The 50142-nt window shown below is 66.0% G+C and carries 35 protein-coding genes, 1 tRNA gene and 1 pseudogene; 5 read left to right on the plus strand and 32 right to left on the minus strand.

Features of this window, described 5'->3' with window-relative positions; translation table 11 throughout:
• The 8 genes from ACE3SS_RS04555 to rimP all read right to left on the minus strand — a co-directional run.
• On the minus strand, nt 1–1972 hold a 1972-nt coding region (locus tag ACE3SS_RS04555; RefSeq protein ID WP_374591810.1), incomplete at its 3' end, for a condensation domain-containing protein.
• Nucleotides 1969–9045, minus strand: coding sequence for an amino acid adenylation domain-containing protein (locus ACE3SS_RS04560; protein ID WP_374591812.1), 7077 nt, complete (start codon nt 9043–9045; stop codon nt 1969–1971). The genes ACE3SS_RS04560 and ACE3SS_RS04555, both read right to left, overlap by 4 nt.
• Nucleotides 9046–9525: 480 nt before the next feature.
• Entirely contained in the window at nt 9526–11358 is a 1833-nt protein-coding gene (gene typA, locus ACE3SS_RS04565; protein ID WP_374591814.1) for a translational GTPase TypA, read from the minus strand.
• Nucleotides 11359–11409: 51 nt separating this feature from the next.
• The gene (truB, locus tag ACE3SS_RS04570) at nt 11410–12429 is read right to left on the minus strand and encodes a tRNA pseudouridine(55) synthase TruB (RefSeq protein WP_374591816.1); all 1020 of its coding nucleotides are present in this window, start codon (nt 12427–12429) and stop codon (nt 11410–11412) included.
• Between the two features lie 32 nt (nt 12430–12461).
• Entirely contained in the window at nt 12462–12827 is a 366-nt protein-coding gene (rbfA, locus tag ACE3SS_RS04575) for a 30S ribosome-binding factor RbfA (protein ID WP_374591818.1), read from the minus strand.
• A gap of 102 nt (nt 12828–12929) precedes the next feature.
• Nucleotides 12930–15782 carry a translation initiation factor IF-2 gene (gene infB, locus ACE3SS_RS04580; protein ID WP_374591820.1) on the minus strand — a complete coding sequence of 951 codons (2853 nt, stop codon included), beginning with the start codon at nt 15780–15782 and terminating at the stop codon, nt 12930–12932.
• A gap of 58 nt (nt 15783–15840) precedes the next feature.
• Nucleotides 15841–17322: a transcription termination factor NusA gene (gene nusA, locus ACE3SS_RS04585; protein WP_374591822.1), complete on the minus strand. Its 1482-nt coding sequence runs from the start codon at nt 17320–17322 to the stop codon at nt 15841–15843.
• Complete coding sequence (gene rimP / locus ACE3SS_RS04590) at nt 17319–17876, minus strand: ribosome maturation factor RimP (RefSeq protein ID WP_374591872.1); 558 nt, start codon at nt 17874–17876, stop codon at nt 17319–17321. Before rimP ends, nusA begins: the two co-directional genes overlap by 4 nt.
• Before the next feature lie 433 nt (nt 17877–18309).
• Between rimP and fabI the strand changes: the two genes are divergently transcribed.
• A complete protein-coding gene (fabI, locus tag ACE3SS_RS04595) occupies nt 18310–19104 on the plus strand; it encodes an enoyl-ACP reductase FabI (protein WP_374591824.1) in 795 nt (264 codons plus the stop codon).
• Nucleotides 19105–19149: 45 nt separating this feature from the next.
• On the opposite strand, the gene ACE3SS_RS04600 is transcribed toward fabI, so the two are convergent.
• From ACE3SS_RS04600 to guaB, 14 genes are all read right to left on the minus strand, one after another.
• A complete protein-coding gene (locus ACE3SS_RS04600) occupies nt 19150–20793 on the minus strand; it encodes an ABC transporter ATP-binding protein (RefSeq protein WP_374591826.1) in 1644 nt (547 codons plus the stop codon).
• On the minus strand, nt 20790–21890 hold the full coding sequence (locus ACE3SS_RS04605; protein WP_374591828.1) for an ABC transporter permease: 1101 nt from the start codon (nt 21888–21890) through the stop codon (nt 20790–20792). Before ACE3SS_RS04605 ends, ACE3SS_RS04600 begins: the two co-directional genes overlap by 4 nt.
• Before the next feature lie 5 nt (nt 21891–21895).
• Nucleotides 21896–22936, minus strand: a complete 1041-nt coding sequence (locus ACE3SS_RS04610; protein ID WP_374591874.1) for a microcin C ABC transporter permease YejB — start codon at nt 22934–22936, stop codon at nt 21896–21898.
• Nucleotides 22937–22938: 2 nt separating this feature from the next.
• On the minus strand, nt 22939–24765 hold the full coding sequence (locus ACE3SS_RS04615; RefSeq protein WP_374591830.1) for an extracellular solute-binding protein: 1827 nt from the start codon (nt 24763–24765) through the stop codon (nt 22939–22941).
• A 55-nt stretch (nt 24766–24820) separates the two neighbouring features.
• Entirely contained in the window at nt 24821–26689 is a 1869-nt protein-coding gene (locus tag ACE3SS_RS04620; RefSeq protein ID WP_374591832.1) for a dipeptide ABC transporter ATP-binding protein, read from the minus strand.
• A complete protein-coding gene (locus tag ACE3SS_RS04625; RefSeq protein ID WP_374591834.1) occupies nt 26683–28131 on the minus strand; it encodes an ABC transporter permease in 1449 nt (482 codons plus the stop codon). The genes ACE3SS_RS04620 and ACE3SS_RS04625 overlap by 7 nt, the downstream gene beginning before the upstream one ends.
• 13 nt (nt 28132–28144) lie before the next feature.
• A complete protein-coding gene (locus ACE3SS_RS04630; protein ID WP_374591836.1) occupies nt 28145–29128 on the minus strand; it encodes an ABC transporter permease in 984 nt (327 codons plus the stop codon).
• Nucleotides 29129–29139: 11 nt separating this feature from the next.
• The gene (locus ACE3SS_RS04635; protein ID WP_374591876.1) at nt 29140–31368 is read right to left on the minus strand and encodes an ABC transporter substrate-binding protein; all 2229 of its coding nucleotides are present in this window, start codon (nt 31366–31368) and stop codon (nt 29140–29142) included.
• Between the two features lie 31 nt (nt 31369–31399).
• Nucleotides 31400–32320: an LD-carboxypeptidase gene (locus ACE3SS_RS04640; protein WP_374591838.1), complete on the minus strand. Its 921-nt coding sequence runs from the start codon at nt 32318–32320 to the stop codon at nt 31400–31402.
• 113 nt (nt 32321–32433) lie between these two features.
• Nucleotides 32434–33030, minus strand: a complete 597-nt coding sequence (tadA, locus tag ACE3SS_RS04645; protein WP_374591840.1) for a tRNA adenosine(34) deaminase TadA — start codon at nt 33028–33030, stop codon at nt 32434–32436.
• A 13-nt stretch (nt 33031–33043) separates the two neighbouring features.
• A complete protein-coding gene (locus tag ACE3SS_RS04650) occupies nt 33044–33292 on the minus strand; it encodes a hypothetical protein (RefSeq protein ID WP_374591842.1) in 249 nt (82 codons plus the stop codon).
• Nucleotides 33293–33305: 13 nt separating this feature from the next.
• Nucleotides 33306–34937, minus strand: a complete 1632-nt coding sequence (gene guaA / locus ACE3SS_RS04655) for a glutamine-hydrolyzing GMP synthase (RefSeq protein WP_374591844.1) — start codon at nt 34935–34937, stop codon at nt 33306–33308.
• A gap of 24 nt (nt 34938–34961) precedes the next feature.
• Nucleotides 34962–36233: an MFS transporter gene (locus tag ACE3SS_RS04660; RefSeq protein WP_374591846.1), complete on the minus strand. Its 1272-nt coding sequence runs from the start codon at nt 36231–36233 to the stop codon at nt 34962–34964.
• 83 nt (nt 36234–36316) lie between these two features.
• Entirely contained in the window at nt 36317–37789 is a 1473-nt protein-coding gene (gene guaB, locus ACE3SS_RS04665; protein ID WP_374591848.1) for an IMP dehydrogenase, read from the minus strand.
• A 177-nt stretch (nt 37790–37966) separates the two neighbouring features.
• Here guaB and ACE3SS_RS04670 point away from each other — a divergent pair, with 177 nt between their 5' ends.
• Entirely contained in the window at nt 37967–38491 is a 525-nt protein-coding gene (locus ACE3SS_RS04670) for a DUF4124 domain-containing protein (protein WP_374591850.1), read from the plus strand.
• A gap of 34 nt (nt 38492–38525) precedes the next feature.
• Here the strand turns inward: ACE3SS_RS04670 and ACE3SS_RS04675 are convergent, their stop codons facing one another.
• Nucleotides 38526–38861, minus strand: a complete 336-nt coding sequence (locus tag ACE3SS_RS04675) for an RnfH family protein (protein WP_374591852.1) — start codon at nt 38859–38861, stop codon at nt 38526–38528.
• Nucleotides 38848–39312, minus strand: a complete 465-nt coding sequence (locus tag ACE3SS_RS04680) for a type II toxin-antitoxin system RatA family toxin (protein WP_374591854.1) — start codon at nt 39310–39312, stop codon at nt 38848–38850. Before ACE3SS_RS04680 ends, ACE3SS_RS04675 begins: the two co-directional genes overlap by 14 nt.
• A 42-nt stretch (nt 39313–39354) precedes the next feature.
• Between ACE3SS_RS04680 and smpB the strand changes: the two genes are divergently transcribed.
• Nucleotides 39355–39810 carry an SsrA-binding protein SmpB gene (gene smpB / locus ACE3SS_RS04685; RefSeq protein ID WP_374591856.1) on the plus strand — a complete coding sequence of 152 codons (456 nt, stop codon included), beginning with the start codon at nt 39355–39357 and terminating at the stop codon, nt 39808–39810.
• A 27-nt stretch (nt 39811–39837) separates the two neighbouring features.
• Here the strand turns inward: smpB and ACE3SS_RS04690 are convergent, their stop codons facing one another.
• From ACE3SS_RS04690 to cysS, 8 genes are all read right to left on the minus strand, one after another.
• Entirely contained in the window at nt 39838–41052 is a 1215-nt protein-coding gene (locus ACE3SS_RS04690) for a PLP-dependent transferase (protein ID WP_374591858.1), read from the minus strand.
• A 37-nt stretch (nt 41053–41089) separates the two neighbouring features.
• On the minus strand, nt 41090–42463 hold the full coding sequence (gene rimO / locus ACE3SS_RS04695; RefSeq protein WP_374591860.1) for a 30S ribosomal protein S12 methylthiotransferase RimO: 1374 nt from the start codon (nt 42461–42463) through the stop codon (nt 41090–41092).
• Nucleotides 42464–42542: 79 nt separating this feature from the next.
• Nucleotides 42543–42635, minus strand: a tRNA-Ser gene (locus ACE3SS_RS04700).
• Nucleotides 42636–42704: 69 nt separating this feature from the next.
• Nucleotides 42705–43973 carry an aspartate kinase gene (locus ACE3SS_RS04705; protein ID WP_374591862.1) on the minus strand — a complete coding sequence of 423 codons (1269 nt, stop codon included), beginning with the start codon at nt 43971–43973 and terminating at the stop codon, nt 42705–42707.
• 76 nt (nt 43974–44049) lie between these two features.
• Entirely contained in the window at nt 44050–45375 is a 1326-nt protein-coding gene (gene tilS / locus ACE3SS_RS04710; RefSeq protein WP_374591864.1) for a tRNA lysidine(34) synthetase TilS, read from the minus strand.
• A gap of 5 nt (nt 45376–45380) precedes the next feature.
• Nucleotides 45381–46352, minus strand: coding sequence for an acetyl-CoA carboxylase carboxyltransferase subunit alpha (locus ACE3SS_RS04715; protein ID WP_374591866.1), 972 nt, complete (start codon nt 46350–46352; stop codon nt 45381–45383).
• Nucleotides 46353–46419: 67 nt separating this feature from the next.
• Entirely contained in the window at nt 46420–47061 is a 642-nt protein-coding gene (locus ACE3SS_RS04720; protein ID WP_374591878.1) for a DNA-3-methyladenine glycosylase, read from the minus strand.
• Between the two features lie 84 nt (nt 47062–47145).
• The gene (gene cysS, locus ACE3SS_RS04725) at nt 47146–48534 is read right to left on the minus strand and encodes a cysteine--tRNA ligase (RefSeq protein WP_374591868.1); all 1389 of its coding nucleotides are present in this window, start codon (nt 48532–48534) and stop codon (nt 47146–47148) included.
• A 287-nt stretch (nt 48535–48821) separates the two neighbouring features.
• On the opposite strand from cysS, the gene ACE3SS_RS04730 reads away from it, so the two are divergent.
• On the plus strand, nt 48822–49841 hold the full coding sequence (locus tag ACE3SS_RS04730; RefSeq protein WP_374591870.1) for a tetratricopeptide repeat protein: 1020 nt from the start codon (nt 48822–48824) through the stop codon (nt 49839–49841).
• Nucleotides 49838–50142, plus strand: a pseudogene (locus ACE3SS_RS04735) (hypothetical protein); the annotation flags it as partial. The gene ACE3SS_RS04730 and the pseudogene ACE3SS_RS04735, both read left to right, overlap by 4 nt.

Here is a 50142-nt window from a genome sequence, read left to right on the forward strand (position 1 = left end):
GCTCCCGCGCCATGCTGGTCAGGAAATTGACCACCGCTTGCTGGTGAACCACCACGCCCTTGGGCCTGCCGGTGGTGCCGGACGTGTAGATGACGTAAGCCGGATCGTTCGCGCCGGCGCTGATGGCCGGCGGGGCGTCGGCGCGCCCGCTGTCTTCGATGAACAAGGGGGCGATGTGCGCAAAGGGCCAGGCCTCGTTGACGCAGCGGTCGCCGAGGATGCAGCGCAGCTGCGCGTCCTCGCTCATGTAGGTCAGCCGATCCAGCGGGAACGAGGGATCCATCGGCACGTAGCCCGCCCCGGCCTTGAGCGCCCCGAGCAGTCCGACGAGCATGTGCTCGTTGCGCCCGCAGTAGAGCCCCACCAGATCGCCCGGTCGCACGCCCTTGGACTGCAGGGCCTGCGCCACGGCGTTGGACGCCTGATCCAGCGCCCGATAGGTCAGACGACGGTCGCCGGCCACCACCGCCACCGCGTCGGGCGTGGCCTGTGCCTGTCGGGCAACCAGTTGCTCCACGCGCAGCCCGCGCTCGTAGTCCATCGCGGTGCGGTTGAAGCGCGACAGCAAGGCCAGATCCGACGCCGCGGGCGACATCACCAGGCGGGCCGGTTGCCGGGCATCGACCACCAGACGCTCCAGGGCTTCGCGGTAGAGCTGCAACCAGCGCCGAGCCGTCTCGCCGTCAAACAGGTCGGTGTTGTACTGGCACTCCAGCACGATGTCGTCGCCACTCTGGCTGGCGTTCAGAAACAGCTCGAAGTTCTCGAAATGACGGGGGTTGCCGCGCAGATCGACCGTCAGACCGCCCAGAGACAAGTCCTTGCTGGGAATGGCCTGATCCAGGTTGAACATCACCGACACCAGCGGCAGGCGGCTCGGGTCGCGCGGCACGTGCAGCTTCTTGAGCAGCTGGCCGAAGGTGCAGGCCTGATGTTCGTAGGCGTCCAGCACCCGCGTGCGGGCCTCGGCCATCAGATCGGCGAACGGGCGAGACAGATCGGCCGCCATGCGGATGGGCAGCAGTTGCACGCAATGCCCAACCAGGGCGTGCTGCCCCGCAGCCGACTGGCCCGCCGCCGGCACGCCGATGACCACCTCGTCCTGCCCCGACAGGCGGGCCATCAAGGCGCCGAACACGCTGAACAGGGTGACGAAGAGACTGGTGCCTTGCCGGCCGCCCAGCTTGCGCACGGCATCGGCGAGGGCGGAGTCGATCACCAGATCTTCGCGCAAGGACGCGAAACCCCGCATCGCCTGGCGAGGGCGATCGGCGGGCAGGTCAAGAGCGGGCATGGCGCCGGCGTACTGGCGCACCCACCACTGGGTGTCGGCCTCGGCGGTGGCGACGTGCTCTGCCTGGGCTTGCGCCAGCGCGTAGTCGCCGAAACTCTCGGCGAAGGGCAGCGAATCGGCGCTGCCTCCACCGACGAAATTGCCGTAGAGCGTCATCAGCTCGGTGGACAGCACGCCGAACGACCAGCCGTCGCACACGATGTGGTGCCCGGTGAGGATCAGCTCATGGCGCTGCGGCAACACGCGCGCCAGCACCGCGCGCGCCAGCGGGCCTTCCAGCAGGTTGAACGGCGTCTCGACCGCCTCGGCCCGCAGGGCCTCCAGCGCCTCGGCCTGCTCGTCGGGCGGCAGGGCCGACAGGTCTTTCACCTGCGCCTGCAGACTGCCTCGCGCCGCGATCATCAGGCTCAGGCCATCGGCGCTGAACGTCGAGCGCAGGGCCTCGTGCCGATCGGCCAGGGCCAGCAGGGCGTTTTCCAGCGCCGGCAAATCGAGCGGCCCCTGCATGTACAAGGACACCGACTCGTTGTACGCCAGCGAGGCCTCGCGCCCCAGCTGATCCGCCAGCCACAACTCGCGCTGCGCTTCGGTGGTGGGGACGGCCCGCGTCAGCTCGGGGCTGGCAAAGGGATCGTAGTCAACCTCGATCAGGCGGGGCGCGCCTTGCTCGTTGCTCATGGGGTCTCAACCTTGATGTATTTGCCGGGCACTTCGGGATTGGCCACGAACCAGGCGGGCTTGCCCTCGGCGTCGCGTCCGAGTCGCGCGCCAGGAACGGGGGGGCGCGACGCGTCGAAGGCCACGGCCTGCGCCTTGACGTTGCGGGGCAGGAAGTCGGCTTCCTGCAACTCGGCCACGGCCTCCTTGAAGGCCGTCTTGATGACGGCGATGTCTTCGGCCGTGTGCGCCGTGGTCATGAAGCAGGGGAAATTGTCGAGGATGTGCACGCCGCGGTTGCGCATCATCGCGAACAGCAGATCCTGCAGGGGATGATCCTCGTCGAAGAACACCTTCCAGACGGACGAGAAGCTCTTGAGCACGATGGGAGCCCCCACCTCGCGGCAGTAGGCGTTGAGCTCGTCGACCATGGCGGCCGTCCGGCGCGTCAGGGCCGCCTGCAGCTCCGGCCCCTCACGCTTGACGTGCTCCAGTACCGCCTTGGCGGCAATCAGCGCCAGGGGGTGTCGAACGAACGTGCCCGCGAAATACGTGACGCCCACCGTCGGGATGGAGTCGTCGCCATAGTCCCAGTGGCCGCCATCGAGCGCGTCCATGTACTCGCGCTTGCCGGCGATCACGCCGATGGGGAAGCCGCCGCCCACCACCTTGCCGTACGAGCCCAGATCGGCGCGGATGCCGAACAGCGACTGGATGCCGCCGGGGTGGCTGCGAAAGCCGGTGACCACCTCGTCGAAGATCAGCAAGGTGCCGGACTGCTCGGTGAGCGCGCGCAACTCGCGCAGGAATTCCTTGGGCTGGAAGTCGGGGCGCCGGCTCTGCACGGGCTCGACCAGCACGGCGGCCAGCTCGCTGGCGTTGTCCTTGAGCCATTGCAGGGTCTCGGGCGTGCCGTAATCCAGAACCACCACGTTCTCGGCCGTGTTCGGCATGATGCCGGGCGCGGCGGGCACCGACTTGAGCTTCTTGGTGCCCCGCACGATCACCTCGTCGAAGATGCCGTGGTAGGCGCCCGCGAACATCACGATCTTGCTGCGCCCCGTCACCGTGCGGGCAATGCGAACGCAACCCATGACCGCCTCGGAGCCGGTGTTGCACAGCCCGGCGCGGTCGAACCCGGTCAATTCGCAGATCAGCTTGGCGACCTCGCCGGCCAGCGGGTGCTGCGGCCCGATGTCGTAGCCGCTGTCGAGCTGCTTCTTGACGGCCTCCACGATGAAGTCCGGCTGCCAGCCGAAGAGGCTCATGCCGAAGCCGTTGAGCGCGTCCACATACTCGTTGCCATCCAGGTCCCACATGCGGGCGCCCTTGGACCGCTCGATGACGATCTGGTAGATGATTTCCTTGAGCTGCGGACGGAAACCGTTGACCACGCGCGGGTCGGCCAGATGCGGCCGATGCTCGATGGTGTAGGCCTTGGAGCGCCTGGTCTTGTCGATGTAGCGCTTCATGAAAGCGTCCAGGCGGGCACGCTGCCGCTCGCTCATCTCGGCGCCGGAGGTGTGAATGCGCGCGATGGCCCCGAACGCCTTCTTGACGTCGTAGGTGCGGTGCACCAGGGCGGCCTCGTCATCGCTGGCGCCACCCGCCGGTTGCGCCGCCTGGGCAACCGGTGCTGCAACCGGTGCTGCAACCGGGGCGGCAACCGGGGCGACGGCCGCAGGCGCCGGCATGACGCTCGCCGGTTGACCTTGCAGCAAGGCCAGTTGCTGGGCCATCAACTGCATCTGCTGCTGGATGATGTGCTGGACGAAGGGCGCGCCGGCCGCAGCAGGCGCCATCGCTGGCACCGCCAGCCGCGCCGGCTGCACCGCAAGCGGCTGCGCCACGGAGGCGACAACCGATGCCGTCGCGGAAGCCTCGGGAGCGGCTTCTGGCGGCAGGCTCTGATCCAGGAACGCGGCCAGCGCGTTGAAGCTGCGGTAGGTTTCCATCAGCTGACGGAACGTGACGTTCAGCGCGAAGGTCTTTTTCAGCTGCAAGGCGACCTGGGTCAGCGTGAGCGAATCCAGGCCCAGCTCGACGAAGCAGGCGTCCGCATCGGCGTCGGCCAGCTCGAACCCGGACACGTCCTCGAACAGGCCGCGCAGGCGTTGCACAAGGGCCGGTTGCCGATTGGCGGCGGGGGTGGGTGCGTTAACAGTCATGGCGGTCTCTGCGGAGGATGTCGAAATCAAGGGGGCAAGGGGCTGCGGCGCGCGCGCGGCGGCCTCCACCCAATAACGTTGGCGCTCAAAAGCGTAACTGGGCAGGATGACCCGACGGCGACCCCGCGGCGGCCACGCCGGCCAGGGCACGCCGGCGCCCAGGGCCCAGAGTTGCCCCGCGGCATCCGCGAGGCTGCGCAGCTCCAGGCCCGGCGCGTCGGCCAGGCTGGCGACGGCCAGCGGCACGCCCTGCGCGCCGCGGTGCTGGCGAACCAGCGCGCACAAGGTCGACCGGGGCCCGGCCTCGATGAACACCGGGTTGCCCAGCTCGGCCTGCACCAGCCGCACGGCTGGCGAGAAGCGCACGGTTTCGCGCAGGTGGCGCCCCCAGTAGCGAGGGTCGGTCGCCTCGGCATCGGTCAGCCAGCGGCCGGTCAGGGTCGATGCGATGCGAATGCGCGGCGGCGACAGCCGGATGGTGCCGACGGCCTCTTCAAATGGCGACACGGCGGGCGCCATCATGGCCGAGTGGAAAGCGTGGGAGGTCTGAAGCCGGCGCACCACGACGCCGCGCGCTTCCAGCGTCCGCGCGAAGCCTTCGATCGCATCGGTCGGGCCGGCCACCACGCAGGCCGTCGGGCCATTCTCGGCGGCCAGTTGCACGTGCGCGGGCAACTGGGGTTCGAGCTCCGCCGCCGGCAGCCTGACCGTGAGCATGGTGCCGGCCGGCAAGGCCTGGATCAGCGCGCCGCGCCTCGCCACCAGCCTTGCCGCGTCCTGCAAGGACATGACCCCCGCGATCACGGCCGCCACGAACTCACCCACGCTGTGCCCGATCAAGGCGGCCGGCTGCAAGCCTTGCGCCAGCCAGGCGCGCGCCAAGCCATATTCGAGGCAGAAGGTGGCGGGCTGCGTGACTTCGGTCTGGGCCAAGGGCGCCGGGTCGTCGCCGAACATCACGGCGCGCAGGTCGAACGACAGATGCCCGGCGAGCGCGTCCGCGCATTCGTTGAAGGCCTCGCGGAACGCGGCCACCCCCGCCTCCAGCACGCGCCCCATGCCGGCGTACTGGGCGCCTTGCCCGGGGAACATCAGCACCGGCGCGGGCTCGGTCGAGGGCATGGCCTTGGCCCTGGCAAGCGCTCCGTCTGGTTGCCGCAGGGCCTCGATGGCTTGCGGCAAGGATTCCGCCACCACGTGGGTGCGGTGGCTGAAATCACGTCGCCCGACATCCAGCGTGTGCGCCACGTCGGCGAGGTCGAGCTCGGGGTGTTGCGCCAGATGGTCAGCCAGGCGCGCGACGGCCTGCTGCAATGACGCAGCCGAGCGCGCCGACAGCCGCAGCAGCTGCGGCCCCTCGCCGGGCGACGAAGCTGCTGGCAAGGGCGCCTCTTGCAGCACGGCATGGGCGTTGGTTCCGCCGACGCCGAAAGAGCTGACGCCGGCCAGGCGGGCGCGCGATCCGCGCGGCCACGCGGTCGAAGTCGGCCTGACGACGAACGGGCTGCCGGCGAAATCGATCTTCGGGTTGGGTTGCTTGAAGTGCACGGTGCCCGGCAGGCGTTCGTGCGTCAACGCCAGCGCGGTCTTGATCACGCCCGCGGCTCCGGCCGCGATCACCATGTGCCCCACGTTGCTCTTGAGCGAGCCGATCGTGCAATACGCCGTGTCGTCCGTGTGCGCGCGGTAAGCCTGCGTGATGGCCGCCACCTCGACGGGATCCCCCAGCGGCGTGGCCGTGCCGTGCGCCTCCACGTATGAAATTTCGCGGGCACCGACCCCGGCGTGAGCCAGCGCCGCGCGCACCACCGCGGCCTGCCCTTCCACGCTGGGCGCGGTGAAGCTGGCCTTGTCGGCGCCGTCGTTGTTGATGGCCACGCCACGGATCACCGCGTGAATCGTGTCGCCGTCGGCCACCGCGTCGGACAGCCGCTTGAGCAACACGACCGCGGCGCCATCGGAAAACACCGTGCCCTGCGCGTCGGCATCGAACGTCCGGGTGTGCCCATCGGGCGACAACATCGAGCCTTCCTGGTACAGATACCCGCTGTTGGGCGGACACGTGATCGACGATCCACCCGCCAAGGCCATGCCGCATTGCCCGCCGCGCAGCGCGTCGAAAGCCTGGGCGATGGCCACCAGCGACGTCGAGCAGCCGGTGTGCACGCTGACGGCCGGGCCGGTCAGATTCAGCTTGTGCGCGACGCGTGTGGCGATGTAGTCCTTCTCGTTGGCCAGCATGACCTGGAACTCGCCCAGGCGCGCCACCTTGTCGGGGTGGGCCAGCACATGCCGCTGGAAGTAGCTGGCGTTGTACATGCCGGCAAACACGCCGATGCTGGTTGCCGCCTTCTCGGGCACATGGCCCGCCCGCTCCAGGCATTCCCAGCACAGCTCGAGGAACACCCGATGCTGCGGGTCCATCAACTCGGCTTCCTTGGGGGTGATGCCGAAGAAGGCCGCGTCGAACAGATCGACCCCGTCCACCACCCCGCGCGCCGCGACGTATTGAGGGTCCGACCTCAGCTCGGTCGGGATGGATGCATCGAGCTCGCTCGAACTGAAGAACCGGATCGCATCGCGGCCTTCGTCCAGCAGTTGCCAGAAGGACTCGATATCCGCCGCCCCCGGAAAGCGTCCGGCCATGCCCACGATGGCAATCGGCTCGGCGCCCGCCTGGCTGACATCGCGCCCGGGCTCGCCCGATGGCCGTGCGGCGCCGTCCGAGGACAAGGCGCGAGCGATGCCCCGCGCGGTGGGCGAGGCGAACAGGGTGGCCACCGACACGCCCTGATGGCCGGCTGCCTGGAGGGCATGGAAGGCCTTCATGATGAGCAGCGAGTTGCCGCCCAGGTCGAAGAAGTTGTCCAGCGCCCCCACGCGGTCGATGCCCAACGCTCTGGCGAACACCTGGGCGACGTCCCGCTCCAGGCCCTGCCGCGGGCTGATATAGGGCTGCGTCAGGTGATCGGGTCGCGCCCGGCGCGGCGCCGGCAGGGCGCGCCGGTCCAATTTGCCGTTGGCGGTGACCGGCAAGGCATCCAGTCGCACCCAATGCGCGGGGATCATGAACTCCGGCAGGCGCTCGGCCAGATGCTGCCGCAGCGCAGCCGGAGCCCAGTCGTCGTCGCGCGGCACCACGTAGGCCACCAGCTCGGTGCCGCGATCCGGCTCCGTGCGGGCGAGCACCGCGCAAGCCTTCACCGCCGGATGCTCGGCCAGCGCTGCCTCGATCTCGCCCAGCTCGATGCGAAAACCACGGATCTTCACCTGTCCATCGGCGCGACCGATGAACTCCACCGAACCATCGTCCAGCAACCGCACCAGATCTCCGGTGCGATACAGACGATCGCCATCCTTCGAGGCCCCCTGGGCGAAGGGGTTGGGCACAAAACGTTCCGCGGTGAGCGCGGGCCGCCCGAGGTAACCACGCCCCACGCCCAGCCCGCCGATGTACAGCTCGCCCACGATGCCCGCCGGAACCTGCTCCCCGCGACTGTTGAGGATGTACAGCGCGGTCTGCGTGATGGGGCGCCCGATCGGCACCGAGCGCGCGGCATCCAGCTCCTGCAAGCGAATCCGGTGCGTCAACGCGAACGTCGTGGTCTCGGTCGGGCCATAGCCATTGATCAAAGTGGTCTGCGGCGCGGCCATGATGAAGCGACGCACATGATCGATGGACAGGGCCTCTCCCCCGATCAGCAGCTCGCTCAACCCGGACAGATGCCGAGGGTCGTCGTCCACCACGGCATTGAACAAGGCGGCGGTCAACCAGGCGGCACGCACGCCGTGCGCCCCGATCGTGCGCGCCAGCCCGGGCCCGGTCGGCACGTGCTCCGCATGCAACACGCAGGTGCCGCCATTGAGCAGCGGCCCCCACACCTCCAGCGTCGACGCGTCAAAGCCCAATGGAGCGGCATGCAGCATGACCACGCTGTCGTCCAGACGCATGTATCGCGCCTCGCAAACCAGCCGGACGATGGAGCGCTGGCAGATTTCCACGCCCTTGGGCGTGCCAGTGGAGCCGGACGTGTACATCACGTACGCCAGCGCATCGCCGGTCGAGGTGGGTTCCGGCCGGCTGGACGCGTGGGGCCCGTGAGGCAATTGGTCAATGGCCATCAGCCTGACGCCCAGGGCGCTGGCCAGCGGTTCGCCGCCACCGCCCTGCCCCAGCAAAAAGCGCACACCCGCGTCACCGAACATGAACCGCAGGCGGTCAACCGGATAAGCCATGTCCACCGGGAGATAGGCCGCCCCGGCACGCAACACGCCCAAAATGGCCACGATGCTGTCCGCCGATCGGGGCAACCCCACCGCCACCACCTCACCGGCACGCACGCCAGCGTCCAGCAGCGCATCGGCCACCTTGCGAGACGCCTGGTACAGCTCGGCGTAGCTCATCCGCCCACCGTCGGCCCACAGCAGCGCCTGCTTGCCCGCATGCTGCCGCACCATCGCCGCAAAGCGATCCGCCACCGCCATGGGCCCGGTGTAAGCCCACTCGGTATCCTGCGCCGCTGGCCGACCGATCTCGGCTGCCGCCAGCACCGTGACCGCAGCCAACGCACCAGACGCATCGCCCTGGCACGCCACGAGCGCACGCTCCCACGCCGCCAGCAAGACCCGCACGATGCCGACCTCCAGCAGGGGCGAGCGATAGCGGGCCACCAGCGAGGCCCCGTCTGCGCCCAAGCCAACTTGGAGCCAGACGCCGTCTGGCCAAACCGGGCTGCCGGCAGCGCCCGGCGAACCGAACCAGGCGACCTCTGCATCGGCAGGCACGTCGGCCGAGACGCGCGATATTTCTGCTCGCACGCGCGCCAGAAAATCCGCCACCGTGCCCTGCCTCGGCACGGCTACCGTCAACCAGCTCGCATCCAGGCAGACGCCCACCCGCTCGTCGCCGCGCAGACGATCCAGCACAAGCAACCACGCGGCCAGCGCGACCGCCGAATCCAGCCTTCCAGCTTGAGAGACAGACGCAGGCAAAGGCCTGGCTTCAGTCAGCCAAGTCAGACTGACCGATGCCGGCATGTGCGGCAGCACATCGATCAGACTCCGACTCGCCAGCGCAGAACGTGCATGAAATGACGAACGTTCCTCGCCCTGAGCTGCATTCCGATCACTGCCCATATTGCCCCACCTGGAATCATCTGGATTCAATTATTCACCGCGCGTAGCTGGACTCTACTCAATAAAGCCTGATATAGCAGCGATCATTTTCTGGCTTGAGTATGGTGGGCCAAGCCGTTCAGAAAATCAAAGGCAGCACCCCCCTGGTATTCGGGGGAGCGTCCAGCGATGCAGGAAACAGCGTGCATCCTTCTCGATCAAGGCAGCATCCAGAAAAGAAAAAGGGCCGCCCCTTCGCAGGAGCGGCCCCCGAACCCAAGCCTCGATGAATCAGGCCTGGCCTTCGCGCGAAGCGCGTTTGCGCTCATGCTCCTTGAGGTAGCGCTTGCGCAGGCGGATGCTCTTGGGCGTGATCTCGACCAATTCGTCGTCGTCGATGAAGTCCACGCCGTATTCGAGCGTCAGGTCGATCGGCGGCGTGATCTTGATGGCGTCTTCCTTGCCCGACACGCGGAAGTTGGTGAGCTGCTTGGTGCGGGTCGCGTTCACCACCAGATCGTTGTCGCGGCTGTGGATGCCGACGATCATGCCCTCGTAGACCGGGTCGTTGGCCTTGACGAACATGCGGCCGCGATCGTCCAGCTTGCCCAGGGCATAGGTGAAGATTTCACCGTCGTCCATCGAGATCAGCACGCCGTTCTTGCGGCCGCCGATCTCGCCCTTGTGCGGCTCGTAGCCGTCGAAGATCGACGCGATCAGACCCGAGCCCCGCGTGAGGTTCAGGAATTCATTGCTGAAGCCGATCAGGCCGCGAGCCGGGATGCGGTACTCGAGGCGCACGCGGCCGCGGCCGTCCGGCTCCATATTGATCATTTCGCCCTTGCGCAGGCCCAGCGCCTGCATCACGCCACCCTGGTGGATTTCTTCGACGTCGGCGGTCACCAGCTCCATCGGCTCGCACTTCACGCCGTCGATGTCCTTGAACATCACGCGGGGCTTGGACACGGCGAGCTCGTAGCCTTCGCGGCGCATGTTTTCGAGCAGGATGGTCAGGTGCAGTTCGCCGCGACCGCACACCTCGAAGATGCCGTCTTCGCTGGTTTCGGACACGCGCAGCGCCACGTTGTGCTGCAGCTCTTTCTGCAGACGATCCCAGATCTGACGGCTGGTCACGAACTTGCCTTCGCGGCCCGCCAGCGGCGAGGTGTTCACGCAGAAGTTCATGGTCAACGTGGGCTCGTCCACCTTCAGCATGGGCAACGGCGTCGGGTTGGCCGGGGCGGTCACGGTCACGCCGATGCCGAGCTCTTCGATACCGTTGACCAACACGATCTCGCCCGGGCCGGCCTCCGTGACCTGCACGCGATCGAGCCCCTGGAAGGTCAGCACCTGGTTGATGCGGCCCTTGACCGACTTGCCCTCGGGGCCTTCCATCACCAGCACGTCCATGCCGGGCTTGATCTTGCCGGCGTTGATGCGGCCCACGCCGATGCGGCCGACGAAGCTGTTGTAGTCCAGCGCCGAAATCTGCAGCTGCAGGGGGGCATCGGGGCTGCCATTGTGCGGATGCACGTGCTTGAGAACCGTCTCGAAAAGCGCCGACATGTCGGGGCCCCACTGCGCGCCCGGCTCGCCCTCTTCGAGCGACGACCAGCCGTTGATGCCCGAGGCGTAGACCACCGGGAAGTCCAGCTGCTCGTCGGTGGCCCCCAGCTTGTTGAACAGGTCGAACGCGGCGTTGATCACGGCGTCCGGCTTGGCGCCCGGCTTGTCCACTTTGTTGACGACCACGATGGGCTTGAGGCCCAGCGCCAGCGCCTTCTTGGTCACGAAGCGCGTTTGCGGCATCGGGCCTTCTTGCGCGTCGATCAGCAGTACCACGCCATCGACCATCGACAGCGCACGCTCCACTTCGCCGCCGAAGTCCGCGTGGCCCGGGGTATCGACGATGTTGATGTGCGTGCCCTTCCAGCTCACGGCGCAGTTCTTGGCCAGGATGGTGATGCCACGCTCGCGTTCGATGGCGTTGTTGTCCATCACCGTGTCAACGACCTTCTCGTGCTCGGCAAAGGTGCCCGACTGGCGCAGCAGTTGGTCCACCATGGTGGTCTTGCCGTGGTCAACGTGGGCAATGATCGCGATGTTGCGAATTTGGGTACTCATGTTCTTGTTCCTTGCGGATCTCGCTAACTTTGAAAACTGAAAACTACGAATTCAGAGGGGCTGCGGCAATGCCTGCCGGCCCGACAAGCCTTGCACTTCAACCGGACTCAGCAGACGCGTCGGAATCAACTCGCCAGCCTTGATGTGGGCGCTTCCCAGCAAGACGCGCGGCGCAGACCCGTACACCCGCACGGCGGGGGCATCCGGCAACGTCACCCGACGCCGCAGACCGGACAGAAAACGCCCTGCTTCGGCATCCGCCAACTCAACCGATGGCCAGTCGCCCAGCAAAGCATCGGGCGGCATCAGCAAGGCCTCGCGCTGCGCCTCATCCATCTCGATCAAGGCGTCCAGGGTCACGGCTTGAGCCACGCTCAGAGGCCCGCTTCCCGTGCGCCGCAGTGCCGTCAAATGCGCCCCGCAACCCAAGTGCTCACCCAGGTCTTGCGCCAAGGTACGCACGTAGGTGCCCTTGCTGCAGCACACCTCGATCTCCAGCGCGTCAGCGTGCCAGCTCAAGATGTCAAGCTTGTGGATGCTCACGCGTCGCGCTTCGCGCTCGATCTCGACCCCGGCGCGAGCGTATTCGTACAGTGCCTTGCCTTCGTGCTTGAGCGCCGAATACATCGGCGGCACCTGATCGATCTCGCCCAGCATCGCCGAACGCGCGGCGTCCAGCGCCTGCGGCGTGACGGCGGTGACACGATCCTGGCGGTCGATCACCACCTCGCCCTCGGCATCGCCGGTGGTCGTGGTCTGCCCCAGGCGCAGCGTTGCGCGATAGGTCTTGTCGGCATCCAGACTGACTTGCGAAAACTTCGTGGCCGCGCCAAAGCACAGCGGCAACAGGCCGGTGGCCAGCGGATCGAGCGTGCCGGTGTGGCCCGCCTTCTCGGCACGCAGCAGCCACTTCACCTTCTGCAGGGCGTCGTTGCTCGACCAGCCCAGCGGCTTGTCAAGCAGCAACACGCCGTGCACCGCCCGGCGCACCCGCTTGACGCGCGGCGCACGCACGCCGCCACCCACGCCAGCCTCGGCGGGAGCAGTGATGGCGGGATCGAGCGTCGTCATGGCGGATATCGTCCGAACATCAAGCGGCTGGTTCAGTCGTCCTTGGCGCGCGTAGCGTTGGCCTGCACGATCAGCGCACTCAATTCAGCCGCGCGCTCGGTGGTTTTGTCGAAGTGAAAGTGCAGCGTCGGCACGGTGTGGATCTGCAAGCGCTTGAACAAGCCATTGCGCAAGAAACCCGCAGCCTCGTTGAGCGCGGCTTCGCATTCCTGCGGATTGCCGATCAGCACCGAAAAAAAGACTTTGGCATGGGCGTAGTCAGGCGTCACCTCGACGTTGTTGAGCGTGACCATGCCGATGCGGGGATCTTTCAGATCGCGCAGCAACTCGGCCAGATCGCGCTGGATCTGGTCAGCCACGCGGTAGCCGCGATTGGGGGTGGATCGTTTGTGTCGCATGATGAAACTCCGCAGGCCCCTTTTCAAGCACAAACCCCGCCATCTCGCGAGGGCGGGGTCTGGGCAGACTCCGGCAGGCCGGGGCGTGCAATATCAGTCGAATTAAAGCGCGCGCGCGACTTCCTTGATCTCGAAGAACTCCAAGTGATCGCCCTCGGCGATGTCGTTGTAGTTCTTGATGTTCAGGCCGCACTCGAAGCCTTCCTTGACTTCCTTGACGTCATCCTTGAAACGCTTCAGCGACTCCAGCTCGCCCGTGAAGACGACCACGTTGTCGCGCAGCAGACGCAGGCGCGCATTGCGGCGGATCACGCCAGACAGCACCATGCAACCGCCGATCGACCCGATCTTCGAGGCCTTGAAGACCTGGCGAATCTCGGCCATGCCGATAACTTCCTCGCGCTGCTCGGGAGCCAACATGCCCGACATCGCCGCCTTGATCTCGTCGACCGCGTCGTAAATGATGTTGTAGTAGCGGACATCGACACCGTTGTGCTCGGCCAGCTTGCGGGCATTGGCATCGGCACGGGTGTTGAAGCCGATGATGACGGCCTTCGACGCGATAGCGAGGTTGACGTCGCTCTCGCTGATGCCGCCCACGGCCGAGTGCACGATCTGTACCTTGACCTCGTCGGTGGACAGCTTGAGCAGCGACTGGCCCAGCGCTTCTTGCGAACCCTGCACGTCGGCCTTGATGATCAACGGCAGCATCTGCACGTCGCCCTGGCCCATGTTCTCGAACATGTTCTCGAGCTTCGCGGCCTGTTGCTTGGCCAGCTTCACGTCGCGGTACTTGCCTTGACGGAAGGTCGCGATTTCGCGGGCACGGCGTTCGTCGCCCAGCACGATGAATTCATCGCCGGCCAGCGGCACGTCGGACAAGCCTTGAATTTCGACCGGGATCGACGGGCCAGCCTCTTGAGTCGACTTGCCGTTCTCGTCGAGCATGGCGCGCACGCGGCCATAGCTGGAACCGGCCAGCACCACGTCGCCGCGCTTGAGCGTGCCCGACTGCACCAGCACGGTCGCGACCGGGCCACGGCCCTTGTCGAGCTGCGCCTCGATGACAAGCCCCTTGGCGAATGCATCTTTCGGCGCGGTCAGCTCCAGCACTTCGGCTTGCAGCAGCACTTGTTCGAGCAGGCTGTCGATGCCTTCGCCAGTCTTGGCCGACACCGGCACGAACGGCGAATCGCCGCCGTACTCTTCGGGCACGACCTCTTCGGCGACCAGCTCCTGCTTGACGCGGTCGAGGTTGGAGCCCGGCTTGTCGATCTTATTGATCGCCACGACCAGCGGCACACCAGCGGCCTTTGCGTGGTGGATCGCTTCCTTCGTCTGCGGCATCACGCCGTCGTCGGCCGCGACCACCAGGATCACGATGTCGGTGGCCTTGGCGCCGCGAGCACGCATGGCCGTGAAGGCCTCGTGACCCGGGGTATCGAGGAAGGTGATCATGCCGCGCGGCGTGTCGACGTGATAGGCGCCGATGTGCTGCGTGATGCCGCCGGCTTCGCCCGCCGCCACGCGCGTGGTGCGGATGTAGTCGAGCAGAGAGGTCTTGCCGTGGTCGACGTGACCCATCACGGTCACGACCGGCGCACGAGACATGGCTTCGGACTGATGCTCCTCGGTCTCTTCAAGGAACGCTTCGGGGTCATCCAGCTTGGCGGCCAGCGCCTTGTGACCCATTTCCTCGACCACGATCATCGCGGTCTCCTGGTCGAGCTGCTGGTTGATGGTGACCATCTGGCCCAGCTTCATCAATTGCTTGATGACTTCCGATGCCTTGACGGACATCTTGTGCGCCAGATCGGCCACACTGATCGTCTCGGGCACGTGCACTTCGTAAACTTGCGGCTCGGTGGGCGCCACGAAAGTCGAGGCAGCTTCACCCCGGTCGCCCTTGCGACCACCCTTGCTGGGTGCGCGCCAGCCGTTACGCGACGCTCCAGCCGGAGCGTCGTTGCGAGACTTGAGTCCTGCCGCAGAACGCTTCTTGGCCGCGTCGTCAGCCCAGCTCGAGGACAACTTCTCGGACTTGACCGCCTTTTTGTCACCCGGCTTGGCCGTGCCGGCTGCTGCCGCGCCAGCACCGGGAGCACCGGCCTTAGGCTTGTGGATGGTGCCCTTGATACCGTCCTTGCCTGCTTCGGTCTTGGGTTTGTCGTCCTCGGGCTTCTTGGCCGTCAACACCTTCTTCGGCGCGGACATCATGGCGCGAATCGCCGCAGCTTCAGCCTCGGCGGCCTTGCGGCGCTTTTCCAGCTCGGCTAGACGATGCTTTTCTTCGGCCTCGATATCAGCCGCCTTCACCACGCGAACAGCAGGCTTGACCTCAGGTACCTCGGCCACCGGTGCTACCGCAGGAGCCGCTGCAGCCACGGGAGCAGCTGGTTCAGGCTGTGCTGCCTCAGCGGCCGCTTCACGGGCAGCCTTTTCTCGCGCAGCCTGCTCAGCAGCTTCAGCGGCGACACGTGCTGCCTCTTCCTGCTTGAGGCGCTCTTCTTCCTCACGCAAACGTCGCTTTTCAGCCAGTTCGGCCTCTTGCTGGCGCAGCAGTTCGGCTTGTCGATTGGCTTCTTCCTCGCGGCGCACCAATTCGGCAGCATCCGCAGCAGCCTTCGCAGCCGACTCGTCGCCACCCGCCGATTCATCGCGCTTGACGAATACTCGCTTCTTGCGCACCTCCACCTGAATGGTGCGCGCCTTGCCTGAGGCATCGGCCTGCTTGATTTCGGTGGTCGACTTGCGAGTCAGCGTGATCTTCTTGCGCTCACCGGCAGCCGTGCCGTGAGCACTGCGCAGATGATCCAGCAGACGCTCCTTGTCGGCTTCCGTGAGCACATCCTCCGACGAGGCCTTGGCCACGCCAGCCGAATGAAGCTGCTCCAGCAGTGTCGCAGCCGGGCGGTTGAGTTCCGCGGCGAATTGTGCGACGGTGGTCACGGCCATTGTCTTGTCCTTGCGATGTACTTGCGGGTGCGGTGATTAACGGTATGCGTGATCGATATCAGGCGGTAAACCAGTGCTCGCGCGCCTTCATGATGAGTGCGCGCGCCTGGGCCTCGTCCACGCCAGTGATCTCGGTGAGTTCATCCACCGCCAGATCGGCGAGATCGTCGCGGGTGTGGATGCCCGAATCCGCCAAGCTGGCGATCAGCTCGGCGGTCAGGCCTTCAAGGCCGCGCAGATTTTGCGATACCGACTCGACCTCTTCTTCCTTGGCGATTTCCATCGTCAACAGCGCGTCCTTGGCACGGGTGCGCAGCTCATTGACGGTGTCCTCGTCGAATGATTCGATTTCAAGCATCTCTTGCAGCGGCACGTAGGCCACTTCTTCGAGGCTAGTGAAACCTTCGGCGATCAGGATGTCTGCCACTTCTTCGTCGACGTCGAGTTTCTCGACGAAGAGCTTGCGGGTGACGTCGGACTCCTGAGCTTGCTTCTGCTCGGACTCCTCGGCCGTCATGATGTTGATGCGCCAGCCCGTGAGCTCGGATGCCAGACGCACGTTCTGGCCTCCACGGCCGATGGCGATGGCGAGGTTTTCCTCATCAACCACCACGTCCATGGCGTGACGCTCCTCGTCTACCACGATCGATTGCACGTTCGCCGGCGCCAGCGCACCGATCACGAACTGCGCCGGGTCTTCCGACCAAAGCACGATGTCGACGCGCTCGCCAGCCAGTTCATTGGTCACGGCATTGACGCGCGAGCCGCGCACGCCGACGCAGGTACCGATCGGATCGACACGCTTGTCGTGCGAGAGCACCGCGATCTTGGCACGGGAACCCGAGTCACGAGCACAGCTCTTGATCTCCAGCAACCCTTGCTCGACTTCAGGAACTTCCTGGCGGAACAACTCGATCATGAACCCCGGCGCGCTGCGCGACAGCATGATCTGCGGGCCGCGTGCCGTGGGATCCACCTCGGCGATGTAGGCACGCACGCGGTCGCCCGATCGCAGATTCTCTTTCGGGATCATCTCGTTGCGCTTCAGGCGGCCTTCGACACGCCCGCTCTCGACGATCACATCACCCTTGTCCAGACGCTTGACGGTGCCGACGAAAATCTTTTCACCGCGAGCCAGAAAATCGTTGAGCAGTTGCTCGCGTTCGGCATCGCGGATCTTCTGCAGGATGACCTGCTTGGCGGCCTGCGCACCGATGCGCCCGATGGGCACCGACTCGACCGGCTCCTCGATGTAGTCGTCGACTTCGATATCGGCAATCTGCTCCTGCGCTTCGAACAGCAGAATCTCGGCATCCGGGATCTGCAGGCCGGCCTCGTTGGGCACCACGTGCCAGCGGCGGAAGGTTTCGTATTCACCGCTTTCGCGGTCGATCGACACCCGAATATCGACTTCTGCGCCGCCATGCAGACGCTTGGTCGCCTGAGCCAGAGCCGACTCGACAGCGCCAAAGACCACTTCGCGGTCAACGCTCTTTTCGCGCGAAATCGCATCCACCAGCATCAACAGTTCGCGGTTCATTCCTCACGACCTCCGGTTTCCTGTCCATCGCCGGACGCAGCACCCTCTTCAGCGCTGCGACCACGGCTCTTTTTGAAATTCACCACGGGCACCAAGCGTGCCTCGCGTATTTCGTCCAACGTGAAGCCAAGCACTTGGTCCTGCTTGCCATCGTTAAAAATGAGCTGCCAACCTTCGCCCTCGGCCTGCAGCACACCTCGGTACTTCTTGCGGCCTTGAAACACCAGCTTCAAGGTGATTTCGACCTCACCACCCGCAAACCGGACGAAATCGGCCGGTTTCTTGAGCGGGCGATCCAAGCCTGGTGACGACACTTCGAGCCGGCTGTAATCGCAGGCATCGACTTCCAGCACGTATTGGAGTTGCCTCGTCACCCTTTCGCAGTCGTCAACCGTGATGCTCTCACCCGGCCCGGTGTCGTAGACCTGACCTGGAATGCGGTCGATATAAATCCGCAATAGCCCATGACCACTGCGCTCGCAGTCGATCAGGTCGTATCCGAAACCTGCAACCGTCTGCTCGACACTCCTGAGCCAACTGCCGGACGGATTCACTGCAACCAGACGATCCGAATCTGCCTCTGCCGCAACCGGCGCGGGACGATCCGCGCGCCGTGCACCACGCGCACTGCGCGAGGCAGTCCGCTGTTTTGCGCTGGAATCCTTTGCGCGAGGGGGTCGAGAAGATCGCTGCATGAATGCGACCGGGCTCCTTATGCCTACGTGTTTGAGTTGACTACGCCAAAAGGCCGCGAGCAACGGCGGCCAATACAAAAGCCGTCGAGCAAAAAAAAAGGGCTGGATTGCTCCGCCCATTTTTTGCGCCAGACAGCAATGATTATATAGCGAAAACGCGATTTTAGCGTGTCAAAGCCGTTGGAGCAAGCAACATACCCGGGAATGACGACGCAGCCGACCTTCTCTGTCATGAAATCGCAAAGCGCCATGCCAAAATGGCCGGCTTGTTTCTAAGAGAGTCGGAGACGATATGGGTTTTCTAGCCGGCAAGCGGCTGCTCATCACCGGGCTGTTGTCCAACCGTTCGATAGCCTATGGCATTGCCAAGGCTTGCAGGCGCGAAGGCGCCGAGTTGGCGTTCAGCTACGTGGGAGAGCGTTTCAAGGATCGCATCACCGAATTTGCCAGGGAGTTCGACTCCGAACTGATCTTCGATTGCGACGTCGGCAGCGACGAGCAGATCAACCAGATGTTTGCCGACCTCAGCAAGACCTGGCCAACCTTCGATGGCTTTGTGCATTCGATCGGCTTTGCTCCACGCGAGGCAATCGCCGGCGACTTTCTGGAAGGCCTGACGCGCGAGAACTTCCGCATCGCGCACGATATTTCGGCCTACAGCTTCCCTGCGCTGGCCAAAGCTGCCTTTCCGCATCTGGCGCCCGGTGCCGCGCTGCTGACGCTGAGCTACATGGGCGCGGTGCGCGCCATCCCGAACTACAACACGATGGGCCTGGCCAAGGCTTCGCTTGAAGCCAGCGTGCGCTACCTGGCGCGCAGCCTGGGCCCCAAGGGCATTCGCGTCAACGGTCTGTCGGCCGGCCCGATCAAGACGCTGGCGGCGTCCGGCATCAAGGACTTCGGCAAGCTGCTCACCGCGTTCGCCGCGTCCACGCCGATCCGTCGAACGGTGACGATCGAGGACGTGGGCAACGCCGCCGCCTTCTTGCTGTCCGACTTGGCCAGCGGCATCAGCGCTGAAATCGTCTACGTTGACGGCGGCTTCAGCCACGTCGCCATTGAAGATCCTAACGCCGACAGCGACTGAGCAAGGCGCCGGCCTCTGGTTGCGCCCTGACGCGGCGGCGCCGTATCAGGCCTCGACCGGAACCGCCGCAGCCAACAGCGTCCGGGTGTAGTCGTGGCGCGGCGCCTTCAGCAGCGCCAGCGCCTCGCCCGACTCGACGATCTCCCCGCCCTTGACCACGATCACATGGTGCGCCAGGGCGGCCACCACCTCCACGTCGTGCGTGATGAGCAGATAGCTCAGACCGCGCTCGCGCTGCAGGCGTTGCAGCAGCGTCAGGATCTGCTTCTGGATCGTGACGTCGAGTGCGCTGGTGGGCTCGTCGAGCACCAGCACTTGCGGTTGCACCACCAGGGCACGCGCCAAGGCGATGCGCTGGCGCTGACCGCCCGAGAACTCGTGCGGATAGCGCTCGAGCAGCCGCGGGAATTGCGCCTCGCTCAGCCCGACCTCGGCCAGCGTGTCGAGCACCTGCTGCTGCCGCTGCGCCGCGCTCAGCTCGGCGCGATGCAGCGCCAGGCCCTCGCCCACCAGCTCGCCCACCGTCATGCGGGGCGACAGAGACGAGAACGGGTCTTGAAACACCACCTGCACGATGCGCCGCAACGGGCGGTCGGCCTTCGAGCGCCCTTGCCAGCTTTTGCCCGACACCGTGAGCCGCCCCTGGCTGGCCTGCAAACCCAGCGCGGCCAGCGCCAGGGTCGATTTGCCTGAGCCGGACTCGCCGATGACGCCCAAGGTTTGCCCGGGCGCCAGGCTGAAGTCCGCCCCCTTGAGGGCGACGAACTCGCCGCGCTGGAACCAGCCGCGCAGGCCGGGCAGCGGCGTAGGGTAGACCACGCGCAAGCCTTGCGCCGCCAGCACCGGCTGCCCGCTGGCCTGGGTGGGCACCTCGACGACGTCGAGCACGGGGCGGCTGTCGAGCAGCTTGCGGGTGTAGGGGTGCTGCGGGCGCGCGAAGACCTCGTCGACCGGCCCCTCTTCGACCAGCACGCCACGCTCCATCACGATCACGCGGTCGGCAAAACGCCGCACGAGGTTGAGGTCGTGCGTGATCATCAACACGGCCATCTGGGTCTGACGTTGCAGGTCGCCCAGCAAGCCGAGGATCTGCTGGCGCACGGTGACGTCCAACGCGGTGGTGGGCTCGTCGGCCAGCAGCAGCTTGGGGCGACAGGCCAGCGCCATCGCGATCATGGCGCGCTGGCGTTGCCCGCCGGACAGCTGGTGCGGATAGGCCCGCGCACGCCGCTCGGCCTCGGTGATGCCGGTGCTGGCCAGCAGCTCGACCGCGCGCTGCCAGGCCTCGGCGCGGGATACCCGCTGATGCAGCTCGACCACCTCAGCGATCTGGTCGCCGATGGCGAACAGCGGGTTGAGCGCCGTCATCGGCTCCTGGAAGATCGTGGCCACGTCCTGACCGCGCACGCCTTGCAGCTCGCGCTCAGACAGCTTCAGCAGGTCGTGACGCCCCCGTCGCTGAGCCGTCTGACCAAATTCGAAATGTGCCGAGCCGCTCACCTGCGCCTGCGGCACCAGCTTGAGCAGGCTCAGCGCCGAGATCGTCTTGCCGGAGCCCGACTCGCCGACCAGCGCCACCTTCTCGCCGGCGCGCAGCACGAAGCTGATGCCGTGCACCACCTCTTTGGTGCCGAAGCGGATGCGCAGGTCGCGCACGTCGAGCAGCACCTCACGCGACGCGTCGTTCATGCTTCGACCTCCTTGCGCGGGTCGAGGGCATCGCGCAGCGCGTCACCCATGAAGGTGAGCAGCAGCAGCGTGACGACCAGCACGCCGAAGGTGGACAGCGAGATCCACCACGCATCGATGTTGTTCTTGCCCTGCGACAGCATCTCGCCGAGGCTGGGGGTGTCGGGCGGCACGCCGAGGCCCAGGAAGTCGAGCGAGGTGAGTGCGACGATGGCCGCGCTCATGCGGAACGGCAGGAAGGTGACCACCGGGGTCAGGCTGTTGGGCAGCACGTGGCGCCAGATGATCTGCCCGCTCGACAGGCCCAGCGCGCGCGCCGAGCGCACGTAATCGAGCTGGCGGTTGCGCAGGAATTCGGCGCGCACGTAGTCCGACAAGCCCATCCAGCCGAACAGGCTGAGCAGCAGCAACAGCAGGCCGACGCTGGGGCTGAAGATGGCGGCGAAGATGATGAGCAGATAGAGCTCGGGCATCGAGCCCCAGATCTCGATGAAGCGCTGAAAAAGCAGATCGGTCTTGCCGCCGAAGTAGCCCTGCACCGCGCCGGTGGCCACGCCGACCACCACGCCGATCAGCGTGAGCGCGATGCCGAACAGCGCCGAGATGCGAAAGCCGTAGATGAGCCGCGCCAGCACGTCGCGCCCCCGGTCGTCGGTGCCCAGCCAGTTGTCGGCCGACGGCGCAGCCGGGTTGGGCGATTTGCCGAAGTAGTTGATCGTCTTGTGGTGGTAGCGGTTGGGGGCGTAGAGCGCCCAATTGCCGGGCCGCTTGAATTGCTCGGCGATGAACGGGTCGAGGTAATCGGTGGGCGTGGTGAAGTCGCCGCCGAAGGTGGTCTCGGGCAGGTTTTGCACCAGCGGCACGTACCAGTGGCCGCTGTAGCGCACCAGCAAGGGCCGGTCGTTGGACACGAGCTCGGCCCCGAGGCTGATGAGCACCAGCGCGCAAAAAGCAATGAAGCTCCAGTAGCCCAGACGGTGCTGCTTGAAGCGCAACCAGATGCGCCGCGAGGGCGACACGGGCAAGGCCGGCGCGGGAGCCGCAGAGGCGACAGCGGCGGCAGTGGCGACAGTGGAATCGTGCGAGGCAACGGCCATGGCGCTCAATCGAATTTCACGCGCGGGTCGACCCACACGTAGCACAGGTCGCTGATCAGCTTGGTCACCAGGCCGATCAGGGTGAAGAGATACAAGGTGCCGAGCACCACCGGGTAGTCGCGCCGGATGACCGACTCGTAGCTCAGCAGGCCCAGGCCGTCGAGCGAGAACAGGGTCTCGATCAGCAGCGAGCCGGTGAAGAAGGCGCCGATGAACGCTGCCGGAAAGCCGGTGACGATGGGGATGAGCGCGTTGCGGAACATGTGCTTCCAGAGCACGCTGCGCTCGTCCAGCCCCTTGGCCCGCGCGGTGAGCACGTATTGCTTGCGGATCTCGTCCAGGAAGGCGTTCTTGGTCAGCATCGTGATCACGGCAAAGCTGCCGGCCACGCTGGCGGTGACGGGCAAGGCGATGTGCCAGAGGTAGTCCACCACCTTGGCGCCCCAGCTGAGCTGGTCCCAATTGGGCGAGGTGAGCCCGCGCAGCGGGAACCACGACAAGAAGCTGCCGCCCCCGAACAGCACCAGCAGGAACACGCCCAGCACGAAGCTCGGGATCGCGTAACCGACGAGCACGATCAGGCTGGTGACGGCATCGAAGCGCGAGCCGGCCCGCACGGCCTTGGCGATGCCCAGCGGCACCGAGATGAGGTAGCTGAGGAAGAAGGTCCACAGGCCCAGCGTGATCGACACCGGCATCTTGCTTTTGACCAACTGCCAGACGTCTTCGTGGTGGAAGAAGCTCTGGCCCAGGTCGAACCGGGCGAAGGACTTGAGCATCAGCCAGTAGCGCACCGGCGCGGGCTTGTCGAAGCCGTAGAGCTTCTTGATGTCTTCGACCAGCGCCGGGTCCACGCCCTGACGGCCGCGGTAGCCACCGGTGCGCGCAGCAGCGGCTTCGCCCCCGGCGTTGTGGCCTTCGAGCTGCGAGACCATCTGCTCGACCGGACCACCGGGCACGAACTGAATCACCACGAAGGTGAGCGTGAGCACGCCCAACAAGGTGGGGATCATCAACAGCAAACGGCGCAGGATGTAGGCCAGCATGATCAGCGACTCCACCAGGTGTCGAGCACCCAACTTTCGGGCTGGTAGTAGCGCGGCGTGACGGGCGGTTGCTCGAAGCGACCCGCTCGGTAAGCCACGCGATGCACCGGCGAATACCAGTGCGGCACCATGTAATAGCCGTAGCGCAGCACGCGGTCGAGCGCCCGGCAGGCGGCCACGAGTTGTGGCCGGTTGGTGGCGGCCAGCACCTTGTCGATCAGCGCATCGACGACCGGGTTGGCCACCCCGCCGAGGTTGGACGAGCCCGGCGTGGCGGCGGCGTGCGAGTCGAAATGCAGACGCAGCTCCGAGCCCGGCACGGTGGAGCCCATCACGCGGCTGCTGATCATTTCGAACTCGAACGCCTTGATGCGTTTTTCGTAGAGCGCGAAGTCGATCACCCGGTAGCTGGCCTGGATGCCCAGCTTGCCCAGCGTGGCGATGTAAGGCGTGATCACGCGCCCCATGCCGCCCGAGTTGTCGAGAAACTCGATCGTGAATGGCTCGCCCTGGGCATTGCGCAAGGCGCCGTCGCGATAAGTCCAGCCGGCCTGGGCGAGCAGGTCGCGCGCCTGCCGCAGGTTGGCCCGCAGCGAGCCGGGCGGCGCCGTGCTGGGCGATGCGGGCACGGCTTCGGTGAACACCTGGGGTTGGAGTTGCCGACGCAGCGGCTCCAGCAAGGCCAGCTCGTCGGGCCCCGGCAGGCCCTTGGCTTCGAAATCGCTGTTGGTGAAGTAGCCGCTCAAGCGGGTGTAGGCGCCGTAGAACAGCTGCCGGTTCATCCACTCGAAGTCCATCGCCAGGCCGATGGCGCGGCGCACGCGGGGGTCGGTGAACTTGGGCAGCCGGGTGTTGAAGATGAAGCCCTGGAAGCCGACGGCATTGCCGTGCTGCCACTCGCGCTTGATCAGCTCGCCACTGTTGAACTTGCCGCCCTGATACGAGCGCGCCCACTCCTTGGCGCTGAAGGCCTGGATCAGGTCGAACTCGCCAGCCTTGAAGGCCTCGAACGCGGCGGTGTTGTCCTTGAAGAGCTGGTAGGTGATGTGCTCGAAGTTGTATTGCCCCTTGCGCACGTTGAGGTTGCGTGCCCAGTAGCGCGGGTCGAGGTCGTAGGTGATGTCCTTGCCCAGGTTGACGCGGCCCACGCGATACGGGCCGGAGCCGATGGGCACGTCCATCACGATCTGGTCGAGCGGGCGGGGCTGGCCGTTGACCTGCCCCCACTTGCGGCTGAACACCGGCAGGCCGCCCACGATCAGCGGCAGCTCGCGGCTGTCGGACTTGAATTCGAAGCGGATGCGGTGGTCGTCCAGCACCTCGGCGCGCGCCACATCGGCCAGGTAGGCGCGGTATTGCGGTGCGGCCTCCTTGCTGGCGAGCTTGTCGAACGAATGCTTCACGTCGGCGGCCAGCACGGGGTCGCCGTTGTGAAAGCGCGCCTGAGGGTTGAGGTGGAAGACCACCGAGCGGTGGTCGGGGGCCACCTGCACGTCGTCAGCCAGCAGGCCGTAGGCGGTGGCGGGCTCGTCGAAGTTGCCGGTGAGCAAGGTGTCGAACAGCAGGCCTTCGAGGCCCGGCGGCTCGGTGCCCTTGAGCGTGAACGGGTTGTATTTGTCGAAGCTGCTGGCGATGGTGGGGGCCACCAGGGTGATGGTGCCGCGCTTGGGGGCCGCCGGGTTGACGTAGCCGAAGTGGTCGAACCCCGCCGGGTATTGGATGTCGCCAAACTGGGCGTAGGCATGTGCGCCATACGCCGCACCGGCCCCACCGAACCACGCCAACACGCACCACGAGCTGCCCAGCAGCATCGACCCAAGCCTTTTCATGGCGGTGGATTCTGCCCGATCGAGCCTGGCGACAGGCCCAGATTTCGGGCGCGGCTCATGCGGAAAAACGCGGCACGGCGGCCATCAGCGTGCGGGTGTAGTCGTGCTGCGGCTGCTGCAACACGCGCCGCGCCTCACCAGCCTCGACGATCTGCCCTTGCCGCATCACGGCCACCGTGTCGGCCAGGTATTCGACCACCGCGATGTTGTGCGTGATGAACAAGTAGCCCAGGCCGCGCTCGGCCTGCAGCTCGCGCAGCAGATTCAATATTTGCGCCTGCACCGACACGTCGAGCGCCGAGGTCGGCTCGTCGCACACCAGCACGCGAGGCTCGACCGCCAAGGCGCGCGCAATGGCAATGCGCTGGCGCTGCCCGCCTGAGAACTCATGTGGATAGCGCTGCAGCGCATCGGGCCGCAAGCCTACGCGGTCGATCAGCTGGCGCAAGCGGGCCAACCGCTCGGCCACCGACCACGCCGGACGCAGGCTGCGCATGCCCTCTTCGAGAATTTCTTGCACGGGCAAGCGCGGGTTGAGCGAGGCAAACGGGTCCTGGAACACCATCTGGATGGCGCGGCGTGCCTCGTGCAAGGCGGCGGGCGGCGCGGTCAACAAGTCCTGCCCGCCCGAGCCGGGGGCCGACCACACCACCTGCCCGCTGACCTCGGCCTTGCCGCGCAGCAGTTGCATCACCGCCCGCCCCAGGGTGGACTTGCCGCAACCCGACTCGCCCACCAGCGCGAGCGTCTGCCCGGCACGCACCTGCAGCGACACGCCATCGACAGCGGTGTAGCCCTCGGCAGCCCGCCACCAGCGCCCACCGCGCGCCGCGTAGCGCACGCGCAGATCGCGCACGTCAAGCAAGACTTCGGCCTCGCCCGCCGCCGGCGCCATCGACTCGACGGCCGGCGGCGCAGCCCGATCCAGCAGCGCCGTGATGGGGAAGAAGCACCGCACCGCATGGTCGGCGGCCCGCTCCGCACTGACGAGCTCAGGCGCCTCTTGCGCACAACGCGACTGCGCCGCAGCACAACGCGGCGCAAAGCGACAGCCGGCAAACCGTTGCGACAACGGCGGCACGCTGCCCGGGATCGCCGTGAGCGCCGCGCCACGCTTGCGGCTGTCGGGCAGCGCTTGCAGCAACACTTGGGCGTAGGGGTGACGCGGCTGGGCAAAGAAGGCATCAGCCGGCGCGACCTCGACGATCTGCCCGGCGTACATCAGGGCCACCCGGTGCGCCATGCCCGCCACCACGGCCAGGTCGTGCGTGATCAGCAGCAGCCCCAGCCGGCGCTCGCGCTGCAGGCCCTGGAGCAGATCCAGGATTTGCTGCTGGATCGTCACGTCCAACGCCGTGGTGGGCTCGTCGGCCACCAAGAAATCGGGCTCGGCCGCCAGCGCCATGGCGATCATCACGCGCTGCTTTTGCCCGCCGCTGAGCTCGAAGGGGTAGCTGTCGATGCGCCGCTCGGGCTCGGGGATGCCCACGCGCCGCAGCCATTCGATAGCCCGCTCGCGTGCCGCCCGGCCTCTGCAATCGGTGTGGGCCTCGATGGCCTCGACGATCTGCTCGCCCACCCGCATCACCGGGTTCAGGCTGGTCGAGGGCTCCTGAAAGATCATGCCGATGCGCCCGCCCCGCACGCGGCGCATGGCCGACTCGGGCAAGGCCAGGGTGTCGATCGTCTGCCCCGGCGCCTCGGCATCGTCTGCCGCGCTCAAGCGCACGGCGCCGCCGGTGATGCGGCCGTTGTCGGGCAGCAGGCGCATCAAGGCCAGCGCCGTCATGCTCTTGCCGCAACCCGATTCGCCCACCAGGGCAAAAGTCTCGCCGCGCTCGATGGCCAGCGTGAGGCCGTCGAGCGCCTGCACGAGGCCGGCGTCGGCATCGAGGGTGACTTGCAAGTCTTGGGCGCTCAGCATGAGGCCCCCTTGCTGCGCCCACGAGGCCGGAAGCGCCGGGCGCGCGGGTCGAAGGCATCACGCACGCCGTCGGCAAACAGGTTGGCGGCCAGCACGATGGTGACCATGAAGCCGAAGGCCGAGGCGAAGCTCCACCACACCACGGGGTCGCGGCTCATTTCTTTGCGCGCCAGGTTGATCATGCCGCCGAAGCTGTTCATTGATGGATCGACGCCCACCCCCACGTAGGACAGCACCGCCTCGTAGAGGATGAGCGACGAAAAATCGAGCACGGTGACGATGAGCACGAGGTGCGCCACGTTGGGCAGCAGGTGCCGCAGCATGATGCGCGCCGGCCCCACACCGAAGGCGGCGGCGGCTTGCACGTAGTCGAGCTCGCGCAGCTTGAGCACCTCGCCGCGCAACAGGCGGCACAGCCCCGCCCAGCCGGTGGCGCCCAGCACCACGCACAGCAAGAAGAGCTTCAGGTCAGACCGCTCGGCAGCCGTCTCGAACAGGTCGGGGTGCTGGTCCAGAAAGACCTGCACCATCAGCACGCAGGCCGCGATCAGCAGCACATTGGGCACCGACGACAGCACGGTGTAGACGTACTGAATCAACTCGTCGACCCAGCCCCCGAAGTAGCCGGCCATCACCCCCAAGCCCACCGCCAGCGGCAGCGTGGCCACGGTGGCCAGCGAGCCGATCACGAAGGCGGTGCGGATGCTCTTGAGCGATTGGTACAGCACGTCGTTGCCGGTGGTGTCGGTGCCCAGCACGTGATAGCCGCCCGACAAGGCCGCCGCCACGCCAGCCAGCAGGGCCAGCGCGCTGAACGTGAGCCAGGCCGCTCGCCAGGGCACGGCGCCCTCGCCTCGCCAACCACGACGCGCCGCGTCCACCCACGAGATACCTTGGCGACGAGCCCCGGCCGCCGCCATCACGACGCCCACCACGGCCGACGCCAGCCCGCCGCCGAGCAGCCCCTGCAGCACGCGGGTCAGCACGTCGGCGCCCCACTGCCGAGCGGGGTCGGCGAGATGCGCCCCGCCGTGCTTCAGGCGTGGGGCCACCCGGCTGGTGACGCCGTTGGCGGTGACCGACTCCTTGGTGAAGCTCTCCACCGCCAGGGGGCGCGAGTAGGTGACCTCGCGCGAGGCGATCAGGCCGCTCAGCGCGGCGTCGAGCAGCGACTGGGTGCGGGTATCGAAAGCCGCGGCAGCCCCGGGGGTGCTCGACAGACGCAAACGGTAGTGGATGCTGTCTGCCAGGGTGATCAGCAGGCAGACCGCCAGCACCACCGTGGCGCTCAAGGCAGCGGCGTCGCCCCACACCTTGCGCCAGCTGCTGCGCAGCACCGGGCTGCGCGCCACGGCCACGGCGTAGCCCAGCAGCGCGGCGGCCATCAGCCAGATGGCAGCGTCCGTCCAGAGCCAGACCAATCGCGGTGCGTTGTGCCACATCGTCGTCACCCGCTCAAGCCAGCCGCACGCGCGGGTCGGCCCAGGTGTAGGCCAGGTCGATCAGCACGTAGCTGGCGATGTAGAGCAAGGAGCCCAAGAAGACCATGGTGCGAACCACCGCGAAGTCCTGCTTGGTGATGGCGTCGATCACGTAGGCGCCCAGGCCCGGCAGGCCGAAGAAGCTCTCGAAGACCAGGCTGCCGAGAAAGACGTAAGGCAGGTAGGACCCCGCGCTGGTGATGATCGGGATCAGCGCGTTGCGCAGCACGTGGCGACGCAGCACGCGGCCCTCGGCCAGGCCCTTGGCCCGCGCGGTGCGGACGTAGTCCTTGCCCAGCTCTTCAAGCAGCATGGCGCGGTACAAGCGGGCCTCGCCGCCCAACCGCGCCAGCAGCGACAGGCTGATCGGCAAGGCCAGAAACTTCACCGCCTCCCACCCCGGCACGTAGCCCGAGATGGGCACGAGCCGCAGCACGCGCGAGAACAGCAGCTGCCCGACGATGATGTAGAACAGGCTCGATATCGACAGCATCACCACGCACAGCACCACGCCCCAGAAGTCGAGCCGCGTGCGCCGGAACAGCACCAGCAGCAGCGCGAACGCCACGCTCGCCAGCACCTGCAACGCAAACAGCGGCAAGGCCAGCTTGAGGCTCACGCCCATGCGCTGCGCCACCTCGGCGCCGATGTCGCCAGCGCTTTCGCTGTCCGAGCGGCCGAAGCGCAGCGTGAAGAGCGACACCGAGCGATCCCAGAAGATGGTGTCGGTGAGCTGCGCCCTGCCCATGCGGGACGCGTTCCAGTACAGCGGTTTGTCGTAGCCGCGCTCAGCCTTCCATTTGTCGATGGTGTCTTGCTTGACGTACTTGCCGCCGATGTTGAGCCGCGCCATGTCGTCGGGCGTGTTGACAGTGAAGAACAGGAAGAAGGTGGCGAGGTTCACGCCCACCAGCACGAGCGCGCCATAGAGCACGCGACGCAGCAAGAAGATCGACATCGCTCGCCCCCTCATCCCTGCACCGCCTGGCCGCGTGCGTCCAGCCGCTCTTGCAGACGATAGCGGCGCACGGCCCACGCCACGCCGCCCGCCAGCATCAGCCCGGCCACCACCACCGGCCACCAGACCGGGCGGTTCCACTCGGCCTGCCGCGCCTGGCGCTCGGCCACGTCCAGCCGCAGATAGCGGCCGTGGTCGCGCACCATCAGCGAGGGCTTCGAGTTGTGCACCCAATGCTGCACCGCCGCCGACGCGAACGGGAAGTAGCCAAAGCTCCACGGCGCGTCTTGCTGGGCCAGCCGCACCATGCGGTCGATCGCGGCCTGCTTGGCGGGGCCGTCGTCCATCAGGCGCAGTTGCTCGAACAGGCGGTCGAACTCGGGGTTGGCATAGTTGGCATAGCCCTCGCCATCGTGGCCGGTCTTGCCGTTGGGGCCGTAGAGCAAGGCCAGGAAGTTCTCGGCGTCCGGGTAGTCGGCGATCCAGCCCGACATGTAGACCTGGTAGGCGCCCTTGCGCACCTTGTCTTGAAACTGGTTGTTGTCGGTGGCGCGCACTTCGAGCTGGATGTCGATCTTGGCGAACTGCCGCACCATCCAGTCGATCTCGGCCTTGCGCTCGGGCGTGGGCAGTTGGTAGAAGTCGTAGTTCAGCACCAGCGGGCGGCCGGTGCGGGCATCGCGCCCGTTCGGGTAGCCGGCCTCGGCCATCAGGCGCTTGGCGTCGTCGATCGGGCGGCGCTCGACGCGGCCGTTCACCACCCGATGCGTCACCGGGTTCACGCCGGCCAGCGTGCCCTCGCGCGAGCCGAACAAGGCCTGGGGCAACGGGCTCATGGCCGCCACGCCCGCCTTGGTCGGGAAGATCTTCGAATATTCCTCCCAGTCGATCGCAATCGAGATGGCCTGGCGCAGCTTGCGGTGGCGCGCCTGCTCGTCAGGCGTGTGCCCCTGGCCGACCACCGGGTCGAGCATGTTGAAGCCGATGGTGTAGGCGTCGACCCCGCTTTGCCGGTCGAGCCGAAAGCCCTTGGCTTCGTACTCGCGGCGCGTGGCCTCGGAGTCCTGCATGGCCACCAGATAGTCCATGCCCGTATCGGTGCGTTCGAACACCTCGACGTCGTAATAGCCCTGGCGGAACTTGGCGCGCTGCGGCACGGCCTCGCGCTCCACGGTGGACACCAGCGTGTCGATGAACGGCGTGCGCTTGCCGCAGTCGTCGAGCCGCCCGGCTGCCCGGTCTGCCGGCTCGCCCTCGCAGGGGTAAGGCTCGCCCCGGTAGTTGGGGTTGCGCTTCATGACGTGGCGCCGGTCTTTGACGAACTCGACCATCATGTAGGGCCCGGTGCCCACCGGCCAGCGGTCGAGCGTCAAGCCGGCCAGGGCCATGCCCGGCTGTGCGTAGAAGGCATCGGCCTCCCACGGCATGGGGGCCAGAAAGCTCATCGCCATCCAGTAGTTCCACTGCGGGTACTTGCCCTTGATGCGGATGCGCAGCAGGTATTTTTCAGGCGCCGACACCCCGGCCAGCGGCCAGCGGCGAAAGTCGAGAAACGGCTTGTCGAGCCGCGTGGGGTCGAGCCCGGCCTGCAGCTTGGCGTCTTCACGCTTCACGAGATCGCGGTAGGCCTGCAAGCCCACGATGTGCTCGGCAAAGATCGATGCCACCGGCGCGGTGATGCGCGTGGTGGCCTGACGCTTGATGGCGTACACATAGTCTTCAGCCACCAGTTCGCGGGTGGCTTGCTGATCAAACTCCAGCGGCGAGGTACGCGCGCCGAGCTCGCCCGGCTGCATGGCGTGGTAGCGGTAGCGGCCCTGGGCATCGCGCGCAAAGCACGGGTGCGGCTGGTACAGGATGCCGGGCTTGAGGCGAACGTCGTAGACGCTCTCGGCGATCTGCTCGGCGGGCGCGTCATCGGGCAGCGGTTGGCCCGCCCGGTCAAGGTAGCGCGGCTTGGCCACGGCCTCCGCCGTCTTGCCGATCAGCTCATAAGGCCGCTTGAGGTAGTGGTAGCCGTAGGGCGGCTCGTAGATCTGATAGGTGTAGGGCGTGTCCTGCCCCCAGTACGACGCCACCGGGTCGAGATGGCGCGGCGAGCTTTCCACCACGGCCGAGTACAAGGTGTTCTCGGCCGCCGCGCCAGCCGGCCAGGGGCTGTTGTTGCAGGCGGCCAGCGCGAGGCTCGTCAGGGCTGCAAGGGCTAACCTCCCCGCGGCGCCACGTCGCCACCACCGCATCGTCACGCCGCGCCCGGCCCCGTGCTGCAAGTTACCACCCGATGAGCACGTCTTTCCCGAACACGGCCAGGTCAACGCGGCGGCCTTGCGGCAGGCACACCTTGATCGGGCCATGGCCGTGCGGCAAGCCGGTCAGGATGGGCGTCTTGCTCACCGAGCGCAGGTGCGCCACGGCCGTCTTCAAGTTGTAGCCCCGGTCGAGTGGCGACTTGCGCCAGCCGGTGAAGTCGCCCAGCAGCACCGCCTTTTGGGCGCCCAGCACGCCGGCCTGATGCAGCTGCAGCAGGTTGCGCTCGACGCGATACGGGTGCTCGTTCACGTCCTCCAGAAAGAGCACCCCGCCCTTGACGCGCGGAAAGTGCGGCGTGCCCAGCAGCGAGCACAGCACCGTGAGGTTGCCACCCCACAGCAGGCCGCGCGCCTCCAGGCCGTCGAAGCCGGCTTCGGTGCGAAAGCCCACGCCTTCAAGTTCGCCGCGCATGGCTTCGAGAAAGCAATCGCGCGTCACCTCTTCGACGCCACCGTCCTCGTCGGTGCGGCCGAAGTCGTCGCAGGCCATCGGGCCGGCCCACAGCGCGCCCTCGGCGTGGCCCGCCTTGGGGTCGCCCGCCGCGCCGTGCGCCAAGGCCGCCAGCTGGAACATCGTGAGGTCGCTGTGCCCCACCCAGCGCGTGCCGCGCTCGACGCTGCGGCGAATGCGCTTCCAGTCGATCTGATCGAGCAACCGCGAGTGGCCGTAGCCGCCGCGCGAAGCCAGCGCCACCGTCGGTGCCGCGTCGGCAAGGCGGTGGATGGCGTCGAGGCGGCTGGCGTCGTCGCCCGCGAAACGCTGGGCACGGGCCTTGGCGGACTCGTCGAGTGCAGCGTCAAGACCGTGCTCGCGCAAGCGCTTGGCGGCGCGCTGCAAGGCGGCGGCCTGGGCGACCACGCCGGCGGGGCTGTAGATGGTCAACGATGGGGTTGACGGGGGTGTCGTCGGCGCAGAGGCCGGAGCGGTAGAGCGCTTGCTTGGCATGGCCGCGATATTAGGCCAAGCCACTCGATTTCAGATGCGATTGGACGCGTTCAGCCCGGCTTCGCAAGGTCATCGACCACCAAACCGACGGGGATCACGTCCGCGATGTCGGGCACGCTGTGGGGGTCGATGGGGTGGATCACCTCGGGCACGGCCTGACGTGTGCGGCGCTGGGCACGCAATTGCTCGCGGCGCTCGGCGAAGAAGCCTCGCAGCATGGCCGCGCTCGCATCAGCCAAGCACCCGCCGACGATCTCGGTGTGGTGGTTGAGCTGCTTGTTGCCAAACAGGTCGATCACCGAGCCCGCCACGCCGGTCTTGGGGTCGTAGGCAGCAAACACCACGCGCTTGAAGCGGGCATGCATCAGCGCCATGGCGCACATCGCGCAGGGCTCCAGCGTCACGTAGAGCTCGCACTCGGGCAGGCGGTAGTTTTCAACCAGTTGCGCCGCGTGGCGCAGGGCCACGATCTCGGCGTGCGCCGTGGGGTCGTGCGTGGTGATCGGGCGGTTGTAGCCGGTGGCCAGCACCTGCCCGCCGCGCATGATCACCGCCCCCACCGGCACCTCGCCTACCAACCAGGCGTTTTGCGCCTGGTCCAGCGCGATGCGCATGGCGTATTCGTCTGCCGGGGTGATCACACTCATGCTGCGGCGCTGCTTACTTCGATTGCTGATCGATCTGCTCGGTGCGCTGCTGCGACATTTGGTTCAAGGTGTCGCGCACCTGCTCTTGCACCTGACGCGACTGCTCGGCCACATTGGCCGGCGCCGACGCTGCCGATGCCGCAGGCAAGCCCGCCACCGCAGGAACCTGGATCGACTGCGCGGCCTGCAACTGATGCTTGGCCAGTATCAGCACGATGGCCAGTACCACCAACAAGCCCACAAGACCGAAAACAGCGCGCATGGTTTGCTCCTGATCACTCCCACTCGATGGTGGCGGGGGGTTTGCTCGACACGTCGTAGGTCACGCGGTTGATGCCGCGCACCTCGTTGATGATGCGGCTCGACGTCTTCTTGAGCAGGCTGTAGGGCAGCTCGGCCCAGTCGGCCGTCATGAAGTCGCTGGTCTGCACGGCGCGCAGCGCGACCACGTAGTCGTAGGTGCGGCCGTCGCCCATCACGCCCACGCTCTTGACCGGCAAGAAGACGGTGAACGCTTGCGAGGTGAGGTCGTACCAGCTCTTGCCCGAGTGGGGCTCGATGGTGGAGCGCAGTTCTTCGATGAAGATGGCATCGGCGCGGCGCAGCAGCTCGGCGTAGTCCTTCTTCACTTCACCCAGGATGCGAACGCCCAGGCCCGGACCCGGGAAGGGGTGGCGGTAGACCATCTCGGGCGGCAGGCCCAGGGCCACGCCCAGCTCGCGGACTTCGTCCTTGAACAGCTCGCGCAACGGCTCCAGCAGCTTCAGGCCGAGTTGCTCGGGCAGACCGCCCACGTTGTGGTGGCTCTTGATGGTGGTGGCCTTCTTGGTCTTGGTGCCGCCGCTCTCCACCACGTCGGGGTAGATGGTGCCTTGCGCCAAAAAGGTCGCGCCTTTGACGGCGCGACTCCCGTTCTCGCCCTTGTGGCCCTGGCCACTCGCCTTGAGCTTCTCGGCCTCGGCCTTGAACACGTCAACAAACAGACCGCCGATGATCTTGCGCTTGCGCTCGGGGTCGGTCACGCCGGCCAGCTGTCCGAGGAACAGCTCGCTGGCATCGACGCGAATCACCTTGGCGTGCAGCTTGCCGGCAAACATGTCCATCACCATGTCGCCTTCGTTCAGGCGCAGCAGGCCGTGATCAACGAACACGCAGGTGAGCTGGTCGCCAATCGCGCGGTGGATCAGCGCGGCGGCCACGGACGAATCGACGCCACCCGACAGGCCAAGGATGACTTCTTCATCGCCCACCTGCTCGCGGATCTTCGCCACGGCTTCTTCGATGTAGTTGCCCATGACCCAGTCGCCCTTGCAACCGGCGATGTCGCGCACGAAGCGCGTCAGCATGGCGTGGCCCTGCACGGTGTGCGTGACCTCGGGGTGGAACTGCACCGCGTAGTAGCGCTTGGCCTCGTTGGCCATGCCGGCGATCGGGCAGCTGGGCGTGGACGCCAGCAGCTCGAAGCCCGGCGGCAGCGCGGTGACCTTGTCGCCGTGGCTCATCCAGACCTTGAGCATGTCGTGCCCTTCGGCGCTGTGGAAGTCGGCGATGCCCTTGAGCAGCGCGGTCGCGCCGTGCGCGCGCACCTCGGCGTAACCGAACTCGCGGGTGTCGCTCCAGTCGACCTTGCCGCCCAGCTGCACCGCCATGGTCTGCATGCCGTAGCAGATGCCGAGCACGGGCACGCCCGCGCCCCACACGGCTTGCGGCGCGCGCAGTTCGTGGTCTTCGTAGGTGCTGGCGTGGCTGCCCGACAGGATGATGCCCTTGGGGTTGAACGACTTGATGAAGTCATCCGACACGTCGTTGGGGTGGATCTCGCAATAGACGTGCGCCTCGCGAACGCGACGGGCAATCAGCTGCGTGACCTGGGAGCCGAAATCGAGGATGAGGATCTTGTCGTGCATGTTCGGGCTTTGAGCTAGAAAGGTTCAACCTGCCGTGTGAGCCGGCGCGGCGTGGTGGTGGTGTTCGTTCGAAAAATGCCGCACGGCAAACACCGTGGCCAAGCCTTGCAGCAGGGCACAGAAATAAAACGGCATGCCGATGCGCCAGTCGCCATGCGGCAAGTGCGACACGCGCGCCATGAGCGGCGCGCCGATCATCGGCCCCAGCACCGCCGCCACGCTGTTGACCGACGACACGGCCCCCATGCTGCGGCCCTGGCTGCGGGCATCGGCGGCGTTCGACACCATGCCTTGAATGGTCGGGTTGACGGCATAACCCATCAGGTTGGCGGCGATCACCACGTACATCATCCAGCCCTCTGGAACCAGCCCGTAGCAGGCGTAGGCCAGGGTGGACGACACCAACCCGATGAGTGCCAGCTTTTGCACGCGGATGTATTTATGCATCTGGCGCAGCAAACCGCCCTGCACCACCACAGCCATCAGGCCCACGGCGAACAGCGACCAGCCGTTCTCGCGCGGCCCCCAGCCGAACTTGAAGTGGTTGTAAAGCACCCAAGCGCTGTGCAGCGTGTACTGAGCCAGCGCCGAAAAACCGATCACCGCAATCAGGCTGCCCACGCCCTTGAGTTGAGTGAGCTGCATCAAGGCCGAGAACGGATTGGCCGACGTCCAGCGAAACGCGTGGCGCTTCTCTACCGGCAGCGATTCAGGCAACACGAAGTAGCCGTAGAGCCAGTTCAACAGAGCCAGCACGCCCGCCGCGTAAAACGGCAGATGGACATTGCGGTCGCCCAGCAAGCCTCCCGCCACCGGCCCCAGGATGAAGCCCAGACCGAACATCGCGCCCAACATGCCGTAGTTCTTGGCGCGGTCTTGCGGCGGCGTGATGTCAGCCACGTAGGCGTTGGCCACGGCGATGTTCGAGTACATCAGGCCGCCAACCAGGCGCACCGCGATCAGCATGGCCAGGCTGGTGGCCATGGCCGTGACAAAGAAGTTGAGCGCCACCGCCAGCAGGCCGATCAGCAACACGCGACGCCGCCCGTAGCGGTCGGACAACGCTCCCAGGATCGGCGCGCCAACAAATTGCGCGGCGGCAAAGGCCACCATCACCGCCCCGTAGGCCTGCGACTGCTCGGCCGGCGACTGGGTGAAACGCCCCACCAGCATCGGCAGCACCGGCACGATCAGGCCGATCGAGATCATGTCGATCAGCACGGTCAGCATGATGAACATCATGGCCGGCTGACGCGGTGCGGGTGCGGCGACGGCGAGGTTGGCAGGGGCACTCACAAACGACTCCTGAAATTGCGAACCGCGCGTTCCAGCGATCAGCCAAAACGCGCGGTCAGGCCCGACGGGCTAGCGGATGGATCTCACTCCAGCCGGTAGTTGGGCGCTTCCTTGGTGATCTGCACGTCGTGCACATGGCTTTCGCGAATGCCCGCCGTGGTGATCTCGACGAACTCGGCGCGCTCGTGCATGTCGGCGATCGTGGCGCAACCGCAGTAGCCCATCGAAGCCCGCAGGCCACCGGCCATCTGGAACAGGATGGTCACGACCGAGCCCTTGTAAGGCACGCGCCCCTCGATGCCCTCGGGCACGAGCTTGTCGGCGCCCGGGTGGGTGGCTTCGTCGTTTTCCTGGAAGTAGCGGTCGGCCGAACCGGCCTTCATGGCGCCGATAGAGCCCATGCCGCGGTAGCTCTTGTAGCTCCGCCCCTGGTAGAGGATGACTTCGCCCGGCGCTTCTTCGGTACCCGCGAACATGCCGCCCATCATGACCGTGCTGGCACCCGCAGCGATGGCCTTGGAGATGTCACCCGAGTAGCGAATGCCGCCGTCCGCGATCAGCGGAACGCCGGTGCCCTTGAGCGCCGTCGCCACGCTGTCGATGGCCATGATCTGCGGCACGCCCACGCCCGCCACGATACGGGTCGTGCAGATGGAGCCCGGTCCGATGCCGACCTTGACCGCGTCTGCCCCGGCCTCGACCAGAGCCAGCGCCGCCGCGCCGGTGGCGATGTTGCCGCCGATCACGTCAACCTGCGGGAAGTTTTTCTTGACCCAGCGCACGCGCTCGATCACGCCGGAGCTGTGGCCGTGCGCGGTGTCCACCACGATGGCGTCGACGCCGGCCTTGACCAGCAATTCGACGCGTTCCTCGGTGCCCTCGCCAACACCGACGGCCGCGCCGACGCGCAGCTTGCCTTGTGCATCACGGGCCGCTTTCGGGAAGCTGCTCTGCTTGGTGATGTCCTTCACCGTTGCCAGGCCGCGCAATTCGAATGCGTCGTTGACGACCAGCACGCGCTCCAGCTTGTGCTTGTGCATCAGCGCCTTGGCCTCGTCGGGCGCGAAGCCTTCGCGCACCGTGACCAGGCGCTCGCGCGGGGTCATGATGTCGCGCACCGGGGCGTCGAGACGGGTCTCGAAGCGCAGGTCGCGCGCCGTGACGATGCCCACCACCTTGCCGTTCTCGACCACCGGGAAGCCCGAAATGCCATGCTGCTGGCTCAGCGCGATCACGTCGCGAACCGGCACGCCGGGAGCGATGGTGATCGGGTCGCGCAACACGCCAGATTCGTAGCGCTTGACCTTGGCCACCTCGGCCGCCTGCTGTTTGGGGCTGAGGTTCTTGTGCACGATGCCGATGCCGCCCTCCTGGGCGATGGCGATCGCCAGGCGCGACTCCGTCACGGTGTCCATGGCGGCGGACACCAACGGCAGCTTCAGCTCGATGTTGCGGGAAAGACGGGTTGAGAGGTTGGTGTCGCGAGGCAACACCTGAGAGTACGCGGGCACCAACAACACGTCGTCGAAGGTGAGCGCTTTACCAAGAAGGCGCATGAGAGAGGCTCCAGACGCAAAAGCAGATTATAAAGAGCGCGCAAAGGCTTGCCACATTCCGGGCCATCCCCGACGTGCGCGGCCTGTCGCGCTGGGACGGGCCGAGGTCGATAAATCGTGTGATTCGTCACAAACCCGGCTATCGCCCCCGATTGACCACCCACTAAACTCCGCCGAATGAAGATCACCCGCCTTGCCTCCCTGGCCCTGCTGCCGTTGCTGGCCGTCGGCTTGCTGTCTCCCGCCCTCGCTCAATACAAATGGCGCGACGCGTCCGGCAACACGCACTACAGCGACACCCCGCCGCCGCCCGGCACCCCCGCCAAGGACGTCCTGGCTCAGCCGCGCAACTCGGCCGCCGCCCGCGCCGCCAAGCTGGTGACAGCCCCGGCCGCGTCCGAAGCCAGCGCCGCAGCACCCGCTGCGGCCGCGTCGAGCGTCAAGGCCAGCGACCCCGAGCTCGAGGCCCGCAAGCGCAAAGAAAAAGAGCAGCAGGACGCCAAGCGCAAGGCCGACGACGAAAAGCAGGCCAAGGAGCGACAAGAAAACTGCCAGCGCGCCCGCGGCTACATGCGCAGCCTCGAAGATGGTCAGCGCATTACTCGCACCAACGAAAACGGCGAGCGGGAGTTCCTTGACGACCAGCAGCGCGCCCAAGAAATCGAGCGCACCCGGCAGGGCATCGCCAACAACTGCAAGTGATGCCGCTGGCGCAGGCCAGCGCCTCGCTGTGTCTTCAACGCCCGCGCGTCTTGGTCGGGCGTTGTTTTTTGTAGCGCAACCGTCGCGACTCTTTCGGGTCGGCCTTGAGCGGTCGATACAGCTCGATGCGATCCTGGTCGCGCAACACATGCGACCACGTGGTCACCCGCCCCCAAATGCCAACATGCCCCGTTGACGGCACACCAGCCCGCGCTACCAGCCCGCTGGCTTCAACGGCTTGACGGACCGTCGAACCTGCAGGCAAGGTCAAGGCTTTGAGCTCCACCTGTCTCGGCCCCGGGCTGCACACCACCTCGACCCGAATCGCGGGCGACGCGACGGCTTCGCCCGATGACTCAGCGAGCGCCATAAACCTGCTCGGCGCGCTTTACGAATGAATCGACAAAGGTGTTGGCGATGCGGTCGAACACCGGGCTGATGACCAGCTCCAGCGCGCGGCTCGAAAACGCGTAGCGCAGATCGAATCCGACCTTGCATGCCGTGGGCGCCTCGCCGGGATCGCCCCCGGGCTGCGCGAGGGGCGCAAACTGCCACGCGCCTTCGAGCACCGAGAACGGCCCGTCCACCAGACTCATGGTGACGCTCTGGCCCGGCACATGCACGTTGCGGGTGGTAAAGGCGTGGCGCAAGCCCGCGAACGACAGATGCACGCGTGCCGTGATGCCATCGGCGTGGGTTTCCAGCACCTCGGCCTGGCTGCACCAGGGCAGAAAGCGCGGATAGTCGGGCACAGCCGTCACGAGGTCATACATCTGCGTGGGGCTGTACCACAGCAGGACGGACTTGTTCACATGCTTCATACAATGGCGGGATTGTATTGATGCGCCCCCAGGGCCGCCCCGATGAGCATCGCCGAAAACAAAAAAGCCCGGTTCAACTACCACATCGAAGAACGCTACGAGGCGGGCATGGTGCTGGAGGGCTGGGAGATCAAGGCCATCCGCGATGGTCAGGTGCAACTCACCGACGGCTACGTCGTCATCAAGGACGGCGAGCTCTTCCTGATCGGCTGCCGCATCAATGCCTTGCGCAGCGCGTCTACCCACATCCGCCCCGAGGCCGATCGCACCAAGAAGCTCTTGATGCACAAAGAAGAAATCCGCCGCCTGATCGGCAAGGTCGAGCAAAAGGGCTACACCCTGGTGCCGCTCGACCTGCACTTCAAGGGCGGCCGCGTGAAATGCGAAATCGCGCTGGCCAAGGGCAAGGCCGAACACGACAAGCGCAACACCCTCAAAGAACGCGACTGGGAAAAAGAAAAAGCCCGCCTGATGCGGCACAAGGTCAGCAGCAAGTAAAACGCCGCTGACCGCGCCCTGAGCAACTCAGCCTAGCGCCCGCAACGCCTGCGTGCAGTCGGCGATCAGGTCGTCCACCGCCTCCAGCCCCACGGCAAAGCGCACCACCGTGCCTTTATAGGACACCTGCAGGCTGCGCATGTGGAGCAGCTCGTAGGGCATGACGAGACTGATGGGGCCGCCCCACGAGTAACCGATCTTGAACAGCTTCAGCGCATCGACGAACGCATCGACCTGCGCCTGACTGTAGCGTTCGCCCACCACCACCGAGACCAAGCCCGCCGCCGCCTGGCTCACCTGCGCCCAATACGCGTGCCCGGGCGACGTGGGCAGCGCCGGGTGCAGCACCTGCGCGAACTCAGGCCGCGTGGCCAGCCAGGCCGCCAGTTGGCGAGTGGACGCGTCATGCGCGGCGTAGCGCAAGGGCAGGCTGGGCAAGCCGCGCAGCACGAGCTCGACATCGTTGCCGCCCACGCCGAAGCCCAGTCGCATGTGGGCGTTCTGCACCTTCAAGTGCAAGGCCGGATCAACCGTGCTCACCGAGCCCATCAGCACATCGCCGCCGCCTGAGGGGTACTTGGTCAACGCGTGCAGCGACACGTCCACCGACAAACCTTCAGGCAGCGCAAACGGCTTGAACGCCAGACCCGCACCCCAGGTGTTGTCGAGCGCGATCACGGCGTTCGGCTGCTGCCGCGCTGCGCGGATCAAACCGAGCAGGTCCGGAAACTCCAGCGTCACCGAGCCGGCCGCCTCGAGCCACACCAGACGCGTCCGCTCGTTGATCTGCGCGGCCAACGACGCAGGATCCAGCGGGTCGTAGGTGCGGCTGGTGATGCCCCACGCGGCAAGCTCGTGTCGCGCCAGTTCCTTGTTGGGGCCGTAGACGTTGTCGGGCAGCAGCACCTCGTCGCCCTGCTTCAAGAACGCCACGTTGACCATGGCGATGCCGGCCAAGCCACTGGGCGCCAGTTGCACGTAGCGTGCGCCTTCCAGCGTGGCCAGGCGCTCTTCGAGCGTGAAGGTGGTCGGCGTGCCATGCAGGCCGTAGGTGTAGCCGGACTTGTCTTTCCAGGTGTGCCGGCGCATGGCCGACACGCTGGGGAAGATCACCGTCGAGGCTTTGTGCACGCCGGGCATCGGCGCGTCGAAGCCGGCCGGCGGGCGGTAGGGGTGATGGATCAGCGAGGTGCTGATGGGGTGACCATCAGCCGGCTGATCGAAGCCTGCTTTGTCGGACATGGATGGGGGCTCGCATCAAGGATTGCTGCCCCGCACTTTAGATCGGCACGCCGACCAAGTCATGCCCTTGGGCTTGCACGATGCGCGCCCGGGTGAATTCGCCCACCTTGAGCGTCTTCGAAATCTTCTCGGGCGGCAGCAGACGCACGATGCCATCGATCTCAGGCGCGTCGGCATAAGTGCGCCCCACCCCACCCTTCTTGCCCATGGCCGGTGCCGAGTCCACCAGCACCTGCATCTCGGCGCCCACCCGGCCCTGCAGCTTGGCGATGGACACCGCCTCGGCTACCTCCATGAAGCGCGCGCGGCGTTCTTCGCGCAACGCATCGGGCACAGCGCCCGGCAGGTCGTTGGCCGTGGCGCCCTCGACCGGCGAGTACGCAAAACAGCCGGCGCGGTCGATCTGCGCTTCGCGCAAGAAGTCGAGCAGGTAGTCGAACTCGGCGTCCGTCTCGCCCGGGAAGCCCGCGATGAAGGTGCTGCGCACCACGAGCTGCGGGCAGGCCTCGCGCCACTTCGCCAGACGCTCCAGGTTGCGCTCGCCGTCGGCCGGGCGCTTCATGCGCTTGAGCACGTCCGGGTGCGCGTGCTGGAAGGGCACATCCAAGTAGGGCAGGATCTTGCCCTCGGCCATCAGCGGCAGGATTTCGTCGACGTGGGGATACGGGTAGACGTAATGCAGCCGCACCCAGGCGCCGTATTGATCGGCCATCTCGCCCAGCGCCGCCACCAGGTCGAACATGCGCGTCTTGACCGGGCGGCCGTCCCAGAAGCCGGTGCGGTACTTCACATCCACGCCGTAGGCGCTGGTGTCTTGGCTGATCACCAGCAGCTCTTTGACACCTGACTCGAACAGCGCGCGCGCCTCGCTCAGCACATCACCCACCGGGCGCGACACCAGGTCGCCGCGCATGCTCGGGATGATGCAGAAGGTGCAGCGGTGGTTGCAGCCTTCGCTGATCTTCAGGTAGGCGTAGTGCTTCGGCGTGAGCTTGATGCCCGCAGCGGGCACCAGATCGACAAACGGGTCGTGCGGCTTGGGTACGTGCACGTGCACGGCGTCCATCACCTCTTGCGTGGCATGCGGCCCGGTCACGGCCAGCACCTTCGGGTGCATCTGGCGCACCATGTTGCCGCCGCCGTCGCCCTTGCGCGCACCCAGACACCCCGTCACGATCACCTTGCCGTTCTCGGAGAGGGCTTCGCCGATGGCATCGAGGCTCTCTCTAACAGCATCGTCGATGAAGCCACAGGTGTTGACGATCACCAGATCGGAGCCCTGCATCGTCTTCGATGTGTCGTAGCCTTCGGCGCGCAACTGGGTCAGGATCAGCTCGGAGTCCGTCAACGCCTTGGGGCAACCCAGCGAAACGAAACCAATCTTGGGAGCGGAGGTATCAGATGTACTCATGGCGCAAAGTGGTGCAGATAAAAAGTTGGGCCGCCAAAGAAAAACGCCCCATGAAGACTCTCCATGGGGCGTTTGATTCTGGCGGAGACGAAGGGATTCGAACCCTTGATGCAGCTCATCACCGCATGCTCCCTTAGCAGGGGAGTACCTTCGACCACTCGGCCACGTCTCCAGCAACAGCGAACATTCTAACCCGGAACGGCGACGAATTCGCTGTGGCTTGTTCTTCTCTCGAGCCAGATCAGGCCTTGGGTTGGTCCAGATCGAACGCCTTGTGGAGCTCGCGCACGGCCAGTTCCATGTACTTCTCGTCGATCACCACCGAGGTCTTGATTTCGCTGGTCGTGATCATCTGGATGTTGATGCCCTCTGCGCTCAGCGTGCCGAACATCTTGCTGGCGATGCCGGCGTGGCTGCGCATGCCGATACCCACGATGCTGACCTTGCAGATCTTCTGGTCACCCACCACATCGGCGGCGCCCAGCGCGGGCAGCACCTTGGCCTTGAGCAGATCAACCGTCTTGGCGTAATCGTTGCGATGCACGGTGAACGAGAAGTCGGTCTTGCCGTCGTGCGACACGTTCTGGATGATCACGTCCACGTCGATGTTGGCATCGGCCACGGCGCCCAGGATCTGATAGGCGATGCCGGGCTTGTCGGGCACGCCGACCACGGTGATCTTGGCTTCGTCGCGATTGAACGCGATGCCGGAAACAACGGCTTGTTCCATTTTTTCGTCTTCCTCAAAGCTGATGAGCGTGCCGGACTTGGCCTCTTCGTCGATGTTGATGTCCCACGGCGTGAAGCTCGACAACACGCGAGTGGGCACGCGGTACTTGCCGGCGAATTCGACCGAGCGGATCTGCAAGACCTTCGAGCCCAGCGATGCCATCTCGAGCATCTCTTCGAAGCTGATGGCCTTGAGACGCCGAGCCTCGGGCACCACGCGCGGGTCGGTGGTGTAGACGCCGTCAACGTCGGTATAGATCAGACACTCGTCCGCTTTCAAGGCTGCAGCCACGGCCACGGCCGAGGTATCGGAGCCGCCACGGCCGAGCGTGGTGATGTTGCCGTTCGGGTCGACGCCCTGGAAGCCGGTGATGACCACCACCTTACCCGCTGCGAGGTCTGCACGGACGCGAACGTCGTCGATGCTTTCGATGCGGGCCTTGGTGAAGGCGCTGTTGGTCTTGATCGGCACCTGCCAGCCGGCGTAGCTCACGGCTTCGACGCCTTCAGCCTGCAGCGCGATCGACAGCAAGCCGACCGACACCTGTTCGCCGGTGGAGGCAATCATGTCGAGCTCGCGCAAGTGGCTGTCGGAGTGAGCGTCGGGCGAAATCTCCTTGGCCAGCCCCAGCAGGCGGTTGGTTTCGCCGCTCATGGCCGAGGGCACGACCACCAATTGGTGACCCGCCCGCACCCATTTGGCGACGCGCTTGGCGACGTTCTTGATGCGCTCAGCCGAGCCCATCGAAGTTCCGCCGTATTTGTGAACGATCAGTGCCATGGAAGTTGCGGCAAACAGCTTGTGCGCCCCGGCGCAGCCCCGTTGGCCACGCAGCGCGGCGCCGCTTGCGCCGAATTCAGAAAACCGAGGATTTTAGTCTGTCGCATGGCACCCAGGTAAATCGCACCTGCGGCCCCCCCACGGGTGCCCACGCCCGAGCATCCACACCGAGCCCCGGCACGAACACCAAGGTATCGCCCACGTAGACGAGGGGCCCCTCACGCGCCCAGCCGGGCACGCCCTGCGCCTGGAACTGTTTTTTCAAGCTGCGCACCGTGCGCCCCGGAGCGAGTTGAAACTGCTCGCCACCGGTTCTGGGCACCAAGCGCAGATCCAGGGGCGCCGTCAGCGCGACGCCATGCTCGCGCACGCGCTCGACCACCAAGGCGCCACCCCAACCCGGCAGTGCATAACGCCCCGCTCGCCTCACAGTGAGGCAGGACTCCCTCGCCGCGCCCTCGTCGGATCCACCAGACGTCGCCCGCACCAGACTCAACTGCCCGCGATAGCAGCGCAACACCCCGGCCGGCGCGGACCAGCTCACGGCCCCGCGCGCCCGCCACTCCGTCACCACCCGCTCCAGCAAGGTCGCCGGCATCGGCACGCCAGCCGTAGCCAGAAACCAGGCACGCAGCACATTGCGGGCCCGTGGCATGCTGAGCGACTGCAACGCGGCCACCGACAACACAGCCCGAGCATCCGCCGGCCCGCTAACCGCCGCCCAATCGTGGGCAGCCACCTCGCGCAGTACCGCATCGGCATCGGCTGCCCAGGTTGCCGCGTCCGCCAGAGCGGTTTCAGCCCCGGGAAAGGCCCCGGTCAAAGCCGGCCAGACGTCCAGGCGCAATCGATTGCGGGCGTAGCGCGGGTCGGCATTGCTGTCATCGTCGACAAACCGCAAGCGATGGCGCCGCACATACGCCTCCACCGCCTCGCGCGGCTGATTCAACCACGGGCGAGCCCAAGTCAGGCCATCGCGCTCGAAGTGAGCCGCCATGCCCGCCAAACCGGGCACGCCGGCGCCCCGCAAGGCTTGCAGCAAAAAGGTCTCGGCTTGGTCTCGCCGATGCTGTCCGAGCAGGATCAGATCGGCCCCCGCCTCGCGCGCCATCTCGGCCAGCGCGGCGTAACGTCCGGCGCGCGCCACGGCCTCGACGCTCTCACCACGAGGCACTCGCAGATCCAGATGCCGACTGAGCAGCGTCACGGGCCAACCGCGTCGAGCCCAGGCACGACACTGCCGCTCGGCGTGATCCAACCAGGCATCGGCTTGCGCACTCAAGCCATGGTGGACATGCAAGGCCGCCACGCACGCGCCTTGCTCTTGGGCAGCCCGCAGGGTGGCGTGCAGCAAGGCGGTTGAATCCCGCCCGCCGCTGTAGGCCACCGCAACGACGGGCACCGGGATCAACGTTCCTTGGTGTCGTTGAAGCGACCGTAGCTTTGCAGACGCTCGTAGCGCTGCTGCAGCAGGTCTTTGGTCTTGAGATCACTCACCGAGCGCCAGGCATCGCTCAGGGCGCGCTTCAGATAGGCCGCCATCTGTTTCGGGTCGCGATGGGCGCCCCCGACCGGCTCGCTGACGATCTTATCGACGAGGCCCAAAGCCTTGAGACGGTGCGCGGTGATACCCAGGGCTTCAGCGGCATCTTCGGCGCGCTCGGCGGTCTTCCAGAGGATGGACGCGCAACCTTCGGGCGAGATCACCGAATACACCGAATACTGCAGCATCAGCACCTGATCGGCCACACTGATGGCCAGCGCACCGCCCGAGCCACCTTCACCGATGATGGTGGTGATGATGGGCACCTCCAGGCGCGCCATCTCGAAGATGTTGTGCCCGATGGCTTCTGATTGACCGCGCTCCTCGGCGCCGATGCCAGGGTAGGCACCCGGCGTGTCCACGAAGGTGAACACCGGCATGCCGAACTTCTCGGCCAGCTTCATCAAGCGCAGGGCCTTGCGATAGCCCTCGGGGCGCGACATGCCGAAGTTGCGCAGCGCGCGCTCCTTGGTGTCGCGGCCCTTTTGATGGCCGATCACCATGCAGGCCTGGCCGTTGAATCGCGCCAGACCGCCAACGATCGAGAGGTCGTCGGCGAAGGCCCGGTCGCCGTGCAACTCTTGAAAGTCCGTGAAGATTTCGTTGACGTAGTCCAGCGTGTAGGGCCGCTGGGCATGGCGCGCGATCTGCGTCACCTGCCAGGGCGAGAGACTCGCATAGATCTCTTTGGTGAGCTGCTGGCTCTTCTTGCTCAGGCGATCGATTTCTTCGGAGATATCGACGGCCGATTCGCTTTGCACGTAACGCAGTTCGTCGATCTTGGTTTCCAGCTCGGCAATGGGTTGCTCGAACTCGAGAAAGTGTCGTTTGCTCATTCGTTTGTGTCCTTCGACGAGGTACCAACCACTGAGGCTGGGTTCCGCCGTTCATGCTGCGCCGTTTTTAATACTCGACCGGCAGCGGGTCAAGGCTGCGCCACAAATACCAAGTGCCCACCGAGCGATAAGGTGCCCAGGCGTCACCAATTTCACGCGCTTCGGCGCGCGATACCGGCTCGCCGCTGAAGTAATTGAGACTGATGCCCTTGAGCAGCCCGAGGTCGTCGAGCGGCAGCACATTGGGCCGCATCAAGTGAAAAATCAAGAACATCTCGGCCGTCCAGCGACCGATGCCCCGAATGGCCACCAGCTCTTCGATGATGGCCTCGTCGTCCATCGCGGACCACTGCCGCTCGTGAACCGAGCCTTGCGAAAAATGCGTGGCCAGGTCACGCAGGTATTCAACCTTGCGCGCCGACAAGCCGGCACCGCGCATGTCGTCCACCGCCAGATCAAGGACGCGGACGGGCGCCACGCGATGCGGCGTGGCGTCAAGCAAACCGGTGAAGCGGTCCCACACCGACTGCGCGGCCTTGACTGAAATCTGCTGGCCGACGATGGAGCGCGCCAACGTGGTGAAGGCATCGCCGCGACTTTGCAGGCGAGCCTCGCCAAACTGCGGGATCAGCTTGCGCAGCACGCGGTCGCGCTTGCCCAAGTGCTTGCAGGCCTCGTCCCAATAGCCGGGCGTGACCCAGTCAGCCACCGGCGCCGCAGCCTTGACGCGATCGGCATCCGCCGTACGAGCGCGTGTCACAGGCGATCCTTCATGAGCATTGGAGAGTGTGGATCAAGCTCGCACCCAGGTCGTGCCCTGCGCGGAGTCCTTCAAGACGATCCCTTGCGCCAGCAGGTCGTTGCGGATGCGGTCGGCCTCGGCAAAGTTCTTGGCCTGCTTGGCCGCCACGCGAGCGGCGATCTGCGCCTCGATCTCGGCTTCGCTCAAACCGCCAGCCGATGCGCCTGCGCCGGCACGCAGATAGTCTCGCGGCACTTGTTGCAGCAACCCCAGCACGCCACCCAGCGCCCTCAGCAACCCGGCCACCTCGGCCGAACGCGCGCGGTTAACCTCGCTGGCCAGCTCGAACAGCACGGCCATGGCGATCGGCGTATTGAAGTCGTCGTCCATCGCGGCCTTGAACCGTGCGGCATAGGGGTTGGACCAGTCGATGCTCACGTCAGCCGCCGCGACGCTGTCCAACGCGGTGTAGAGCCGCCGCAGCGAATTGCGAGCGTCGTCGAGCCCCGCGTCGCTGTAGTTGAACGGGCTGCGGTACTGCACGCGCAACATGAAGAAGCGCACCGTCTCGCCGTCGTACGACTTCAGCACATCGCGGATGGTGAAGAAGTTGCCCAGCGACTTCGACATCTTCTCGTTGTCGACGTTCAAGAAGCCGTTGTGCATCCAGACCCGGGCAAAGCCCTTGCCACTGGCCCCTTCGCTCTGCGCGATTTCGTTCTCGTGGTGCGGAAACTGCAAGTCGAGCCCGCCGCCATGGATGTCGAACTCCTCGCCCAGCAGCGCGCAACTCATGGCCGAGCACTCAATGTGCCAACCGGGGCGCCCGGCGCCGTAGGCCGAGTCGTACTTGGCTTCGGCAGGTTCTTCAGGCTTGGCGGACTTCCAGAGCACGAAGTCGAGCGGATCCTGCTTGCCGTCGTTGACGGCCACACGCTCACCGGCGCGCAGTTGGTCCAGCGACTTGCCCGACAACTTGCCATACCCCTCGAACTTGCGCACCGCGTAATTCACGTCGCCGTTGGACGCGTGGTAAGCCAGGCCTTTTTTCTCCAGCTTGCCGATCATGTCGAGCATCTGCCCGACGTACTGCGTGGCGCGCGGCTCGTGGGTGGGCGACTCGATGCCCAAGGCCGCGATGTCCTGATGCATGGCCTCGGTCATTTCGTCGGTCAGCGCACGCAAGGTGATGTTGCGCTCGACCGCGCGCCTGATGATCTTGTCGTCGATGTCGGTGATGTTGCGCACGTAGTTGACGCGATACCCCGAGGCCTTGAGCCAGCGCTGCACCACGTCGAACGCCATCATCATGCGAGCGTGCCCCACATGGCAGTAGTCGTAGATCGTCATGCCGCACACATACATGCCGACCTGACCCGGCACCATGGGTGTGAATGTTTCGAGTTGACGGGTGAGGTTGTTGTAGATGCGCAGCGTCATCGGCGTGAACAGAGAGAAAGCAAACCCGCGCGCACCCGTAGCACGGGCTGGAACACCGGGAAACCACCGTGATCAATCCGGTCAGATCGACCGGCCCGCAGCGAAGCGAGCCCAGGCGGCTCAGATACAATCTTTCGAGTATATCTGCCGGCCTCCAGCCACGCCGGCAACGGCACTGGCCACCAGTGTCCGTGACCGGGATCGATTGCTCCTCACGATCAGCAAACACAACGACACACATGCAACGTTTCGCACCCCGCTTCCCTCTGGCCGCATCCTTGAGCAACATGAGCCGTACCGCCCTGCTGGCCCTGGCGATGATGACTGGCTCGGCGGTCCACGCCGACGACGCGTCCGATGTGCAAAAGCTGATGGCCGCAGGCAAGCCGGCCGAAGCCCTGCAAAAGGCCGATCAATACTTGGCCAGCAAGCCGCGTGACCCCATGATGCGATTCCTGCGCGGGATCAGCCTGTCGCAGATGGGCAAGACCAGCGAAGCCATCACCGCGTTCACCAAGCTCACCGAAGACTACCCGGACCTGCCGGAGCCGTTCAACAACCTCGCGGTGCTCTACGCCCAGCAAGGTCAGTACGACAAGGCGCGTACCGCCCTCGAAATGGCGATCCGCACCAACCCGAGCTACGCGACCGCCTACGAAAACCTCGGCGACGTCTACGCCAAGCTGGCCAGCCAGGCCTACTCGAAGGCGCTGCAAATCGATACCCGCTCCGCCGTCGCGCCCAAGCTGGCGATGATCCGCGACCTGTTCCCGAAAGATCGCGCCCCTGGCGCCGCAGTGAGCAGTTCGTCGGTGTCGGCCGCGCCGGTTGCCCCGCCACCCGTGGTGGCCAAGCCCGCTCCCGCGCCGGCACCGGTCGCGTTGGTCACCAGCAAGGCCCCGCCGGTCATCACCCAAGTCACGCCGAAGGTCGAGTCCAAGACAGAGCAGAAATCCGCTGATGGCGACGTCAGCCGCCGCGAAGTGGAAGCCGCGATCCGCGCCTGGTCGGTGGCCTGGAGCCGCAAGGACATGGACAGCTACTTCGCGTCCTATGCGCGCGATTACGCGCCGGCAGGCAAGTCGCACAAGGCCTGGGAAGCGGAGCGCCGCGCCCGCATTGGTGGCAAGCGCAACATCACCCTCAAGCTTTCAGAGCTGCAAGTGAATGTCTCGGGGGACCGGGCCACCGCCCACTTCCATCAAGCCTACAAGGCCGACGCGCTTGAGATCAATGGACGCAAGTCGCTGGATCTGGTGCGCAGCGGCGGCTCGTGGCTCATCGTGAAGGAAAGCGCTGGCTCGTGACGACCCAGTCCCACCCCGGCCGGCGAAGACCTCGTCTCTTCGCCAGGCTGACGGCGCTCCTGGTGGGCGCCGTCGTTTTTTCCGGCACTGCCGATTCGAGCGCGGCACGCGTGCACCATCGCTCGCAGGTGCCACATGCCGCGGCCTCCAGGGCTGCGCCTGTCACGCCGCCTCCCTCGCTGGCATCGGCGCGCGATCCTGAAGCACGCCTGCTGGACATCTATCGCCTCGTCGGCGCAGGCAACACGCGCGAAGCGCTCAAGCAAGCTCGTGCCCTGGTTGAAGACGTACCCAATTTTCA

The organism is Aquabacterium sp., from assembly GCF_041915145.1.
Taxonomy (GTDB): domain Bacteria; phylum Pseudomonadota; class Gammaproteobacteria; order Burkholderiales; family Burkholderiaceae_C; genus Aquabacterium.

Coding starts and splice junctions, on each gene's coding strand:
- ACE3SS_RS04670 (WP_374591850.1), top strand. CDS start 37,967: ATGAAGATCACCCGCCTTGCCTCCCTGGCCCTGCTGCCGTTGCTGGCC.
- ACE3SS_RS04715 (WP_374591866.1), bottom strand. CDS start 46,352: ATGAGCAAACGACACTTTCTCGAGTTCGAGCAACCCATTGCCGAGCTG.
- cysS (WP_374591868.1), bottom strand. CDS start 48,534: ATGACGCTGCGCATCTACAACAACCTCACCCGTCAACTCGAAACATTC.
- ACE3SS_RS04635 (WP_374591876.1), bottom strand. CDS start 31,368: ATGCGGTGGTGGCGACGTGGCGCCGCGGGGAGGTTAGCCCTTGCAGCC.
- rbfA (WP_374591818.1), bottom strand. CDS start 12,827: ATGCGACACAAACGATCCACCCCCAATCGCGGCTACCGCGTGGCTGAC.
- ACE3SS_RS04675 (WP_374591852.1), bottom strand. CDS start 38,861: ATGGCGCTCGCTGAGTCATCGGGCGAAGCCGTCGCGTCGCCCGCGATT.
- ACE3SS_RS04615 (WP_374591830.1), bottom strand. CDS start 24,765: ATGAAAAGGCTTGGGTCGATGCTGCTGGGCAGCTCGTGGTGCGTGTTG.
- ACE3SS_RS04730 (WP_374591870.1), top strand. CDS start 48,822: ATGAGCCGTACCGCCCTGCTGGCCCTGGCGATGATGACTGGCTCGGCG.
- ACE3SS_RS04705 (WP_374591862.1), bottom strand. CDS start 43,973: ATGGCACTGATCGTTCACAAATACGGCGGAACTTCGATGGGCTCGGCT.
- ACE3SS_RS04690 (WP_374591858.1), bottom strand. CDS start 41,052: ATGTCCGACAAAGCAGGCTTCGATCAGCCGGCTGATGGTCACCCCATC.
- rimO (WP_374591860.1), bottom strand. CDS start 42,463: ATGAGTACATCTGATACCTCCGCTCCCAAGATTGGTTTCGTTTCGCTG.
- ACE3SS_RS04630 (WP_374591836.1), bottom strand. CDS start 29,128: ATGTCGATCTTCTTGCTGCGTCGCGTGCTCTATGGCGCGCTCGTGCTG.
- ACE3SS_RS04680 (WP_374591854.1), bottom strand. CDS start 39,312: ATGAAGCATGTGAACAAGTCCGTCCTGCTGTGGTACAGCCCCACGCAG.
- ACE3SS_RS04620 (WP_374591832.1), bottom strand. CDS start 26,689: ATGCTGAGCGCCCAAGACTTGCAAGTCACCCTCGATGCCGACGCCGGC.
- nusA (WP_374591822.1), bottom strand. CDS start 17,322: ATGAACCGCGAACTGTTGATGCTGGTGGATGCGATTTCGCGCGAAAAG.
- smpB (WP_374591856.1), top strand. CDS start 39,355: ATGAGCATCGCCGAAAACAAAAAAGCCCGGTTCAACTACCACATCGAA.
- ACE3SS_RS04625 (WP_374591834.1), bottom strand. CDS start 28,131: ATGTGGCACAACGCACCGCGATTGGTCTGGCTCTGGACGGACGCTGCC.
- infB (WP_374591820.1), bottom strand. CDS start 15,782: ATGGCCGTGACCACCGTCGCACAATTCGCCGCGGAACTCAACCGCCCG.
- tadA (WP_374591840.1), bottom strand. CDS start 33,030: ATGAGTGTGATCACCCCGGCAGACGAATACGCCATGCGCATCGCGCTG.
- guaA (WP_374591844.1), bottom strand. CDS start 34,937: ATGCACGACAAGATCCTCATCCTCGATTTCGGCTCCCAGGTCACGCAG.
- truB (WP_374591816.1), bottom strand. CDS start 12,429: ATGACGACGCTCGATCCCGCCATCACTGCTCCCGCCGAGGCTGGCGTG.
- fabI (WP_374591824.1), top strand. CDS start 18,310: ATGGGTTTTCTAGCCGGCAAGCGGCTGCTCATCACCGGGCTGTTGTCC.
- guaB (WP_374591848.1), bottom strand. CDS start 37,789: ATGCGCCTTCTTGGTAAAGCGCTCACCTTCGACGACGTGTTGTTGGTG.
- ACE3SS_RS04600 (WP_374591826.1), bottom strand. CDS start 20,793: ATGAACGACGCGTCGCGTGAGGTGCTGCTCGACGTGCGCGACCTGCGC.
- typA (WP_374591814.1), bottom strand. CDS start 11,358: ATGAGTACCCAAATTCGCAACATCGCGATCATTGCCCACGTTGACCAC.
- ACE3SS_RS04650 (WP_374591842.1), bottom strand. CDS start 33,292: ATGCGCGCTGTTTTCGGTCTTGTGGGCTTGTTGGTGGTACTGGCCATC.
- ACE3SS_RS04605 (WP_374591828.1), bottom strand. CDS start 21,890: ATGGCCGTTGCCTCGCACGATTCCACTGTCGCCACTGCCGCCGCTGTC.
- ACE3SS_RS04610 (WP_374591874.1), bottom strand. CDS start 22,936: ATGCTGGCCTACATCCTGCGCCGTTTGCTGTTGATGATCCCCACCTTG.